This is a genomic window from Butyricimonas hominis, assembly GCF_014287455.1.
Classification (GTDB): domain Bacteria; phylum Bacteroidota; class Bacteroidia; order Bacteroidales; family Marinifilaceae; genus Butyricimonas; species Butyricimonas muris.
In genome coordinates this window covers 230686-285379 of record NZ_JACOOH010000004.1, presented here as the reverse complement: position 1 = coordinate 285379, position 54694 = coordinate 230686, and the positions used below count along the sequence as shown (strand labels likewise).

At 47.4% G+C, this 54694-nt stretch carries 69 protein-coding genes, 3 tRNA genes and 2 pseudogenes (2 of these 74 running past the window's edge); 55 read left to right on the top strand and 19 right to left on the bottom strand.

Annotated elements, in window-relative coordinates; genetic code table 11:
* The 39 genes from H8S64_RS10330 to rplQ form a co-directional block, all read left to right on the top strand.
* On the top strand, positions 1–675 hold the 3' portion of the coding sequence (locus tag H8S64_RS10330) for a TonB-dependent receptor (RefSeq protein WP_436231464.1). Its footprint begins 2799 nt before the window's first position; only the last 675 of its 3474 coding nucleotides appear in the window; the start codon falls outside the window, past its left edge; its stop codon occupies positions 673–675.
* Positions 676–695: 20 nt separating this feature from the next.
* Positions 696–2648, top strand: coding sequence for a RagB/SusD family nutrient uptake outer membrane protein (locus H8S64_RS10325; protein WP_186975997.1), 1953 nt, complete (start codon positions 696–698; stop codon positions 2646–2648).
* Between the two features lie 30 nt (positions 2649–2678).
* Positions 2679–4058 (top strand): DUF4959 domain-containing protein, encoded by a 1380-nt coding sequence (locus tag H8S64_RS10320; RefSeq protein ID WP_186975996.1) that lies wholly within the window; start codon positions 2679–2681, stop codon positions 4056–4058.
* Between the two features lie 5 nt (positions 4059–4063).
* On the top strand, positions 4064–5767 hold the full coding sequence (locus tag H8S64_RS10315; protein ID WP_186975995.1) for a DUF4998 domain-containing protein: 1704 nt from the start codon (positions 4064–4066) through the stop codon (positions 5765–5767).
* A gap of 140 nt (positions 5768–5907) precedes the next feature.
* Complete coding sequence (locus H8S64_RS10310) at positions 5908–6993, top strand: TlpA disulfide reductase family protein (RefSeq protein WP_186975994.1); 1086 nt, start codon at positions 5908–5910, stop codon at positions 6991–6993.
* Positions 6994–7112: 119 nt separating this feature from the next.
* Positions 7113–7520: a LytR/AlgR family response regulator transcription factor gene (locus H8S64_RS10305; protein WP_186975993.1), complete on the top strand. Its 408-nt coding sequence runs from the start codon at positions 7113–7115 to the stop codon at positions 7518–7520.
* A gap of 387 nt (positions 7521–7907) precedes the next feature.
* Positions 7908–8321 carry a 30S ribosomal protein S12 gene (rpsL, locus tag H8S64_RS10300; RefSeq protein WP_099291608.1) on the top strand — a complete coding sequence of 138 codons (414 nt, stop codon included), beginning with the start codon at positions 7908–7910 and terminating at the stop codon, positions 8319–8321.
* Positions 8322–8431: 110 nt separating this feature from the next.
* Positions 8432–8911: a 30S ribosomal protein S7 gene (gene rpsG / locus H8S64_RS10295; RefSeq protein WP_186975992.1), complete on the top strand. Its 480-nt coding sequence runs from the start codon at positions 8432–8434 to the stop codon at positions 8909–8911.
* 19 nt (positions 8912–8930) lie between these two features.
* Positions 8931–11033 (top strand): elongation factor G, encoded by a 2103-nt coding sequence (fusA, locus tag H8S64_RS10290; protein WP_099291610.1) that lies wholly within the window; start codon positions 8931–8933, stop codon positions 11031–11033.
* An 82-nt stretch (positions 11034–11115) separates the two neighbouring features.
* Positions 11116–11421, top strand: coding sequence for a 30S ribosomal protein S10 (gene rpsJ / locus H8S64_RS10285; protein WP_009137840.1), 306 nt, complete (start codon positions 11116–11118; stop codon positions 11419–11421).
* 67 nt (positions 11422–11488) lie between these two features.
* On the top strand, positions 11489–12106 hold the full coding sequence (rplC, locus tag H8S64_RS10280; RefSeq protein ID WP_099291611.1) for a 50S ribosomal protein L3: 618 nt from the start codon (positions 11489–11491) through the stop codon (positions 12104–12106).
* Complete coding sequence (gene rplD, locus H8S64_RS10275) at positions 12106–12744, top strand: 50S ribosomal protein L4 (protein WP_186975991.1); 639 nt, start codon at positions 12106–12108, stop codon at positions 12742–12744. Before rplC ends, rplD begins: the two co-directional genes overlap by 1 nt.
* A gap of 3 nt (positions 12745–12747) precedes the next feature.
* Positions 12748–13038, top strand: a complete 291-nt coding sequence (gene rplW / locus H8S64_RS10270) for a 50S ribosomal protein L23 (RefSeq protein ID WP_099291613.1) — start codon at positions 12748–12750, stop codon at positions 13036–13038.
* Positions 13039–13043: 5 nt separating this feature from the next.
* Positions 13044–13868, top strand: coding sequence for a 50S ribosomal protein L2 (gene rplB / locus H8S64_RS10265; protein ID WP_099291614.1), 825 nt, complete (start codon positions 13044–13046; stop codon positions 13866–13868).
* A gap of 19 nt (positions 13869–13887) precedes the next feature.
* Positions 13888–14157: a 30S ribosomal protein S19 gene (gene rpsS / locus H8S64_RS10260; protein WP_018337682.1), complete on the top strand. Its 270-nt coding sequence runs from the start codon at positions 13888–13890 to the stop codon at positions 14155–14157.
* 36 nt (positions 14158–14193) lie between these two features.
* Positions 14194–14613 carry a 50S ribosomal protein L22 gene (rplV, locus tag H8S64_RS10255; RefSeq protein ID WP_099291615.1) on the top strand — a complete coding sequence of 140 codons (420 nt, stop codon included), beginning with the start codon at positions 14194–14196 and terminating at the stop codon, positions 14611–14613.
* Between the two features lie 4 nt (positions 14614–14617).
* A complete protein-coding gene (gene rpsC, locus H8S64_RS10250) occupies positions 14618–15343 on the top strand; it encodes a 30S ribosomal protein S3 (RefSeq protein WP_099291616.1) in 726 nt (241 codons plus the stop codon).
* A gap of 29 nt (positions 15344–15372) precedes the next feature.
* Positions 15373–15792 carry a 50S ribosomal protein L16 gene (rplP, locus tag H8S64_RS10245; RefSeq protein ID WP_099291617.1) on the top strand — a complete coding sequence of 140 codons (420 nt, stop codon included), beginning with the start codon at positions 15373–15375 and terminating at the stop codon, positions 15790–15792.
* Between the two features lie 42 nt (positions 15793–15834).
* Positions 15835–16029, top strand: a complete 195-nt coding sequence (gene rpmC, locus H8S64_RS10240) for a 50S ribosomal protein L29 (RefSeq protein WP_099291618.1) — start codon at positions 15835–15837, stop codon at positions 16027–16029.
* Positions 16030–16035: 6 nt separating this feature from the next.
* On the top strand, positions 16036–16290 hold the full coding sequence (gene rpsQ / locus H8S64_RS10235; protein ID WP_018337677.1) for a 30S ribosomal protein S17: 255 nt from the start codon (positions 16036–16038) through the stop codon (positions 16288–16290).
* 2 nt (positions 16291–16292) lie between these two features.
* Positions 16293–16658 carry a 50S ribosomal protein L14 gene (rplN, locus tag H8S64_RS10230; protein WP_018337676.1) on the top strand — a complete coding sequence of 122 codons (366 nt, stop codon included), beginning with the start codon at positions 16293–16295 and terminating at the stop codon, positions 16656–16658.
* Between the two features lie 96 nt (positions 16659–16754).
* On the top strand, positions 16755–17078 hold the full coding sequence (gene rplX / locus H8S64_RS10225) for a 50S ribosomal protein L24 (protein ID WP_186975990.1): 324 nt from the start codon (positions 16755–16757) through the stop codon (positions 17076–17078).
* Positions 17079–17195: 117 nt separating this feature from the next.
* Entirely contained in the window at positions 17196–17744 is a 549-nt protein-coding gene (gene rplE, locus H8S64_RS10220) for a 50S ribosomal protein L5 (protein WP_099291620.1), read from the top strand.
* 11 nt (positions 17745–17755) lie between these two features.
* Entirely contained in the window at positions 17756–18025 is a 270-nt protein-coding gene (rpsN, locus tag H8S64_RS10215) for a 30S ribosomal protein S14 (protein WP_027201662.1), read from the top strand.
* A 19-nt stretch (positions 18026–18044) separates the two neighbouring features.
* Entirely contained in the window at positions 18045–18440 is a 396-nt protein-coding gene (gene rpsH / locus H8S64_RS10210; protein ID WP_099291621.1) for a 30S ribosomal protein S8, read from the top strand.
* A gap of 15 nt (positions 18441–18455) precedes the next feature.
* Positions 18456–19010 carry a 50S ribosomal protein L6 gene (rplF, locus tag H8S64_RS10205; RefSeq protein WP_099291622.1) on the top strand — a complete coding sequence of 185 codons (555 nt, stop codon included), beginning with the start codon at positions 18456–18458 and terminating at the stop codon, positions 19008–19010.
* A 22-nt stretch (positions 19011–19032) separates the two neighbouring features.
* Positions 19033–19389, top strand: a complete 357-nt coding sequence (gene rplR, locus H8S64_RS10200) for a 50S ribosomal protein L18 (protein ID WP_099291623.1) — start codon at positions 19033–19035, stop codon at positions 19387–19389.
* A 12-nt stretch (positions 19390–19401) separates the two neighbouring features.
* The gene (gene rpsE / locus H8S64_RS10195; protein ID WP_099291624.1) at positions 19402–19908 is read left to right on the top strand and encodes a 30S ribosomal protein S5; all 507 of its coding nucleotides are present in this window, start codon (positions 19402–19404) and stop codon (positions 19906–19908) included.
* Positions 19909–19921: 13 nt separating this feature from the next.
* Positions 19922–20104 carry a 50S ribosomal protein L30 gene (gene rpmD / locus H8S64_RS10190; RefSeq protein ID WP_099291625.1) on the top strand — a complete coding sequence of 61 codons (183 nt, stop codon included), beginning with the start codon at positions 19922–19924 and terminating at the stop codon, positions 20102–20104.
* 30 nt (positions 20105–20134) lie between these two features.
* Positions 20135–20581, top strand: a complete 447-nt coding sequence (rplO, locus tag H8S64_RS10185) for a 50S ribosomal protein L15 (protein WP_099291626.1) — start codon at positions 20135–20137, stop codon at positions 20579–20581.
* A 100-nt stretch (positions 20582–20681) separates the two neighbouring features.
* Positions 20682–22025 (top strand): preprotein translocase subunit SecY, encoded by a 1344-nt coding sequence (gene secY / locus H8S64_RS10180; RefSeq protein ID WP_099291627.1) that lies wholly within the window; start codon positions 20682–20684, stop codon positions 22023–22025.
* 24 nt (positions 22026–22049) lie between these two features.
* A complete protein-coding gene (gene map, locus H8S64_RS10175) occupies positions 22050–22811 on the top strand; it encodes a type I methionyl aminopeptidase (RefSeq protein ID WP_186975989.1) in 762 nt (253 codons plus the stop codon).
* An 86-nt stretch (positions 22812–22897) separates the two neighbouring features.
* The gene (gene infA / locus H8S64_RS10170; RefSeq protein ID WP_018337664.1) at positions 22898–23119 is read left to right on the top strand and encodes a translation initiation factor IF-1; all 222 of its coding nucleotides are present in this window, start codon (positions 22898–22900) and stop codon (positions 23117–23119) included.
* An 11-nt stretch (positions 23120–23130) separates the two neighbouring features.
* Positions 23131–23247 carry a 50S ribosomal protein L36 gene (rpmJ, locus tag H8S64_RS10165; RefSeq protein ID WP_018337663.1) on the top strand — a complete coding sequence of 39 codons (117 nt, stop codon included), beginning with the start codon at positions 23131–23133 and terminating at the stop codon, positions 23245–23247.
* A gap of 32 nt (positions 23248–23279) precedes the next feature.
* Positions 23280–23657 (top strand): 30S ribosomal protein S13, encoded by a 378-nt coding sequence (gene rpsM / locus H8S64_RS10160; protein ID WP_099291629.1) that lies wholly within the window; start codon positions 23280–23282, stop codon positions 23655–23657.
* Positions 23658–23675: 18 nt separating this feature from the next.
* Positions 23676–24065 carry a 30S ribosomal protein S11 gene (rpsK, locus tag H8S64_RS10155; protein WP_099291630.1) on the top strand — a complete coding sequence of 130 codons (390 nt, stop codon included), beginning with the start codon at positions 23676–23678 and terminating at the stop codon, positions 24063–24065.
* A 37-nt stretch (positions 24066–24102) separates the two neighbouring features.
* Complete coding sequence (gene rpsD, locus H8S64_RS10150) at positions 24103–24711, top strand: 30S ribosomal protein S4 (protein ID WP_186975988.1); 609 nt, start codon at positions 24103–24105, stop codon at positions 24709–24711.
* 16 nt (positions 24712–24727) lie between these two features.
* On the top strand, positions 24728–25720 hold the full coding sequence (locus H8S64_RS10145; RefSeq protein ID WP_099291632.1) for a DNA-directed RNA polymerase subunit alpha: 993 nt from the start codon (positions 24728–24730) through the stop codon (positions 25718–25720).
* A gap of 5 nt (positions 25721–25725) precedes the next feature.
* Complete coding sequence (gene rplQ / locus H8S64_RS10140) at positions 25726–26244, top strand: 50S ribosomal protein L17 (RefSeq protein WP_186975987.1); 519 nt, start codon at positions 25726–25728, stop codon at positions 26242–26244.
* Positions 26245–26306: 62 nt separating this feature from the next.
* Here rplQ and H8S64_RS10135 read toward each other — a convergent pair whose 3' ends face one another.
* Entirely contained in the window at positions 26307–28784 is a 2478-nt protein-coding gene (locus H8S64_RS10135) for a TonB-dependent receptor (protein ID WP_255469503.1), read from the bottom strand.
* 500 nt (positions 28785–29284) lie between these two features.
* Here H8S64_RS10135 and eno point away from each other — a divergent pair, with 500 nt between their 5' ends.
* Positions 29285–30568 carry a phosphopyruvate hydratase gene (gene eno, locus H8S64_RS10130; protein ID WP_099291634.1) on the top strand — a complete coding sequence of 428 codons (1284 nt, stop codon included), beginning with the start codon at positions 29285–29287 and terminating at the stop codon, positions 30566–30568.
* 208 nt (positions 30569–30776) lie between these two features.
* Positions 30777–31430 (top strand): aquaporin, encoded by a 654-nt coding sequence (locus tag H8S64_RS10125; RefSeq protein ID WP_099291635.1) that lies wholly within the window; start codon positions 30777–30779, stop codon positions 31428–31430.
* A 357-nt stretch (positions 31431–31787) separates the two neighbouring features.
* Here H8S64_RS10125 and H8S64_RS10120 read toward each other — a convergent pair whose 3' ends face one another.
* The 6 genes from H8S64_RS10120 to H8S64_RS10095 form a co-directional block, all read right to left on the bottom strand.
* A complete protein-coding gene (locus H8S64_RS10120) occupies positions 31788–32414 on the bottom strand; it encodes a DUF6266 family protein (RefSeq protein WP_186975986.1) in 627 nt (208 codons plus the stop codon).
* Positions 32415–32522: 108 nt separating this feature from the next.
* Positions 32523–33113, bottom strand: a complete 591-nt coding sequence (locus tag H8S64_RS10115) for an N-acetylmuramoyl-L-alanine amidase (protein ID WP_186975985.1) — start codon at positions 33111–33113, stop codon at positions 32523–32525.
* A gap of 105 nt (positions 33114–33218) precedes the next feature.
* The gene (locus H8S64_RS10110; protein WP_366482613.1) at positions 33219–33596 is read right to left on the bottom strand and encodes a 3TM-type holin; all 378 of its coding nucleotides are present in this window, start codon (positions 33594–33596) and stop codon (positions 33219–33221) included.
* Positions 33597–33729: 133 nt separating this feature from the next.
* Complete coding sequence (locus tag H8S64_RS10105; protein WP_176555007.1) at positions 33730–34002, bottom strand: helix-turn-helix domain-containing protein; 273 nt, start codon at positions 34000–34002, stop codon at positions 33730–33732.
* A gap of 167 nt (positions 34003–34169) precedes the next feature.
* Positions 34170–34670 (bottom strand): hypothetical protein, encoded by a 501-nt coding sequence (locus tag H8S64_RS10100; RefSeq protein ID WP_222621173.1) that lies wholly within the window; start codon positions 34668–34670, stop codon positions 34170–34172.
* Between the two features lie 222 nt (positions 34671–34892).
* Positions 34893–35537 carry a DUF6266 family protein gene (locus H8S64_RS10095; RefSeq protein ID WP_186975983.1) on the bottom strand — a complete coding sequence of 215 codons (645 nt, stop codon included), beginning with the start codon at positions 35535–35537 and terminating at the stop codon, positions 34893–34895.
* A gap of 15 nt (positions 35538–35552) precedes the next feature.
* Between H8S64_RS10095 and H8S64_RS10090 the strand changes: the two genes are divergently transcribed.
* A complete protein-coding gene (locus H8S64_RS10090) occupies positions 35553–35693 on the top strand; it encodes a hypothetical protein (RefSeq protein ID WP_186975982.1) in 141 nt (46 codons plus the stop codon).
* Positions 35694–35962: 269 nt separating this feature from the next.
* Here the strand turns inward: H8S64_RS10090 and H8S64_RS10085 are convergent, their stop codons facing one another.
* Entirely contained in the window at positions 35963–38179 is a 2217-nt protein-coding gene (locus H8S64_RS10085) for a hypothetical protein (RefSeq protein ID WP_186975981.1), read from the bottom strand.
* A gap of 115 nt (positions 38180–38294) precedes the next feature.
* Positions 38295–39425 (bottom strand): hypothetical protein, encoded by a 1131-nt coding sequence (locus tag H8S64_RS10080; RefSeq protein ID WP_186975980.1) that lies wholly within the window; start codon positions 39423–39425, stop codon positions 38295–38297.
* Between H8S64_RS10080 and H8S64_RS10075 the strand changes: the two genes are divergently transcribed.
* Positions 39312–40058, top strand: a complete 747-nt coding sequence (locus H8S64_RS10075) for a hypothetical protein (RefSeq protein ID WP_186975979.1) — start codon at positions 39312–39314, stop codon at positions 40056–40058. The two genes, H8S64_RS10080 and H8S64_RS10075, sit on opposite strands and share 114 nt — an antisense overlap.
* A 325-nt stretch (positions 40059–40383) precedes the next feature.
* Positions 40384–40599 carry a hypothetical protein gene (locus H8S64_RS10070; protein WP_186975978.1) on the top strand — a complete coding sequence of 72 codons (216 nt, stop codon included), beginning with the start codon at positions 40384–40386 and terminating at the stop codon, positions 40597–40599.
* A 152-nt stretch (positions 40600–40751) separates the two neighbouring features.
* Here H8S64_RS10070 and H8S64_RS10065 read toward each other — a convergent pair whose 3' ends face one another.
* Positions 40752–41021, bottom strand: coding sequence for a hypothetical protein (locus tag H8S64_RS10065; RefSeq protein WP_186975977.1), 270 nt, complete (start codon positions 41019–41021; stop codon positions 40752–40754).
* Positions 41022–41044: 23 nt separating this feature from the next.
* Positions 41045–42121 carry a BACON domain-containing carbohydrate-binding protein gene (locus tag H8S64_RS10060; RefSeq protein ID WP_186975976.1) on the bottom strand — a complete coding sequence of 359 codons (1077 nt, stop codon included), beginning with the start codon at positions 42119–42121 and terminating at the stop codon, positions 41045–41047.
* Between the two features lie 672 nt (positions 42122–42793).
* On the opposite strand from H8S64_RS10060, the gene H8S64_RS10055 reads away from it, so the two are divergent.
* Positions 42794–43057 (top strand): hypothetical protein, encoded by a 264-nt coding sequence (locus H8S64_RS10055; protein ID WP_186975975.1) that lies wholly within the window; start codon positions 42794–42796, stop codon positions 43055–43057.
* Positions 43058–43477: 420 nt separating this feature from the next.
* Here H8S64_RS10055 and H8S64_RS10050 read toward each other — a convergent pair whose 3' ends face one another.
* Positions 43478–44953 carry a hypothetical protein gene (locus H8S64_RS10050; protein ID WP_186975974.1) on the bottom strand — a complete coding sequence of 492 codons (1476 nt, stop codon included), beginning with the start codon at positions 44951–44953 and terminating at the stop codon, positions 43478–43480.
* A 475-nt stretch (positions 44954–45428) separates the two neighbouring features.
* On the opposite strand from H8S64_RS10050, the gene H8S64_RS10045 reads away from it, so the two are divergent.
* Together H8S64_RS10045 and H8S64_RS10040 are read left to right on the top strand one after the other, a co-directional pair.
* A complete protein-coding gene (locus tag H8S64_RS10045) occupies positions 45429–45593 on the top strand; it encodes a hypothetical protein (RefSeq protein WP_186975973.1) in 165 nt (54 codons plus the stop codon).
* Positions 45594–45725: 132 nt separating this feature from the next.
* The gene (locus H8S64_RS10040; RefSeq protein WP_186975972.1) at positions 45726–45947 is read left to right on the top strand and encodes a hypothetical protein; all 222 of its coding nucleotides are present in this window, start codon (positions 45726–45728) and stop codon (positions 45945–45947) included.
* Positions 45948–46173: 226 nt separating this feature from the next.
* On the opposite strand, the gene H8S64_RS22780 is transcribed toward H8S64_RS10040, so the two are convergent.
* The 3 genes and pseudogenes from H8S64_RS22780 to H8S64_RS22905 all read right to left on the bottom strand — a co-directional run.
* On the bottom strand, positions 46174–47202 hold the full coding sequence (locus tag H8S64_RS22780; RefSeq protein WP_186975971.1) for a FimB/Mfa2 family fimbrial subunit: 1029 nt from the start codon (positions 47200–47202) through the stop codon (positions 46174–46176).
* Between the two features lie 252 nt (positions 47203–47454).
* Complete coding sequence (locus tag H8S64_RS22545; protein ID WP_255469501.1) at positions 47455–48087, bottom strand: hypothetical protein; 633 nt, start codon at positions 48085–48087, stop codon at positions 47455–47457.
* Between the two features lie 261 nt (positions 48088–48348).
* Positions 48349–48420, bottom strand: a pseudogene (locus tag H8S64_RS22905) (hypothetical protein); the annotation flags it as partial.
* Here H8S64_RS22905 and H8S64_RS22900 point away from each other — a divergent pair.
* The gene (locus H8S64_RS22900) at positions 48421–48576 is read left to right on the top strand and encodes a hypothetical protein (protein ID WP_237962011.1); all 156 of its coding nucleotides are present in this window, start codon (positions 48421–48423) and stop codon (positions 48574–48576) included.
* Positions 48577–48616: 40 nt separating this feature from the next.
* Here the strand turns inward: H8S64_RS22900 and H8S64_RS10025 are convergent, their stop codons facing one another.
* Positions 48617–49201 (bottom strand): DUF3575 domain-containing protein, encoded by a 585-nt coding sequence (locus H8S64_RS10025; RefSeq protein WP_186975969.1) that lies wholly within the window; start codon positions 49199–49201, stop codon positions 48617–48619.
* Positions 49198–49728: a hypothetical protein gene (locus H8S64_RS10020; protein WP_186975968.1), complete on the bottom strand. Its 531-nt coding sequence runs from the start codon at positions 49726–49728 to the stop codon at positions 49198–49200. The genes H8S64_RS10025 and H8S64_RS10020 overlap by 4 nt, the downstream gene beginning before the upstream one ends.
* 470 nt (positions 49729–50198) lie before the next feature.
* Here H8S64_RS10020 and H8S64_RS10015 point away from each other — a divergent pair.
* Together H8S64_RS10015 and H8S64_RS22975 are read left to right on the top strand one after the other, a co-directional pair.
* A pseudogene (locus H8S64_RS10015) lies at positions 50199–50983 on the top strand (ATP-binding protein); the annotation flags it as partial.
* Positions 50978–51328, top strand: coding sequence for a DUF4143 domain-containing protein (locus tag H8S64_RS22975; RefSeq protein WP_494545990.1), 351 nt, complete (start codon positions 50978–50980; stop codon positions 51326–51328). The pseudogene H8S64_RS10015 and the gene H8S64_RS22975, both read left to right, overlap by 6 nt.
* 4 nt (positions 51329–51332) lie before the next feature.
* Here H8S64_RS22975 and H8S64_RS10010 read toward each other — a convergent pair whose 3' ends face one another.
* A complete protein-coding gene (locus H8S64_RS10010) occupies positions 51333–52472 on the bottom strand; it encodes an ATP-binding protein (RefSeq protein ID WP_186975967.1) in 1140 nt (379 codons plus the stop codon).
* Positions 52473–52637: 165 nt separating this feature from the next.
* A complete protein-coding gene (rsmI, locus tag H8S64_RS10005; RefSeq protein WP_099291651.1) occupies positions 52638–53336 on the bottom strand; it encodes a 16S rRNA (cytidine(1402)-2'-O)-methyltransferase in 699 nt (232 codons plus the stop codon).
* Positions 53337–53607: 271 nt separating this feature from the next.
* On the opposite strand from rsmI, the gene H8S64_RS10000 reads away from it, so the two are divergent.
* From H8S64_RS10000 to radC, 5 genes are all read left to right on the top strand, one after another.
* Positions 53608–53679, top strand: a tRNA-Glu gene (locus tag H8S64_RS10000).
* Between the two features lie 28 nt (positions 53680–53707).
* Positions 53708–53779, top strand: a tRNA-Glu gene (locus H8S64_RS09995).
* Between the two features lie 24 nt (positions 53780–53803).
* A tRNA-Glu gene (locus H8S64_RS09990) sits at positions 53804–53875 on the top strand.
* 28 nt (positions 53876–53903) lie between these two features.
* Entirely contained in the window at positions 53904–54155 is a 252-nt protein-coding gene (gene rpsT / locus H8S64_RS09985) for a 30S ribosomal protein S20 (RefSeq protein WP_099291652.1), read from the top strand.
* A gap of 146 nt (positions 54156–54301) precedes the next feature.
* Positions 54302–54694 carry the 5' portion of a RadC family protein gene (gene radC, locus H8S64_RS09980; protein ID WP_099291653.1) on the top strand. 303 nt of this gene lie beyond the right edge of the window, so 393 of the gene's 696 nt are visible here — the first part of the coding sequence; the start codon lies at positions 54302–54304; its stop codon lies off the right edge, out of view.

Here is a 54694-nt window from a genome sequence, read left to right as displayed (position 1 = left end):
GTGGGATATATCGCCGAGGGATTGTTCCGAGATCAAGCGGAAATAGATGCTTCGCCTCAAGCAAGTACCGGGGTGATGCCCGGGGATATTCGGTATCGTGATGTCAACCGAGATGGTGTTATTGATATTGAGGATGCCGTGCGTATCGGTTTCCCGGAAACTCCGCGCTTGGTGTACGGGTTCAGTGGTTTCATCAATTACAAGAATTTTGAGTTTAACTTCGCTTTTCAAGGATCCGGTAAACGAGGGTTCTTCATAAACCCGAAAGCGTTGTCTCCGTTCGTGAGCAATCATGCCATGCTGAAGGATATTTACGAGAGTCACTGGACGGAAAAAACGACAGATAATTACCCGTTTTGGCCTCGTCTTTCAGTGACTAATATCGTGGATTACAATAAGCAGGAAGATTGGTACGCGAATGAAACGGATGTACGTAAGTCTACTTATTTTATGCGAGAATGTCGTTTCTTGCGTTGTACTTCTTTAGAATTGGCTTATAATTTACCCGGGGATTTAAACAAGAAATTACGTTTGCAGAATATGAAATTTTTTGCCCGGGTGAATAATCCGTTTTTGATTTCCAATTTTAAAACTTGGGATGTGGAATTGGGAGAGAATGGTTTCAACTATCCGATTCAAAAAACTTATGCCATCGGATTGAATTTTAGTTTCTAATATTTGATAATAAGAATAAAATGAAAAGACGAATATTACTTTATTGGGCACTCCCGCTTTTCTTTCTTGCGTCCTGTGATAGTTGGTTAGACGTGGTACCAGAAAACGATATCGCAACTATTGACACCGATTTTGAAACGTATGCGGGTGCCGATGATTGGTTGAAAAGCTGCTATTTGTTTTTGCAGGACCCCATGAACCCGTACAATAATGTTGCTTTTTGGGCGACAGACGAAATGGTGGCGGATAACTATTTCAGAAACTCGACCAATCATCCGGATGGTATTGATATTCTGAAAGGGGTGCAAAGTGTTCTTGCTCCTCTTGATGATAAATGGTATGATAAGAAATTTTCTGGTAGTACCTCCTATCGGTTTGATTATTACACGGCAATAGTGATGTGTAATCATTTCATCACTCGCGTGGATAACGTGTATAATTTGTCGGATAACGATAAAGAGTTATGGAAAGCCGAGGTGAAAGCGTTGAAAGCGTATTACTATTTTGAATTAGTACGCCGTTACGGTCCTGTTATTATTGTGCCGGAAAACCTTGACCCAAATGCAGACGTAGAATCATTGAAATACCCGCGTAGTCACGTAGATACTTGTTTCAATTATATCGTTCGCCTTTGCGATGAAGCAGCTAAAGTTTTGCCCCCAGGCAGCATGAAGGCAAGCGACCGTCGAGCTTATTTTAACAAAGAAGCCGCAATGGCTCTTAAAGTACGGACTTTGCTTTACGCGGCTTCCCCGTTATTTAACGGTAATACAGATTACGCGAATTTCGTGAATAAAAATGGAGAGCTCTTGTTCTCCGCAACAGTTGAAAAAGCGAAATGGGAACGGGCTGCCAATGCTGCCAAGGAGTTACTAGCTTTGGTGGATGAAGTTGGTGGGGTTTCATTAGTCGAGGGAAGTGTGGCAAACACGAGTTTGCAATCCAAGATGCTCGATATAGAAAACTCTGTACATACGTATAATTTTATGAATGACGAGGTTTTGTGGATGGTGAAGTATCCTATCATGGGTAGCTCGTTGTTGGGGTATGCCCTGCCTGCTTATGACGATGCTTCGAGTCATTCTTTGCAGGGGGCTTGTTTCGCTCCCACGTTGAAGATGGTAGAAATGTTCTATACAGAGAATGGTTTGCCTATCGATCAGGATTTGAGATGGGTGGGGGCAGGTAATCCTTATGCTCTTGATAAAGAAAGCGATCCTAAATACACGGATGTAGTTTCTTTTGACGAACCGGTACTGAATTTGCATCGTCGTCGCGAACCTCGTTTCTATGCCAACATTGTTGCTGATCGTTGTTATTGGCGATTGGGTTCTGCGGACGAGAACTTACATCTGGTGAAAGCTTATCAAGGGGAAGATTTCGGTTTGCAGGCAAAGCGTTTAAACGCACTAGAACCTCAGAATATTACCGGTTATTGGATGAAAAAGTGGTGTGATTCGAGAGGAAATTTGGCTGTTCACGAGGGAGAATTGCAGAGCTTCGGGGCGACACCTTATCCGGTGTTCCGGTTAGCCGAGGTGTATTTGGCAGCGGCAGAAGCGTTGAATGAGTGTGATGCTCCATTTGCGGAAGTTTATAAATACCTGAACGTGGTTCGGAAACGTGCTGGTATTCCGGACGTGGAGGTGGCATGGAGAAATGCCCGGAACCCGGGATTGGTGCAAGACCGGAGCGGTTTACGTGAGATTATTCGTCGGGAGTGGAATATTGAGTTTGCTTTCGAGGGTTATCGTTTTTGGAATGTTCGCCGTTGGAAAATTGCCAATGTAGAGTTGAACGAGCAAGCGTTTGGTTGGAACGTGTTGGGTAATAATGCCAATACTTTCTATAATAATGGCAGACCGATGGTCGTTTATTCGGGAAACAAATTTGTGGCTCCTCGTGATTATTTCTGGCCTATCCGGAGTGAAGAGGTACAAAGAGCGGGATGCGTGCAAAACCTGGGATGGTAATATGGATTATAGAATAATGAATTTAAAATTATGAGAAATATATTATTGATAGTACTATTGATGTGTGGTTTTATCGCCTGTAATGACGATGACGCTGCGTTCGATGTACCGGTGGATTTTCAGTATCTGACTTTCGAGCCGGTGCCGGGTGGAGCTATTATGCGTTATAAATTACCCTCGAACTTGGATGTATTCGGGGTGAGGGTGCGTTATAATGATGCTTTTGGAAAAGAGTTATATAAAGATGGTTCTTATCTTACTGATTCCCTATTATTGGGAGGTTTCACTGAAGCACGGTCGGAAGTGCCTGTTCAGTTGTGTTTCTTTAATCGCAAGATGGTGGAAACGACTTCTATCGAGAAGACTTTCAGCACGAAACCGGCTGCTACCGTGGCGATTTTCGATAAATTGGAAGTCAATCCTTTCTGGGGAGGTTTTAACGTGACCTACCAGAGTCCCGAAACAGTGGATGGCACGATTCACGTGTTTTACATTGGAATGAATCCTACCACGAGGCAATTGGATTCTATATTGATGGGAAGTTATCCTATCGTGGAAGGTGGAGATACGTTGAATTTTGAATTAAAACAAAAAGTTGATCGTTTGGATGTGGTGGTAAGAACGGATGATTACGAGGGACATCGCGTGAAACTAGTTGTTAAAGAGGATGTGCCTAACCTTTTGATGGACACGTTGTCTTACAAGGATGGAGATTTTAAGTTTAAATTCACGGGAAACATCGTGGAGAATGAGCAGTATGGCTTTAGTGAAAAGTATCTTTTTGACGGTAAGAAAAAAGGTGAGGGGTATCGTTCGCATATTTTGAAAGGAGAAAGCCGAGTGTATGATACGTTTATGGCGGGACCTTATGCCTATAGTGAACGCTTTATTTTTGATTTTGGTACGCCGCAAGTGCCAGCAGCCCTTTATGTTTACGCTTTCTTGAATTTAGGTAATTATTACCCCCAACCGGGAAGTGGTGTACTTGGAGAGTTGTGGTGTGGTAACTACCAAAGTCGTCTGCCGAGTAAAGCAAGGGTATATGGCGTGAAAGCGGGCGAAAACCCGAATACGGTTGATTTGAGTGCTTGCACGTTGCTCTGCGATTTCAAGGAGAATAATACATTCAATTACTGGAGAAATTATTCTTGGTGTAAGAATACGGATAACACTTACGGGAGCGGTGAACGTTGTGATGCCTTGACAGATGCGGAGTATGCTGCCAAGGATCCCATCGTGCTAAGGTTGATGTGCAACTACACTAAAGAGGAATTCCAGTATGTAATACTCGTGGTGGAGGATACTTATCGTTCGAATCGTTATAATGCTGATTGGAACGAAAATACAAAGGAGTATGTCACATTTGACGAGATCGATGTAGTGGTACAAGCTAAAACAGAAAGGGAGTAATAATTATGAGAAAATACGCAATTTATGCGCTCGGTATGCTGTTTGCATTTTTTACCGGGAGTTGTAACGAGAGTTTGGAAGATACATATGACGAATTTACCAAGGGAGGAATGATTCGTTATGTGGGTAGATGTTCGAACGTGCAGGTGAAGGCCGGCTGGGAGCGTTTACAAGTGATTTGGAAAAATCATGCTGATGCTGGAATTGAACGGGTGAAAGTTACTTGGCAGTCAGAAAACGAAACGACTCCCGAGGTGCGTTATATCGAGCGTGCGGAGCTGAATCACGAGGGAGATTTGATGGATACCATTTACCTTGAGGGATTGGGTAATTCTATGTACACGGTACGGGTGTGTAATGTGGTTGCCGACGATTCCGAGTCGTTGATTGAGGAAAAGTACGGGCGTCCTTACACGTTTGCTCACGAGGATTTGGGAACTTTCACGCGGGGGATTTCATTCTTTAGCCGTTTGGGAGACAAATTGGCAATCGTGCTTGATCGAGATAACGAGAATATCAGGGAGTTGGAATTGTGCTATCACGTTGAAGGAAAAGATGAAGTGTGCAGATGGAACATCAAGGAACACATGGATGATACGTTATCGTACGTGAGGGGTGGATGGGAACTGATTGAGGAACCCGATAATATGTTTCTTTTGCCTGTGGGGGCGGGAGAAAAAATTGATTTCACGAAGCCGTTATTCATTGAGCGAAGAGGATTGTTGAGCGGTTGCGTGGATACGATTAAATTCGAGCCGATGAATTTGAATTTCGAGGAGAGATTGTGGTCTACGGAGTTTGCTCAATTGATGTTGAAACTTTACGGTAATGGTTGGGAAGAAAAGATGAATGAGGTAGAAATCGTGGAATTGGATTATGATTTTACTTCTTTTCTAGACTTGTTGTATCTCCCGAATCTGAAAAAAGTTATTTTGGGTAAAAACCGTTATATGCAACCCTCTTTCGTGCGTTCGTTCACGAGCACGACGGATAAATATGTGGCTTGTGTAACGTTGGCGTTTTTGCAGGCTATGCGCCCTGGGTTTTCTGTGGAACATTACAATAATCATTATTTTGTTTCTGCTGATTACGAGGCTTATAACAGTGTTGATAAATTTAAAGAACTCGGAAAGATTATGGTAAACGAGTTGGGAACGACTAACTTGAATGCAAAACCGACCTACGAGTCGTGTGATACCACGGGGTGGAAAGTGACTTGCTCTGATACTCTTTGCAATGGTTACGCTGATAATGGTGCGGCTTGGTTGCTTTATGATGCCAAACTTCACTTCGAGGACGATTGGGATGAATGGGACGAGGAGGTTTATTTTGAACCAAGGTGGACGTTGGGAGCCAGTATTGTTACCGTGACCTACGATATGGGAAGAGATAAATCACAAATAGTGAGAGGTTTCAAGGTGAAACAGCCTGAACGGAATCAGAAAGATGACTCGAAATACTTGTTGTCATCTTTGATGATAGAATTTTCTAATGATGGTTACTCTTGGACAAAAGCCACTTATACGGACGGTAGTGCTATTATTGGTAACTCTCCCGCCGAGGAGACCTATATTGTCGTACCTGAAGACTTGTGTAGAGAACCCGTGCGTTATATCCGCTTGACCATGAGTACTCATAAGGTGGATGATCAGGGAGCCTATAATTTGCGTCTTGGTAAATTTATTCCGCTTTCTAAATTGAATTTTTAATATTCTATCCTCTCCTGCTTGTGGCAGGCGGGAGAGGTGATGTTTACTACACGTTGAAACAAGATGTGTTTCCCGTGTTGGCGGGGAGTTTCTTTTCTTGACGAGAATAGAATAAAAGAGAGTTGTATTTTAATAGAATTATGAGAAAAATTTTATTTTTAATCGGTTTGGCGATGCTTTCCGCATTCGCTTGTAAAGCGCAGGATAGCTACCGAATCAGTGGCAAGGTGAGCGGGATGACAGACGGGCCTCTTCTGTTAATCGCTAACGAACGGGAGAAGCCCGATACGCTGGGTTCCGTGACGGTTAAAAACGGCGTTTTTGTCTTCACTGGCAAGGTGAACGCTCCCGTGGCGGCTTACCTCGCTCCTTCTGACGGGAACGGCATGATACCGTTGATTCTCGAGAACGCCAATTTCATGGTGAACGTGAGTGGCAGGGGCGCGATGATACAAGGCGGCAAACAACAAGAATTATTGACCCGTTTCACCCGTATCAGTCAAGCTTTCTTGGCAGAACAAGCCAAGGTAGCGGCAGAGGCACAACAGCCCGGGGCGAACGTCCAAGCCTTGCAAGACCGAGTGAATAAGGCCTACGAGGCATCGGTGAACGCCACTATCGAGTTAATCAAGGCGAACCCCGACGAGTACGCCACGGCGCACGTGATAGCCCTTGGTATCAGCGGTGAAACGGAAGAGGGCTTGCGCTCGAAGTATGACCTTCTCGGGGAAGCTGCCCGAGCCACCGTTCCCGGCAAGCGAATCGCCGCTGCCCTCGAGCAGTACGAGAAACTAGCCGTTGGTGAGGTGGCTCCTAATTTCACCACGGAGAAGCCCGACGGGAACACCTTCTCGTTGCATGACCTTCCCGCCAAGTTGAAGCTGGTGTACTTTTGGGTTTCAACGAACCCTCTCTGTCGTCAGGACAACACCGACCTCGTGAAACTTTACCTGCAATACCGCCCGCTGGGTCTGGAAATCGTCAGCATCTCGCTTGACGAGAACCGTGGTGAGTGGCGCAACGCCATCGGTCTGGACGGCATGGTGTGGACGAACGGCTCGGACTTGCAAGGCTTCGCCTCCCCGATCGCCCGTCTTTACATGGTACACGAACTCCCGGCAACATTCCTCGTTGACGCGGAGAACCGTATCGTGGCGAAAGGCCTCCGCGGGGATGCCCTTCGTGATACGGTAGCGAAATTGTTGAAAAAGAGCAAGAGGAAGTAATCGTGTTTTCATAATTGGTGCGTGCTAGGGGGGGGAGTCAAGAGAAATGGCTCCTCCCTTTTTGTTTATTGTTTTACGCCCGTCGGTGATTTTTTCATGAGGCATAAATTTAATTGTCAATGAAAACAGATTTATCGGGTGTAAGTGCACCTTTGATTGTGTCACCGCTGGTGGCAGATGGCTTGCTTATCCGTCAGGACGAGTATTACAAGAAATATTTTTATGCCGAAATCGTTTGGATAGAGGCATCGGGTAATTATTGCTATTTTCATTTTAAAGATAACTCCCGGATTACCGTGGCGTGCCGTTTGGGTAGCGTGGAGTGGCAGCTACTGGACGCCTATCTTGTTCGTGTACACCGTGGTTTTATCCTGAACCTGCGTTATGTCGACACGTGGGCGGGCAACTCCTTGCGGGTTGGGGAGAGATGGTTCCCGCTGGGGGACTATTACCGGAAAAGCGTGTTGGCTTGTTTCAATATACTGGATACTTCCCGGGAAAACCCGAAAACGGGGAACGAGGAGTAATCGTGTAATTTAATATTCACCGGTCTCGTGGATAAATTTATCGACGGGCTCCGGTGAATATGTTTCAGGTGTTAACACGATACACGAGGTTGGGGAAATCCGATGAATATCCCGTGAAGACGGGGTGTAATCCCGGTGAAGACAGGGAACAAATTCCTTTTAAACTCCTTTCAAACTCCTTTCAAACTCGTTCGGGAAGGTTTTTGAAAAGAGTTTGATGAGAAGGGGAAAGGAAAATGTGAGTTTATTTGTTTATAAGTACGGCTAACCTTCTCACTGTCTTGCCCTTTTTTTGAAAAAAAAGATAGAATTGTTTGGTGGTGAAATATAAAGTTCGTACATTCGCGAGCCAAATTGAATAAAAGTAACTAATTTAAAAGTACTTGTATGCCAACTATTCAACAGTTAGTAAGAAAAGGAAGAACAAAAATCCAGGACAAAAGCAAGGCTCCGGCTTTGGATGGTTGTCCGCAAAGACGCGGGGTTTGTGTTCGTGTGTACACGACAACCCCGAAGAAACCGAACTCAGCGATGAGAAAGGTTGCCAGAGTTAGATTAACCAACGGAAAAGAGGTAAATGCTTACATTCCGGGAGAAGGACACAACTTGCAAGAGCACTCTATCGTTTTGATTAGAGGTGGTCGTGTGAAAGACCTTCCGGGAGTTCGTTATCACTTGGTTCGCGGTACATTGGATGCTGCCGGTGTTAACGGTCGTTTACAGAGTCGTTCCAAGTATGGTGCCAAGAGACCGAAAAAAGGTGCTGCTCCGGCCGCTCCCGCTAAAGGTAAGAAAAAGTAAGAATTAACAGGAGTTGTTTATGGGTTGTTCCCGAAAAGTTGAGTAAATGGTCGTGAGACCGTTGAAGACCGGAAAGGGCAGCGAACGAACAAATTCGTAAACTAGAAGAGATGAGAAAGAGTAAACCAAAAAAGAGAATCCTGTTACCGGACCCGAAGTTTAACGATGTATTAGTAACTCGGTTCGTTAATGATTTGATGGTAGATGGAAAGAAGTCTATCGCGTTTAGAATTTTCTACGATGCTATTGATATCGTGGAAGAAAAAATAGGTAAAAAAGAAGAAAAGCCTGCGTTGGAAATCTGGAAACAAGCTTTGGAGAATATCACTCCGCAAGTTGAGGTGAAGAGTCGTCGTGTAGGTGGTGCTACGTTCCAAGTGCCGACGGAAATCAACCCGATGAGAAAAAGAGCTCTCTCCGTGAAAAATATGATTCTGTTCTCTCGCAAAAGAAGCGGTAGAAACATGGCAGAAAAACTAGCTGCTGAAATCATGGCTGCATACAAGGAAGAAGGAGCGGCTTACAAGAAGAAAGAGGATATTCACCGTATGGCTGAAGCCAACAGAGCTTTTGCACATTTCAGATTTTAATTGAAGGGATAGAAAGAAGATGGCAAAAAGAGATTTACATTTTACAAGAAACATCGGTATCATGGCTCACATTGATGCCGGAAAAACCACAACGACTGAGCGTATCCTGTATTTCACGGGGGTGAACCACAAGATTGGTGAAACTCACGATGGTACGGCTACCATGGACTGGATGGTGCAGGAGCAGGAGAGGGGTATCACCATTACTTCTGCCGCTACCACTTGTTTCTGGAATTATCAGGACCAGCAATATAAAATCAATATTATTGATACCCCGGGACACGTTGACTTTACCGTTGAGGTAGAGCGTTCATTGCGTGTGTTGGACGGTGCTGTTGCATTGTTCTGTGCCGTGGGTGGAGTGGAAGCACAATCGGAGACCGTTTGGCGTCAGGCAAACAAGTACGGGGTTCCGAGAATCGCTTTCGTGAACAAAATGGACCGTTCAGGTGCTGACTTCTTCAAGGCAGTACGTGAGATTCGCGAGAAATTGAAAGCTAACCCGATTCCTCTGGAGTTGCCTATCGGTGCTGAAGAGAATTTCGAGGGAGTAATCGATTTGATCGAGATGAAGGCTTACGTGTGGGAGAATGGATCGAAGGATGCTACAATTAAAGAAGTTCCGGCTAATTTATTAGCGGAAGCTCAAGAATGGAGAGAGAAGTTGGTTGAGGCTGCCGCTGTTCAGGATGAGGCTTTGATGGAACGTTTCTTCGAGGATCCTGATTCTATCACGGTTGAAGAATTGAAAGCCGTGGTTCGTAAAGCCGTTATCGCTATGGATTTCTGTCCGGTGATGTGCGGTTCTTCGTTCAAGAACAAAGGTGTTCAGAATTTGTTGGATGCCGTTATCGCTTATTTGCCGCACCCGCTGGATATTCCGGCTGCTGCAGGTAAAAGACCGGGAACAGAAGAATCCGTGACTTTCGAGATTGATCCTGATGCTCCGCTTTCCGCGTTGGCATTCAAGATCGCGACTGACCCGTTCGTGGGACGTTTGTGCTATACACGTGTTTACTCCGGTAAAATCGAGGCTGGTTCATACGTTTACAACCCGCGTACAGAGAAGAAAGAGCGTATTTCTCGTTTGTTCCAGATGCACTCCAATAAACAACAGCCTAAGGATGTGATCGAGGCTGGTGATATTTGTGCTTGCGTTGGATTTAAAGATATTCGTACCGGTGATACCTTGTGTTCTGAGGAAAATCAAATCGTATTGGAAAGTATGACATTCCCGGAACCGGTGATCGGTATTGCTGTTGAGCCGCTTACGCAGAAAGATACGGATAAGTTAGGTATGGCTTTGGCTAAATTGGCTGAAGAAGACCCGACTTTCCGCGTGAAGACTGACGAGGATTCAGGGCAAACCGTGATTAGTGGTATGGGTGAGCTTCACTTGGATATTATCCTTGACCGTCTGAGACGCGAGTTTAAGGTTGAATGTAACCAAGGTGCTCCTCAGGTTGCTTACAAAGAGGCTATCAACGGAACGGTTGAACACCGTCACGTGTTCAAGAAACAAACTGGAGGTCGCGGTAAATTCGCTGATATCATCTTCAGAATGGAACCGGCAGAAGAAGGAAAAGAAGGTTTGACTTTCGTGAACGAGGTGAAAGGTGGTAATATCCCGAAGGAGTTTATCCCGTCTGTAGAGAAAGGATTCAAGGATGCCATGGTAAACGGTGTTTTGGCCGGATACGAGTTGGTAAGTTTGAAGATTACTTTGCTTGACGGTTCGTTCCACCCGGTTGACTCTGATGCTTTGTCTTTCGAAATGGCCGCTAAGATCGGTTACAAGGAAGCAGCACAGAAAGCGAAACCGGTGTTGTTGGAGCCGATCATGAAACTCGAGGTGGTAACCCCGGAGGAGTACATGGGAGATATTATCGGTGACTTGAACCGTCGTCGCGGACAAGTTGAAGGAATGGAGTCAAGAGCCGGAGCTCGCGTGATCGAGGCCAAAGTGCCGCTTGCAGAGCAATTCGGTTACGTGACCGTTTTGAGAACTTTGTCTTCCGGTCGTGCAAGTTCATCCATGGAGTTCTCGCATTACGCTGAGGTACCGAAGGGCATTGCCAAGGAAGTCGTAGAGAAGAATAACGGTAGAGTAGAACTACTATAAAGATTTTAAATTTTAGATTTTAGATTTTAGATTAATCTTTTAATTTAAAATTTAAAATCTACAATCTACAATTAATAATAATATGAGCCAAAAAATCAGAATTAAGTTGAAATCTTACGATCACAACTTGGTTGACAAGTCTGCAGAGAAGATTGTAAAGACAGTAAAGGCTACCGGCGCAGTGGTAAGCGGACCGATTCCGCTTCCGACTCACAAGGGTATTTTTACTGTAAACCGCTCTACGTTCGTGAACAAAAAGAGCCGTGAACAATTCTTGGTATGCACGTTCAAAAGATTGATCGACATCTACAGTTCTACTGCAGGTACGATCGACGCTTTGATGAAACTAGAGTTACCGAGCGGTGTTGAAGTAGAGATTAAAGTATGATAACGGCGAAAACCTATGTCGTTATTAGAGAGATTGAAAACCTATTTTTAAAAAGAGAAAAAAAGAGATGCCAGGTTTAATTGGAAAAAAAGTCGGAATGACTTCCGTATTCAGTGCCGAGGGAAAAAGTGTTCCATGCACTGTGATTGAGGCCGGTCCATGTGTTGTAACTCAGGTAAAAACTGTAGAGAAAGACGGTTACACAGCACTTCAGTTGGGTTTTGATGACAAAAAAGAAAAACACACAACGAAGCCGCTAAGTGGACATTTTAAGAAGGCAGGCACAACTCCGAAAAGAAAGCTCGTTGAGTTTTCAGGGTATGATGTCGAGTACAAGTTAGGAGATGTAATTGACGTGAAACTGTTCGAGGGAACAGAATACGTTGATGTTGTAGGAACCAGCAAGGGAAAAGGATTCCAAGGTGTTGTGAAACGCCACGGTTTTGCTGGAGTTGGAGAGGCTACTCACGGTCAGCACAACCGTCAGAGAAAGCCGGGATCTATCGGTGCTTGTTCTACACCGTCACGCGTTTTCAAAGGAATGCGCATGGGTGGACAAACAGGTGGTGATAGAATAACGGTTCAGAATCTGGAAGTGTTGAAGGTGATACCCGAGAATAATTTGTTATTGGTGAAGGGTTCTATTCCCGGAGCTAAAGGTTCATACGTAATTATCGAGAAGTAATGGAGTTAAGTGTATTAAACATTGCCGGACAAGAAACAGGCAGGAAGGTAGAGTTAAATGACGCTATCTTCGGGATTCAGCCTAACGAACACGCTATCTATCTTGATGTAAAGCAGTTTTTAGCGAACAACCGCCAAGGAACCCACAAGTCAAAACAAAGAAACGAGATTTCCGGTAGTACCCGCAAGCTGAAAAAGCAAAAAGGTACCGGTGGTGCCCGTGCTGGTGGTATCAAGAGCCCTCTGTTCAGGGGTGGTGGTAGAGTGTTTGGACCCGTACCAAGAGATTATAGCTTCAAATTAAACAAGAAGCTGAAAAGATTGGCCCGTAAATCAGCGTTATCTGTGAAAGTTGCTGAAAATGCAGTTACTATTGTTGAGGATCTCAACTTCGAGGCACCGAAGACAAAACAGATGGTACAGCTGTTGAATAACCTGAAATTAGGTGATCGGAACATCCTGTTGGTGACGAACGAGATGAACGATAACGTTCTGTTATCCGCTCGTAACTTGCAATACTTGGATGTGATGAGAGTTTGCGATCTTGCAACTTACAATATCATGAGAGCTAAGAATCTCGTGTTCGTTGAAAGTTCAGTGCAGGGCCTGAATGAAATGTTCAATCTTAATGAAGAGTAAGACATGCAAGTGATATTTAAGCCCATTTTGTCAGAGAAAATGACAGCATTGACTGACAAGCAGAACAGAGTAGCGTTTGTTGTAAACAAAGCAGCGAATAAATTAGAGATTAAGAGAGCAGTTGAAGCAATGTACAGCGTGACCGTGAAGAATGTAAACACGATGGTGTACCAGGGAGATGCAAAATCCCGTTACACGAAAGCAGGTGTTATCTCCGGAAGAACCGCTTCATTCAAGAAAGCAATTGTGACCTTAGCAGAAGGTGATAGTATTGATTTTTTTAGCAATATTTAATTAAGATGGCTGTAAGAAAATTAAACCCTGTAACTCCTGGTCAGAGACATAAGGTAGCGATTACCTTTGATCAGTTGACTACAGATAGACCTGAGAAATCATTGTTAGGACCGAAGAAAAGAACCGGTGGACGTAACCATTCCGGTAAAATGACAATGAGATATATAGGTGGTGGTCATAAACAAAGATACAGAATAATAGATTTCAAACGCGATAAGGATAATGTTCCGGCTCGTGTTGCAACGATCGAGTACGATCCCAATCGTACGGCGAGAATTGCTCTATTAGTGTATGCAGACGGAGAAAAACGTTACATCGTGGCACCGGACGGGTTGCAAATTGATCAAACCGTGATGAGTGGTGCAGGTGTTGCTCCGGAAGTAGGTAATTCTTTGTTCTTATCTGAAATCCCACTAGGTACAATCATTCATAACATCGAGTTGAGACCGCAGCAGGGAGCCGTGATGGCTCGTAGTGCCGGTTCATACGCTCAGTTAGTGGCGAGAGACGGTAAATACGTTTCTATCAAGTTACCTTCCGGTGAGGTTCGTATGGTGTTGGCAGCTTGTCGCGCCACAGTAGGTACGGTGTCTAACTCCGACCACGCTTTGGAACGTTCAGGTAAAGCCGGTCGTACGCGCTGGTTAGGTCGCAGACCTCGCGTGAGAGGTGTCGTGATGAACCCGGTTGATCACCCGATGGGTGGTGGTGAAGGCCGCGCTTCAGGAGGACATCCTCGCTCAAGAAAAGGCTTGTTGGCTAAAGGATACAAGACTAGAGCTCCGAAGAAGCACTCTAGCAAGTATATCATAGAAAGAAGGAAAAAATAACTGATTAATTATTGATGTTATGAGTCGTTCGTTAAAAAAAGGCCCTTTTATAGATTTCAAGCTAGAGAAAAAAGTATTGGTGATGAATGAGTCCAATAAGAAATCGGTTGTTAAAACCTGGGCTCGTCATTCCATGATTTCTCCGGACTTCGTAGGGCACACTATCGCTGTACACAACGGTAATAAATTTATCCCGGTATTCGTGACTGAAAATATGGTAGGTCATAAATTGGGAGAATTTGCGCCGACGCGTACATTTAGAGGCCATGCTGATAAGAAGAAAAAATAATGCATGGTAAGGTTGAACTAAAGAAGATGTATTAAAATGGGTGCAAGAAAAAGATTAAGAGCAAATCAGAATAAAGAAGCCAAAAAAGAGAAGGCTTTTGCAATTCTTCGCGATTGTCCTACATCTCCTCAAAAAATGAGATTGGTGGCAGACTTGGTTCGCGGAGTAGATGTACAGAAAGCTTTGGATATGCTTAAGTTTTGTCCTAAAGAAGCTGCTCGTAAGGTTGAAAAGCTGTTGCTTTCAGCGATTGCAAACTGGGAACAGAAGAACGAAGGGAAGCGTGTTGACGAAGCTGCCCTGTTCGTGAAAGAGATTTTCGTTGACGGTGCAGGTATGTTGAAAAGACTTAGACCGGCCCCGCAAGGAAGAGCACACCGGATTCGTAAACGTTCAAATCACGTGACGATCGTGCTGGGAAGCAAGACAGCTGTAGAAAACATTACTAAAGAATAGTTACATGGGACAGAAAGTTAATCCAATAAGCAATAGATTAGGAATCATCAAAGGATGGGATTCTAACTGGTTTGGCGGTAAAAACTATGGCGATAAATTGGTGGAAGATTACAAGATCAGAAAGTATCTGAACGCCCGTCTCGCTAAAGCAGGAATCGCTAAAATTGTTATCGAGAGAACTTTGAAACTCATCACTATCACGATCAACACCGCTCGTCCGGGTATTATCATCGGTAAAGGAGGTCAGGAAGTTGACAAGTTGAAAGAGGAGTTGAAGAAGATCACCGATAAGGAAGTTCAAATTAATATCTTCGAGATCAAGCGTCCGGAATTGGATGCCGTGATCGTGGGCAATAACATAGCTCGTCAGTTGGAAGGCCGCGTAGCTTACCGTAGAGCTATCAAGATGGCTATCGCTTCAACCATGAGAATGGGAGCGGAAGGTATCAAAATTTTGATCTCCGGTCGTTTGAACGGTGCGGAAATGGCGAGAGCCGAAATCTACAAGGAAGGTAGAATTCCGTTGCACACGTTCCGCGCTGATATAGACTACGCTCAGGCCGAGGCTTTGACTACCTACGGTCAGCTGGGTATTAAAGTTTGGATTTGCAAAGGAGAGGTTTACGGTAAACGCGAACTGGTTCCGAACGCGCTGGTAAGTGCTCCGAGAGAGAACAACCGTCCGAATAATGCCGGCAAAAAAGGCGGGTTTAAAAAGAGAAAAAAATAGTCTTTTAACTTTTAAACAGATCAAGAGCTATGTTACAGCCAAAGAGGACTAAATACAGAAGGTCGCAGAAAGGGAGAATGAGAGGGAATGCCCAAAGAGGACATGAACTGGCATTCGGATCTTTCGGGATCAAGGCGTTGGAGAACATGTGGATCGAACAACGCCAGATTGAAGCAGCCCGTGTTGCGGTAACTCGTTACATGCAAAGACAGGGTCAGATATGGATTCGTATATTTCCAGATAAACCTATTACTAAAAAACCCGCTGAGGTTCGTATGGGTAAGGGTAAGGGATCTCCGGAAGGGTTCGTTGCTCCGGTTACACCGGGACGTATTCTTTTCGAAGCAGATGGAGTACCTTATGCAATCGCTAAAGAAGCATTGCGTTTAGCGGCTCAAAAGTTGCCCATCGCTACGAAGTTTGTGGTTAGACGTGATTATTCCGAGTAGTCGTTGACTATTTGAATTTCGAAACGAAAAAATGTAAGAGAAATGAAACAATCAGAAATTTGTGAATTAACCACAGAAGAGATAAAGGAGAAGATCGCTACAGAGCAATCGGCCTTGACGAAGTTGAAGATGAACCATGCTGTTTCTCCTCTTGAGAACCCGATGTTGATACGGGCTACAAGAAGAAACATCGCTAGATTGATGACGGAGTTACGCAAGCGTGAATTAAACAAGTAGTAGAAAATGGAAAGAAATCTTAGAAAAGAGCGTACCGGTCTTGTGGTAAGCAACAAGATGGACAAGTCTATCACGGTTGCTGTTCACTTTAAGGAGAAGCACCCGATTTACGGGAAGTTCGTCAGCAAGACCAAAAAGTTCACCGCCCACGATGAGAAGAACGAATGTAACATCGGGGATACCGTGAGAATTATGGAAACCCGTCCCTTGAGCAAGACCAAGAGATGGAGATTAGTTGAAATCATTGAAAGAGCTAAGTAATCATGATACAACAAGAGAGTAGATTGACCGTAGCCGATAACAGCGGCGCCAGAGAAGTGCTTTGTATCCGTGTTCTTGGTGGTACCAAGAAAAGATACGCACGCGTAGGCGATAAAATCGTTGTTACCGTGAAGAACGCCATCCCGAACGGTGATATTAAGAAGGGAACCGTTAGTAAGGCAGTGGTAGTTCGTGTAAGCAAAGAGTACAGACGTCCGGACGGATCTTATATCCGCTTTGATGATAACGCTTGCGTGTTGTTGAACAACGCGGGAGAAATGAGAGGAACTCGTATCTTCGGACCTGTTGCCAGAGAAGTTCGTGAGGGTTATACCAAGATTGTATCTTTAGCCCCCGAAGTACTTTAAGATTTTAGATTTATGATTTTAGATTTTAGATTGAAATAATGATCGGAAGTCTTGAAATCATAAATCGTAAATCATAAATCATAAATAATTTATACGATGAGCAAGAAGTTTCATATAAAGAAAGGTGACTTAGTTCAAGTAAATGCAGGAGAAGACAGAGGGAAACAAGGAAAGGTACTTGAAATGATTCCGGAAAAGCAAAGAGCTATTGTTGAGGGTATCAATCTGGTAAGTAAACATACCAAACCCAACGCCGCTCACCCGCAAGGAGGAATCATTAAGAAAGAAGCTCCAATCCACATCTCCAACTTGAACGTTGTTGACCCGCAAACCGGAAAGCCGACCAAAATCGGACGCCGCCGGAACGCAGAAGGAAAATTAGTGAGATACGCTAAGAGATCCGGTCAGGAGTTGAAGTAAGAATAAATAAAATTGCAGGTTGTTATAGAGCAACTTGCAATTTATGATTTTAATTTGTAGTTTTGCAGCCGCAAAATGAAAATGATATGCCGTGAGGCATTATAACAAATATTATAAATGAAATACGTACCAAATTACAAAAAGAAGTATAGCGAAGAAATTGTACCGACTTTAATGAAGGAGTTCGGATACAAGTCAGTTATGCAGGCGCCCAAATTGGAGAAGATAGTAATCAATCAGGGTGTGGGATCATCCATTCAGGATAAGAAGATCCTTGAGTTTTCAGTGAACGAGATCGCGACCATCACCGGTCAGAAGCCCGTAACTTGTAAATCAACCAAGGACGTTTCTAACTTTAAATTACGTAAGGGCATGCCGATCGGCGTAAGAGTGACTTTGCGTAAAGAACGTATGTATGAATTTTTAGAAAGACTTATTGTTTCCGCGCTTCCGCGTATCCGTGATTTCAAAGGAATCAACAATAAGCTTGACGGAAGAGGAAATTACACTTTAGGAATAGAGGAGCAAATCATATTCCCGGAAATCGTGTTGGACAGTGTTCACAAGATCATGGGTATGAACATCACTTTTGTAACTTCGGCTAATACCGACGAAGAGGCTTTTGCTCTTCTACGAGAATTTGGATTACCATTTAAAAAGAACTAAAAAAAAGCGAAATGGCAAAAGAATCAATGAAGGCCCGTGAGGTTAAGCGTGCAAAATTGGTAGAAAAGTACGCCGCGAAACGAGCTAAATTAAAAGAGGAAGGAGACTACATTGGATTGAGCCTTCTACCGAAAAACTCCAGTCGCGTTCGTTTGCACAACAGATGCAAGCTGACAGGAAGACCGAGAGGGTACATGAGACAGTTTGGTATAAGCAGAATTCAATTCCGCGAGATGGCTTCTGCGGGGCTTATACCCGGAGTTAAGAAGGCTAGTTGGTAATATTTAAAAATTTGAAGAGATGACAGATCCAATAGCAGATTTCCTTACACGCATCAGAAATGCAGTGAAGGCAGGTCATAAAGTAGTGGATATCCCGGGATCAAAGATGAAACGGGAAATGACCAAGATCTTAAAGGAAAAAGGATATATCCTGAATTACAAGTTTGAGCAAGATGGTATCAGAAGCAATATCAAAATCGCTTTGAAGTATCATCCCGAGACGAAAATGCCCGCCATTAGAACATTGACACGTGTTTCAAAACCGGGTCTGAGACGTTACACGAATGTAGAGGACATGCCTCGCGTGCTGAACGGATTGGGTATCGCGATTTTGTCAACGTCATTGGGCGTAATGTCTGATAAAGAAGCTCGCCAAAAGAATGTTGGCGGTGAAGTATTGTGCTATGTTTATTAATAAAAAGGGCGGAAAATGTCACGAATAGGAAAATTACCAATAGATATACCACAAGGGGTTACAGTAACTGTAAATCCTAACAACACGGTCGTGGTAAAGGGTCCGAAGGGAGAACTTTCTCAGGACGTACACGGAGATATGATCGTGAAGGTGGAAGGAACTCAACTTGTTGTTGAGCGTCCGTCAGAAGATAAAGCTCATAAAGCCATGCATGGTTTATATCGTGCTTTGATTCATAACATGGTTGTAGGTGTTTCTGAAGGTTACACGATCAAACAAGAGTTGGTCGGAGTAGGTTACAGAGCGAATGCTGAAGGTCAGGTTCTTGAATTAGGGTTAGGTTATTCACACGGGATCTTCTTGGTGTTACCGAATGAAGTGAAGGTGAGCGTACTCAATGAAAAACGTGCTAACCCGATTATTACGCTGGAAAGTTGCGATAAGCAACTTATCGGTCAGGTAGCGGCCAAGATCCGTTCATTCCGTAAACCGGAGCCTTACAAGGGTAAAGGTATCAAATTTGTGGGTGAAGTTCTTCGTCGTAAGGCTGGTAAATCAGCTAAAGTTTAATCACCTGTAAAAAAGTAATGTTATGGCTTTAACTAAGGTAGAAAGAAGAATAAGAATAAAAAGAAGAATACGTAAAGTAGTCTTCGGAACTGCTGAGAGACCTCGTTTGACGGTGTTCCGTTCAAACAAACAAATCTCTGCTCAGTTGATTGATGATAATGCCGGAAAGACATTGGTTTCAGCAACTTCACTCTGCAAAGAGATTGCTGAAAAGAAAGGCAACAAGACAGAACAGGCACAATTGTTGGGTGCAATGATTGCTGAAAAAGCAAAGGCAGCCGGTATCGAAGCTGTTGTGTTTGACAGAAACGGGTATTTGTATCACGGAAGAGTGAAAGCATTAGCAGATGCAGCTCGTAACGGTGGTCTTAATTTTTAAAAGTAGGCGAGCATGGAACAGAAGATTAATAGTGCAGACTTGGAATTGAAAGACAGATTGGTGGCTATCAACCGCGTAACTAAGGTTACCAAGGGAGGTAGAACCTTCAGTTTCTCTGCAATCGTGGTGGTAGGCGACGAGAATGGTACGGTAGGTTACGGGTTAGGTAAAGCTAACGAGGTAACAACCGCTATTTCAAAAGGTGTTGAAGCCGCGAAGAAAAATTTGATAAAAGTGCCTGTATTGAAAGGAACTCTTCCTCACGAGCAAGAAGCTAAATATAGCGGAGCAACCGTATTTATGCGTCCCGCTTCTTCAGGTACCGGGCTGGTAGCCGGAGGTGCTATGCGTGCCGTATTGGAGAGTGCCGGGATTAAAGACGTGTTGGCAAAATCGAAAGGATCATCCAACCCTCACAACTTGGTAAAAGCTACTTTTGCGGCTTTGAAGTTATTGAGAGATCCCCGAATGATTGCTCAGCAGAGAGGCATTAGTCTTGACAAAGTGTTTAACGGATAAAACTGAATGAACGATGGCAAAGATTAAAATTACACTGGTAAAAAGTAGAAGCGGTAGCGATAAGCGTCAGCTTGGTACTTTGAACGCGTTAGGCCTCGGAAGAGTAAACAGTAGTGTTGAACACGAAACCTCACCCCAGATCATGGGTATGGTAGCCAAGGTTAAACACTTGGTTCGCGTTGAGGAAGTAAAGTAATTGTCGAACCTATTTTAAAGATAGTATACAATGGATTTAAGTAGCTTAACACCGGCTGCCGGATCAACTCACAGAGAGAAAAGAATTGGTCGCGGTCAGGGTTCCGGAAAAGGAGGTACTTCTACAAGAGGACATAAAGGTGCGAAATCAAGATCGGGTTATAAATCCAAGATCGGTTTTGAGGGAGGACAGATGCCTTTGCAGAGACGTGTACCGAAATTTGGCTTTAAAAATATAAATAGAGTAGAGTATAAAGCTATTAATGTAGGGATGCTTCAGGATTTGGCCGAGAGAGAAAATCTTACAGTAATTGAAAAAGACGTTTTGATTCAAGCCGGATTAATGTCTAAGAACGATCTTCTTAAGGTATTAGGTGATGGAGCGTTAACTACTAAGCTGGAAGTGAAAGCTAATGCTTTCTCCGCTAAGGCTATAGCAGCTATTGAGGCTGCGGGCGGAACGGTAGTTAAATTGTAAGATTAAAAATTTGGGCGTTTAAAGTTGTTTTTAAAATAGAATTACTATTTTTGAAGCAACTTTAACAAAACCCAGATCAATGCCTTAAAAGAAAGAACTTATGAAGTTATTTGATACATTAAAGAACATTTGGAAAATAGAGGAGCTCAAGACTAGGATTTTAACTACGCTTGGGCTTATTCTCGTTTACAGGTTAGGAACAGAGATCGTACTGCCCGGTATCGACCCTCATGGCTTGCAGGCCTTGAAAGATCAAACTTCCAGCGGCGTTTTAGGCTTGTTGGACATGTTCTCGGGGGGAGCGTTCTCGAACGCGTCAGTATTTGCTTTGGGTATTATGCCTTACATTTCCGCCTCCATCGTGGTGCAGTTATTGGGAATTGCAGTTCCTTATTTCCAGCGCTTGCAGAAAGAAGGAGAGAGTGGAAGACGTAAGATTAACCAAATCACGCGGTACCTTACTTTGGTTATCCTCGTATTACAAGGTTCGGCGTATCTTACAAACTTAAAAGCTCAGGTGCCTGTAGAGGCTTTCGTGTCTACCGGTTTTTGGCAATTCCAACTTCCCTCTATCGTGATTATGGCGGCAGGCTCCATGTTTGTCCTGTGGCTGGGAGAGAGAATCACGGATAAGGGAATCGGGAACGGTGTTTCGATCATCATCATGATTGGTATCATCGCTCGTTTGCCATTTGCTTTCGTTGCAGAAGTAACTTCCAGAGTGACTCAGCAGGGAGGAGGATTAGTAGCTTTCCTGATCGAATTGATAATATTGTTTCTCGTGTTCTGCGGTTCCATTCTACTTGTACAGGGAACGCGTAAAGTGCCTGTACAGTATGCCAAGAGAATCGTGGGTAACAAACAATACGGTGGTGTTCGTCAATACATTCCGTTGAAGATCAACGCTGCCGGGGTTATGCCTATCATTTTCGCTCAAGCTATTATGTTGTTGCCGGTATCCTTGATTAATTTCTCCAACGCGGAGGGATTGTCCGGGTTTGCAGCGGCATTCTCTGACTTCACCGGGTTCTGGTATAATTTCACGTTCTTTGTATTGATTGTCGCGTTTACTTATTTCTACACGGCGATCACGGTAAATCCGATGCAGATGTCAGAGGATATGAAGAAGAACGGCGGATTTATTCCGGGAGTAAAACCGGGAAGAAAAACCATGGAGTTCCTTGATACGATTATGTCGAGAATCACTCTTCCGGGCTCTATCTTCTTGGGAATTGTGGCTATTCTTCCGGCTTTCGCTCAAATATCGGGCGTGAACCATCAGTTTGCCCAATTTTATGGAGGTACATCTTTGTTGATTTTGGTGGGTGTAGTTTTAGATACATTACAGCAAATCGAGTCTCACTTGTTGATGCGTCACTACGACGGGTTGATGAAGTCGGGACGAATCAAAGGTAAAAATCCTGGCGGACCTGCTGCGTATTAAAGAAAAATATTGTACTTTTGCGGCATGATTTTTTTAAAGACACAGGAGGAGATTGAGTTATTGCGGGAAAGCAACCGATTAGTAGGAAAGACTCTGGGTGAGGTGTCCAAACACGTTCGCCCGGGTATTTCGACTTTAGAGTTGGACAAGATAGCGGAAGATTTTATCCGTTCCAACGGTGGCATTCCCGGATTTCTCGGGTATGGAGGTTTTCCGAACACGCTTTGCATTTCAGTGAATGATGAAGTGGTTCATGGGATACCGTCCTCTCGTTGTTTAGAAGAAGGTGATGTCGTATCCGTTGATTGTGGGGTTGTGAAGAATGGCTTTTACGGGGATAGCGCCTATACGTTTGCTGTCGGGGAGATTAGCGATGAAGTGAAAAAACTTTTACAAGTGACGAAAGACAGCTTGTACAAAGGGATTGGACAGGCAGTAGCGGGAATGCGGACAGGAGATATCGGTTATGCCGTACAATCATACGCCGAAGCGAACGGTTTTTCCGTCGTGAGAGAATTGGTAGGACACGGGGTAGGGAAGAATTTGCATGAAGAACCTCAGGTTCCGAATTACGGTCGCCGGGGACAAGGTTGTAAGTTGAAGGTAGGGATGGTGATAGCCATTGAGCCTATGATAAACATGGGAGCGCGTAACGTGTTTCAGATGGCGGACGGGTGGACGATCAAGACAAGAGATCATTTGCCGGCAGCCCATTTCGAGCACACGATAGCTATCGGAAAAGGAGAAGCTGATATTTTGTCAACATTTGAATATATAGAAGATTAGGAAATTGTAAATTGCAAATTTTAGATTGTAAATTGGGAAATGAAGGGTTAATTTAAAATCTAAAATCTAAAATCTAAAATTGAATTATGGCGAAACAGCCTTCAATAGAGCAAGATGGAGTGATAACGGAAGCATTGTCGAATGCTATGTTTCGTGTCGAACTGGAAAACGGGCATATCATTACGGCTCATATTTCAGGAAAGATGCGGATGCACTATATAAAAATACTTCCGGGAGATAAAGTGAGAGTGGATATGTCCCCTTACGATCTCACGAAAGGTAGGATAACATTCAGATATAAAAATTAAATTGTAGAGCAATGAAAGTAAGAGCATCTGTCAAGAAGCGTAGTGCTGATTGCAAGATTGTAAGAAGAAAGGGCGTTTTATTCGTCATTTGCAAGAAGAACCCGAAATTTAAACAACGTCAGGGTTGATTATTAATTAAGTAAAAACGTAAAAGAGTTTTATGGCAAGAATCGTTGGTGTAGATTTGCCCTCAAACAAAAGAGGGGAAATAGCTCTAACCTATATCTTCGGTATAGGTAGAAGTAGTGCCAGGACCATATTAGAAAAGGCCGGCATCGATTTTGACACTAAGGTAAAGGACTGGAATGACGATCAACTAGCTGCTGTACGTAAGGTCATCAATGATGGGTACAAAGTAGAAGGAGAGTTGAGAACATCGGTTCAGATGAACATCAAACGACTGATGGATATCGGTTGTTACAGAGGAATCAGACATCGTATCGGTCTTCCCGTAAGAGGACAGAGCACGAAGAACAATGCCCGCACGAGAAAGGGTAAGAAGAAAACTGTTGCTAACAAGAAGAAAGCAACTAAATAATTGATAAGAGATTGAATTATGGCAAAGAAGTCTACATCTAACAAGAAACGGCTAGTTAAAGTAGAGGCCGTGGGACAAGCACACGTTCATTCATCTTTTAATAACATCATTATCTCTATGACGAACGCTAACGGACAAGTTATCTCTTGGTCATCGGCAGGTAAGATGGGATTTAGAGGATCAAAGAAAAACACCCCTTATGCAGCCCAGACGGCAGCTACCGATTGCGGTAAAGTTGCTTTCGACTTGGGTATGAGAAAAGTTAAGGTATATGTTAAAGGACCGGGTAACGGTAGAGAGTCTGCAATTCGTGCGATCCACGCTTGCGGTATCGAGGTTGCCGAGATCATTGACGTTACGCCGCTTCCGCACAATGGATGTCGTCCTCCGAAACGGAGAAGAGTGTAATTAATATATTGGGTGTAATTTTAAAAATCAAATAGAAATGGCTAGATATACAGGACCTAAGTCTAAAATAGCAAGAAAGTTTGGTGAGCCCATTTTTGGACCGGATAAAGCGTTAGAACGTCGTAACTATCCTCCTGGACAACACGGAATAGCTCACCGTAGAAAGAAGATTTCCGAGTACGGAACTCAATTGAAAGAGAAACAAAAAGCCAAATATACTTACGGTTTGTTGGAAAGACAATTCCGTATCTTGTTTGAGAAAGCCGAGAGTAGTAAAGGTGTTACCGGTGAGGTATTGCTCCAATTGTTGGAGTGCCGTCTGGATAATATCGTTTACCGTTTAGGAGTAGCTCCTACGCGTGCTGCTGCTCGTCAGTATGTATCTCACAGACATATCACCGTGAACGGTAAAGTATGCAACATCCCGTCATGTCGCATTCGCCCGGGCGATGTTGTAGCTGTCAGAGAAAAATCCAAATCTTTGGAGGTGATCAATGATTCACTGAGAGGAAATAGAAGTAGCAGATACTCTTGGTTAGAGTGGGATGCTGCCGCTATGAGTGGGAAACTACTTAATGTACCGGAAAGATCAGATATCCCGGAGAACATTAAAGAGCAGTTAATCGTAGAGTTATATTCTAAGTAGTAAAATAAAAATATATATGGCAATATTAGCTTTCCAGAAACCGGACAAAGTAATCATGCTTGAATCAACGGAAAGATTCGGTAAATTCGAATTCCGCCCGTTGGAGCCAGGTTACGGCATCACTATTGGTAATCCACTACGCAGAATTTTGTTGTCTTCTTTGGAAGGCTTTGCGATTACCGGTATTAAAATTCAAGGTGTAGATCATGAGTTCGCGACGATCCCCGGTGTCATCGAAGATGTGACCGAGATTATCTTGAACTTGAAACAGGTTCGGTTGAAAAGAAAAGTGGAGGACGTGGAGTTTGAAAAGCTAACCGTTACTGTTTCCGGACAAGAGACGTTTGCTGCCGGTGCTATGAACCAGTTCCTGAAAAGCTTTGAAGTTTTGAATCCGGAATTGGTGATCTGTAACATGGATACAGCCACGAGCCTTGAGATAGAATTAACCATTCAGAAAGGACGCGGTTATGTTCCTGCTTCAGAGAACATGCCTGCAGACGCTGAAATCGGGGTAATTCCTATCGATGCTATTTACACGCCGATCAAGAACGTGCAATACGAAATCGAGAACTACCGCGTGGAGGGTAAGACCGACTACGAACGTTTGGTGTTCGAGATCGAAACCGACGGTTCTATCAACCCGACGGATGCGTTGAAAGAGGCGGCTAAAATTTTGATCCATCACTTCATGTTATTCTCTGATGAAAAGATTACTCTCGAAACAGAGGATAAATATGGAAACGAAGAGTTCGATGAAGAGGTATTGCACATGCGTCAGTTGCTGAAAACAAAATTGGTGGACATGGATCTTTCCGTTCGTGCACTTAACTGCTTGAAGTCGGCTGAGGTAGAAACTTTAGGGGAGCTTGTTCAATTTAACAAGAACGACTTGTTGAAGTTCAGAAACTTCGGTAAGAAGTCCTTGACCGAGTTGGAAGCCCTTCTGGAGAACAACAACCTTGAATTCGGTATGGATGTTGCCAAGTATAAATTAGACAAAGAGTAAGTAAGATGAGACATAATAAGAAAGTTAACCATTTGGGTAGAACTAGCTCGCACAGACACGCGATGCTTTCTAACATGGCTTGTTCTTTGATTCTTCACAAGAGAATCCGAACGACAGTTGCTAAGGCTAAGGCTTTGAAGGTCTATGTTGAGCCGCTTTTGACTAAGGCCAAAAACGACACGACTCACTCTAGAAGAACCGTGTTCTCTTATCTTCGTCGTAAAGAAGTTGTTGCTGAAATGTTTAGTGACATCGCGGAGAAGATTGCTAACCGTCCGGGAGGTTACACCCGTATTTTGAAATTGGGTAACCGTTTGGGTGATAACGCGGAAATGTGTATGATCGAATTGGTTGATTACAACACGACTTACACGGAAGTGAAGAAAGAAGAAGTGAAGAAAACGACTCGTCGTAAGAGATCTACTTCTGCCAAGAAAGAAGCCGCTCCTGTTGCTGAGGCTGCTGCTGAAACTCCGGTTGAAGAAGCTCCGAAGACAGAGGAGGAAGCTCCCAAGGCTGAATAATTTGAAATTCAGATATAAAGAAACCCCGGACGTGAGTCCGGGGTTTGTTTGTTTGTTACAAACTAAAATTCCTCTTCTATGCCATTCATTTCATTCTGTTGGCGTTGTTGTTTTTTGGGGGTGGCTTTCATGTTGCCGAAATTGTAGCTTAGGGTGAAGCGGAATACTTGCCCTTTTCTCCAGCTATCGCTATCTTGACGGAAGCCGTTGCCGGAGGTGACACTATGCCAGTTGCGGGAATTAAGGATATCCTGTACGTTTACGCTGAAAGTAACTTTCCGGTTGAAGAACGATTTCCGGGCACCGAGATCTATGCTGTAATTGGATTTCCGGTGTCCTTGGGCAATGATCCGTCTCGAATTATAATTCCCCGTTGCCTGTAGGGAAATAGCGTAGGGAAGCATGGCATTGGCGATCATTTTGGCATTCCACGAGAAATTATCATCTTTTTCCCCTGTTACCGGGGTGTCGGTTCCTTCCGGCGTGTACGAGAAGCCGTCCAGCTTGTTGTAATAGAGATTCATGGTGGTCGTTATATCCAGAAAGCTGAAAAACTTGTTCTTTGCCACGATTTCGGCTCCGGTGGACGACGATCGCGTGATATTGGCGGAAGTGCTTTTCATCACGTCTCCCTCGCGGTAGCGGATACGTTGGATGACATCATCCGTGTTCCGATAGTACGCGGAAAGTGAAAGCGTGTGTTTTTCCCAGTTCTTAATGTAGTTTACCTCGAAGGAGTTGGAGAACTCCGGATCGAGGTACGGGTTGCCATACGAGATATTGAGCGAGTCAGTCATGTTCACGAACGGGTTTAGCTGCCATCCGCGGGGACGGGAAATGCGACGGGTGTAATTTATTTGTACTTCGTTGTCTTTCGGCAGGCTGTACGAAAGAAATACACTGGGGAACAGACTGAAGTAGTCATTTTTGTAAGGTTTCACCTCGCTCCGGTGTTCCCCGTAACCCAATGATTTCGTTTCGGTATCCGTGTATTCTCCCCGTAACCCGACTTGTACCCCGAATTGGTTTAATTTGGTCGAATACGTGGCATATAGAGCCTGTATATTCTGGTCGTATATGTATTTGTTGAACAATAGTTCGTCTAGCACGGCAGATGCTTCCGTTGCCCCGGAATAGGTTTCCACGGGACTTTTCCGGTTGCTGAGCGAGCCTTTGTACCCGGCTTCCACTTTACTGTCTTCGCTGAATTTATTTACATAGTCCACTTGAAATTCCCATGATTGGCTGCGGTTGTCGCTTTCCTGTTGTTGCCATGAAGCGGTTTCTTTTCCTTCCGGGTAAAACGAGTGTTGCTTGTACGTGTCCGTACCGTCCGATTTCCACAAGTCCCATGAAGCGCGGGCGGTGATGTTGCTGTTTTTATTGAATTCGTGTTTATAGTCCAGATTGATATTATTGCCGTTCGACGAATTCTTGGAATGCGTCAGTCGTTCGCTCGTGGTGAAAGATCCTGGCACGTTGCTCTCGTAACGGATCATATTGTCCGATTTCCGATCCCCGAAGTGCGCGAATGCTTCCAGACTCAAGTGATCCTTGGGGGTAAAGTTATAGGTAATTCCCGCGCGGACGAATACCGAGCTACCGTTCCGGTCACTTTTTCCTTTCTGGTTCAAGTAGGAAACGGGGTTACCTGCTTCGTCCGTGTTCGTGCGGTTGGTATTGTCTTCCCCCTCCGATTTCCTTTGCCGGTATCCGGCGTTCAGGTAGGTTTCCACTTTGCCGCTATTGTAGTTTATATTGGCGCTGGCATTATAGCCGCCCTGTGTATCGGCTCCGGTTTGTATGCTTCCGTAATAGCCTGCTTTCCGGTCTTTTTTTAGGATAATATTGATAATGCCTGATGTCCCTTCCGGGCTGAATTTTGCCGAGGGATTGGTGATTAGTTCTATCCGTTCGATACTTTCCGCCGGAATCTGCTCAAGTATCTGTGCTTGGTTATCCGCGGTCAAGCCGGATGCTTTCCCGTTAATCCAGATCGTCACGCTGGAATTACCCCGCAGGGAGATTTCCCCCTCGTTGTCCACTTCCACGGAGGGAATATTGCCGAGAATATCACTTGCCGATCCTCCCGCTTGAGAGATGTTAGAGGCCACGTCAAAAACCTTTTTATCAATCTCGAACCTCATTTGAGCGCGTTGCGCGACTACTTGAACTTCGCTGATTGCTTGGGCATCTTCCTCCAGAAGGAGGTTGCGCAGGTTGATATTTCTCTCTTTCGAGGAGATCGTGAACTCCTTTTCCAGCGTCCGATACCCGATATAGGATGCGGAGAGAATATAAGTACCGTTTTTAATTCTACTCAAGTGGAACACTCCGGTGGAGTCGGTCACTGTTCCCGTGACTAACGTTTTGCCGGAATCTTTTGTCCGGATACTTACGTTTACAAACTCTAGGGCTTCTTTTGTCTTCGCGTCGATAATCTTCCCCTTGATACTTCCCGTTTGTCCGGTTTGCGAGAACACGGCAGTGCCCAATAAGACAAGGAAGATAGTCAAGACGACATCTTTCATTTTACTCATACACTTTATACACAATTTTGAACATTCCTCGGAGAAAGACAAGTCAATTTTAGATTTTAAATTCTAAATTTCAAATCGCTTGTATCCTTGATCTTCCTCCGTGACAATAAGACAAATTTAATCGGAAAAGGTTTATAATGTCCTTGAAGTTTACTCTATACCTTTCTTTTTTTACGTTAGAAGAGATTATTAAAATAAAAAATTTCCCAAAGTGAAGATAGTGACTAGCTCTCCGTCTGCTTCGCATCCACCTCCTCTATAAACAGAGGAGGTGCTGGAATACAGTCTTGAACGTGGAAAAAGAGGTATATAGAGAGGAACTGTTTATAGTGGAGGTTGTGGTAGTGGTTTTATTCAGAAGTGATGTTCTCGATAGATTCTTGACTTTATGCATTTTATAAACTTTAAAAACTTTATAAACTATTTCGGGTGACTTTTTCGTTTGTTTTACGTACCTTAGTCACAACAATTTATTTACCAACTTTTTAAAGTAAAGAAGAATGTACATTACTGAAGTTATAGGAAGAGAAGTGTTGGATTCCAGAGGGAACCCGACAGTAGAAGTAGATGTTCTTTTGGAATGTGGAGTGATGGGACGTGCTGCTGTGCCGTCCGGGGCATCCACCGGAGAACATGAAGCATTGGAATTGCGTGATGGTGATAAAAAAAGATATGGCGGTAAGGGTGTGACCAAAGCCGTGAATAATGTAAACACGGTGATTGCCGATGCGTTGTTGGGAATGGAAGTGACGGATCAAGTCGGTATTGACCGGACGTTGCTTGAACTTGACGGAACCCCGACCAAGAGTAATTTGGGCGCCAATGCTTTGTTGGGCGTATCTTTGGCTTGTGCCAAGGCTGCTGCCAATGCTTTGGAGATGCCGTTGTACCGTTATATCGGTGGGGTAAATGCTAAAGTTTTACCGGTTCCGATGATGAATATTATTAACGGGGGGTCTCATTCCGACGCTCCGATTGCTTTTCAGGAGTTTATGATTCGTCCCGTGGGGGCGGAATCTTTCCGTGAGGCTTTGCGTATGGGCGCCGAGGTTTTCCATAGTTTGAAAAAAGTACTTCACGATAGAGGATTGAGTACGGCTGTCGGCGACGAGGGTGGTTTCGCTCCCGCGTTGAAAGGGACAGAGGATGCGTTGGAATCTATTATAAAGGCTATCGAGGCTGCCGGGTACAAGGCGGGCGAGGATGTAATGATTGGTTTGGATTGCGCTTCTTCCGAGTTCTACAAGGATGGTATTTATGACTATTCCAAGTTCGAGGGGGCCACGGGTGCCAAACGTACTTCCGCGCAACAAGTGGATTATCTGGAAGAGTTGATATCCCGTTATCCGATCGATTCTATCGAGGACGGAATGAGCGAGAATGACTGGGATGGCTGGCAATTGCTGACAAAACGTATCGGTGACCGTTGCCAATTGGTAGGTGATGACCTGTTCGTGACCAACGTGCAATACTTGAAGAAAGGTATTGATATGGGGTGCGCCAATTCTATCTTGATTAAGGTAAACCAGATCGGTACTTTGACCGAAACGTTGGATGCTATCGAGATGGCTCATCGCGCAGGTTACACTTCGGTGACTTCACATCGTTCCGGGGAGACGGAGGATGCCACGATTGCCGACATCGCTGTTGCCACGAACTCCGGTCAGATCAAGACAGGTTCATTGAGCCGTTCCGATCGTATGGCAAAATACAATCAATTGCTTCGTATCGAGGAAGAATTGGGTGATAGCGCTCAATTCCACGGTCGTAAGTTTTCTAAGTAGATTACGAATTTTATAAAATAGTGAAAGTGTCCTGATGAAGGGCACTTTCACTATTTTTATCGTGTAACTTGCCATTGGAGATGGTGAAAAATAATGGCAGATGTGAATAATGGAAAGATATTTTTCTTAAACTTGTTGTTTAAATGTACAAGTGTGTTGCAATAATCGTGTGTTATTGTAATGATTATCAATCTAAATAGCAAGAATTATGAAAAAGTATTTAGCTGAAATGATCGGAACGATGGTTTTGGTGCTTATGGGATGTGGGAGTGCGGTGATTGCCGGAAGTGAGATCGGTTTCTTGGGTATTGCGTTTGCATTTGGTTTGTCCGTGTTGGCAATGGTTTACACGATTGGTAGTATTTCCGGTTGCCATATCAATCCGGCGATTACGTTGGGTGTGCTCTTGGCGGGACGAATGAGTGGCAAAGATGCCGGTATGTATATGTTGTTTCAAGTCATCGGTGCCCTTATCGGTTCGGCGATTCTTTACGTGATTTCTTCCGGAATGGGATTGGAAGGAACAGGTGCGAACATGTACGGGGAAGGTAACGCGGTGCCTGCTTTCGTGGCGGAATTTGTCTTTACCTTTATCTTTATTCTGGTTGTACTGGGGTCTACCAGTGCCAATGCACCTGCCGGGTTTGCCGGGCTGGCTATCGGTCTCGCGTTGGTGTTGATTCATATTGTTTGTATCCCCGTGACGGGAACATCCGTGAATCCGGCAAGAAGTATCGCTCCGGCGTTGTTCGAGGGTGGTAAGGCGTTGAGCCAATTGTGGCTGTTTATCGTGGCTCCTTTCTTGGGTGCTGTTTGCGCTGCCGGGGTATGGAAATATTTCGAGTGCCAGAAATGTAAATAAGATCAATATGTGATTTGATACGAAAAGTTTTTAGGGCTATAACCCTAAAAACTTTTCTTTTTTAGATACTTTTTAGGGGTATAACCCTAAATCAGTTTCTCCTGTCCCATTGTCGTTTAAGCCAAGCGACGATGATGGAACTTAGTACACCGCCCAACAGGCTGACCGTTCCCGCGATCAGACTGTCTGCTATTTGCGAGAGAAAGGTGTTGATGCTGAGGGTGAAGAACATGCCGGTAAGAAAATAATTCATACAATTGAAAATTGAAAATTGAAAGTTGAAAATTGAAAATGAAAAATTCCGGCCGCCCGAGAGCAATGCCTGTGCGGCCGGAATCTGAAATCTAAAATCGTAAATCACTGAATCAATAAGCTGTCGGAAGCGCTTCTACCGTTTTTCGTGGTGGCGAAGCAATAGACATGGACTTTTGAGGCATCCCAGTCTTCCGGGAGGGCGTAGCTGGTGCTGCCGCTTTCTCCCCGGTCACGGAGTGCGACCAGTTTGGTGCGGTTCATGGTTTCCTCGAGCAAGACGGCGTACACTTTGTCATTCGGGAGGGCAAAACCGTCTTCGCTTTCTTGTGTTTCTTGCATGAACGAATACTTTTTCGTCTCTTCGGTGTACTCCGCGCTTACTTTGGGAGGGTAGAGCATACCGTTTCCCAGCAATAAATGCTCGTAGTCGATCGTGGTGTTATACTTTTCGTCAACCACGATAGCGCCCATGTTGGCGGCGGTGAAGGCATTCGAGGGTGAGCCTTTGCCGATTCCCGCGAATCCTTTCCGGATGACGGGCAGCGCTCTCCGGACGATTGCCGTTAAGGCTTTCATTCGGGCTCGCTGTGCCAGTATTTCCGGGGTTTTGACATCTTTGCGGGCGAAGATTTTCGCCTTTGCAATGTTTTGTTTGTTCACGTAACATGTGGTTACGTTACCTACTGAGTTTCTGATTTTTCCGAGTAAATAGGAATTGAATTTTGCCATAACTTAATAATTGAAAGTTGAAAATTGAAAATTGAAAATGAATTTTGCACCCTTTGCATGGATCCGATACATCGGATGCAAATTTTTTAATATTGAACCTGTAACTTGTTACTCGCTCCTGCCGAGTAACAAACTCTCCAACGTGATCTCCGGGAGTGCGGGACCCGGATCGAGTTTACGGGAGGTGATGTCCGAGTGGTGCAGGATGTGGTAGATGGGGTACGCGGAGATTAGCAGGCGACATACTTGGCGCAGGGTTTCAACTTGTGCGTCGGTGTATTTGTGCCAGTACGTGAGTTTGTCGTTCGCGTAGTCCGCGTAGACCTCGGAAGGCATTACTTCCACCCCACATTCGGCGAAAAAACGTTCGCCTTTTCTTTGCAGTTTTCCGAGGTTGTCGAGTTCAATGCCGATAGAGAAATGATTGAATTCGGCACGTCCCCGGTAGTAGCTGCGCCCGGCGTGCCATGCCTCCACGTTGAAGGGCACGAGTTGGATGAGCTCCCCGTCACGGGCGATCACGAGGTGGGCGGATGCTCCCACGTCGGGGCGGCAAAGATAAAGTGCTGATGATAGGGCGTTTCTGCCTGCCGTGTAGTGTAAGACGATGGTGTCCGGGTCTTTCAGCAATCTGGTATTTTTCGAGCAAGTCAAGTGAACTGCATGGCAGTCTACAAGACGATGGTTTAGTATGTCCACGGTAGAAATTTAGAATTTAAAATGAATTATTCTGTGATTGTCGATTCAATGATTTTGTGATTGCAAGGGAACGTTGTTGGTGTAACCTCAATCGTAAATCATAAATTAAAACCGGCGTCGTTTCCGGGTGATGGTTTGTAAAATTTTTTCTCCGCCGCGTCCGATGACATAACCGCCAAGACCGATTTCGAGCAAGTCCCAGAAACGGGAGGTGTCAGCGAGGATAGGCAGGCTGACGAATGTGCCCGTGAGGATGATGGTCGCGAATGTCAGCATCACCAAGGGGCGCCACGAGCGTTGCAACCAATTGCCCCGGGCTTCTTCCCGGAGTACCGAACTTTGTTCTTCTGCCAGTTTTTCGACGTGTGTCCGGAGTTTTTCAGTCAGTTCCGCTTCCAGTTGTCTTTTTTCTCTCGCGGGGAGAGTCAGGCGGTCTACTGTTTCGCCAATTGCGTTGATAAGTGTTGTTAAAGGTTTCATCATATCTTTGTTTTTTTGTCGGGACAAAGATATAGCCATGATTTTCCTTTCCCGTTACGGGCGATATGTGGATGTTGGGGGATATGGACAGTGTAGATTATCATACTAAAGGCATCGAATTCGATGCCCTTAAAATTTATTCCACTAACAGTCTTTCGATATCTTTCAACCGGTAGTAGGATTTTTTGCCTACTTTCCGGGTGGGGATGTTGTATTTTTTGACGTGTTTGTAGAGGGTGTTGGGTTGGATGTTCAGTATTTTGCACACTTCCGTCGAGTCCACCCATTCGGAGTGTAGCCGGGCGGGGATTTTCTCGATGGTGAGGATGAGTTTGGCGATTTTGGCAGTCAGGAGCGATACTGCTTTGACGAGAGCGACGATGGCTTCGATTAAATTGATGTTTTTCATGATATTTATTTTTTTGTTATTATAAAAATAGTCCGTTGCCACTAGTGAAGGTTCACGGGCGGTACGTGGATTTTGGTATTTTTCGGAAGGGGATGTGTGGGGTGAAGGACAAAAAAGTCCGCCATTCCCGGGGGAGGGCGGACATGAAAGGGGTGGAACATCGGGTGTTATTGTCGGTTGCAATCTTTTTGTTCGATATGGTCGAGGTATATTCGTTTTATTTTGTCCAGAAAGGTGGTTGGGTTCGGTCGACTTTTGACGTGACTCATGAGGGTGTCGTAGTCTTTGTTTGGGGGGAGGTTCCATGCGCGGCAGAAGTAGTGGATGAAGTCTTTCTTTCGCCATTCTTCACGCGTGCATCCGGCGATGCCCGTGTCGAAGAGGAATGATAGCATCTCGGCAGCTTCCGATTCGGTGACGTTTAGGCATAGCGGCGAGGGAGGGACGGGAGGCAGCCCGTTCGTCCACCCGTGTAAACGGAGGTAGGCATCCTGTACCACCCGCAGGTAGTCGTCCGCGCGGAAGCGGGTGGGAGTGTCCAGTTGTTCCGGGGGCAGGGGAACACCGTCTTTCGTCACGCGCAGGAAACGGTGGGTGTAATGCCCGTTGCGGAAGGTGATGGTGCCTTTCATGTCGAGCAGGTGTTGCTGTACCATGGAGAGTATCATCTTGTTGTTGGCGGCGGCGAGCACGGTTTGGCAGATGGCGCGGGTTACGATGGCTTCTTTCTTCAGCAATAGCTTGTAGAGTTCTCCCGGCGATGTGGTGCCGTTGAAACGGAGTTCCGCGGGGGTGTTTCCCGATAGTTCGATGTCGGCGGTCGCGAGAGTGGTGATATAGTCGGTGATGTATTCTTCTTCGTTCATGGGTGTTCGTATTTTGTTTTGATATTAATCGTTCAATTTGATGTAGGTGTCCGGGGTGTAAGCGTCGCCCTCGCGTGAAATGAAATAACAGTAGAGATGTGTCGCGATGCCGGGAGTGTTTTCCGTGGTGAAGGTGGCTCGCTCGTCGTCGCGGCACACGGGTAGCGGATTGACGAACCGGATGGTGAACGACCGGTTCTCGTTCAGGTATGCCACCGCGAGGCGGTCGGTGTTCCGCGGCGATTGTTTTCCGGCGTGGTTTTTCCACGTGAGGGTGACCGTGCCGTCGGTGTTGCGGGTGGCAATTATGTTGTCGGCAGTCTTGAGTCCGCTCGCCGGGCAGAGCGTGAGGCGCGAGAAGTCGCTGATTGTGCCGTCGGGCAGGAATACGCCCATGTTGGTTTTCAAGTAGAGCGAGTAGCCGGATGACGCGGCGGCTTTGTCGGCGGCGGTTCGCCATGCGTCCCGTAGCGGGGTTTCCCGCAGGCGTTGGTAGAAGCGCACGCAGGCGGTGAGCCGGTTCCGGTTGGCTTGTTGCTCCGGCGTGTTGGCGTCGCGGTATTCGGTAGGTGCCGTGCGGATGCGGTACTGTTGTTTCACTTTGTAGATGATAAAATTTCCGATTTTTCCCCGTAGGGTTTCTAGTAAACTCGATTCGAATGTTGCCATAGTTCGTGATTTTAAATGAATATTAATCCGTCAGTTAGCGTGGAAATAGGCGGGAGAAAGACCGGAACGCGAGGGGCAACCCCGCTGTATCCCCGGTGTCCGTCCGTGTTCCCCGCGTTGGCGGGTGGTCGTGTCACGTTTGCAACAAGGCGGTGAATCGAAGTTAATCGCTTATCACCCCTTTTTCTCTCCTTTATTTCCCCGGCTTCTGTCCGGTGGTTTTGTCGGGATAAAGGTACGCCGTGCCCCGCGGGGCGCCGTTGCGGGTGATACGTGGATATTGTTTACCTTCGGTAAGTTGCAGGTTGCATTTGCCTTCGGCAAGTTACAGGTTACAAGTTGGAGAGGAAACTGTCCCCACCCCGGGGTAAATACCCGGAATTTCGGGACAGTTTCGTTTTCCGCTTGTAATTTGTCGCGGGTGGTTAATTCACCGTTGACGTGTTTCTTCCCAATTGGATAAGGCGATAGGTTTTTTCTATCGGTTTACCGTTGTACGTGGTGACGGTGAATTCCGTTTCGCGCGGACCGCTCTTGCCAGACGAGTAAACCGGGAAGGGTATTTTATACTCGTGTCCCCAAGAGCTTTCCAATAAATATAAACTTCCGGAGAGTGGTTTTGACCACCAGTCGCAATTTTCTCCGAATTGCACGATAATGGGTTTGATGGGCTCCGGTGTGCCGCTTGCGCTAGCTGCAATACCGCGGATATTGAAGATAATATCGTCGGCAGTCAGACCGCTACCCGCGATAATGATGGTGCTTAGGGTTTCGTCGAACTTTATCTTTCCTTGGTTCACGAGGTCGTTGTTCAGCACTATCTCGTGAGTGGGGCTGAGGATTGTTTTGTCAACGGTTCCGCTTTGGATAATGGTGACTTCTCTGGTTGCGAGTCCACTTCCCCCCGGTATCCATCTTTGCGTCACGACTACTTGGCGCTCGGGTTTCCCTATGTTGTCGGTGATACTGGTGCCGTGGAGGTCTTCTACTTTTTTATTGAAGAGCCACGTGCATCCTTCCGGGATAATGAGGTCTGATGCGCGCATTATTGCAAGGTCAATACCGAACGGGGGCAGGTGGAATACAGGCGACTCGCTTGTGATATTCATGTCCCATATGCTACCTAAGAGGGACTTGTTCATGTGTGCCATGTCGGTATATTCCTTGTACACGAGGTACTCGTTGATAACCTGTTTTTTGTTCGCGGCATCGTACGTGATGATTGACAAGTTTACCGTGAGGGGACGTGTTCTTTCGTCGGCGGTTTTGTCGGTAGCTTGAAGCTGGTAGGTCATGGGGGTGGTGGCGGTGTTCACCACTTTCAGCCAGTTGCAATCGTCCGGCAGCACGATGCCGATGGGCTTGTCGTTGTCCGTTCCGGTGATGGTGGCGAAAGGTGTACCCTCGGCGCAGGAGAGGTTGCCGATGTAAAGGGTTTTGTTGTTGTCGTCTATGAATCCGATTCCGTTGCCCCTTTCTGCCGTGAAGCTAGCACCGGAGTTGAGTCGCGCCGCGATGTCGTCGGTATCGACGGTTTCGCCGTATGCCCAGTCGGCGATGGTGATGTACGCGGTGAGGTTACCCTCGGTGTTGATGATGTTCACCACGTAGCGGGTGTTGGGTTGCATCCCTTTGGTGGTGGCGGTCATCGGGTCGCCGGCGAATTTAGCGGTGAGGGTGAGTTCGGTGGTACCGAGTTTTCCCTTGATAGCCACGGAGGGGTATTCCCCGTCGGCGTCGTTGGCGTTCATCGGCAGGGCGTAGAGGGCGGCGTTGATGACTTCGGCGTTCGTCACGGTTTTCTCCGCGAAGGCAACGGTTTGGTTGGCACCGGCTGCGGCGATGTTACCGAACAGGGTAGCGTTCTTCGCGCCCGTGAGGGTGACGTCGGTGACGGTGAAGCCCGTGGCTACCGGGTTGCTGATGTCGATACGTGCCACGCGGCGGGTGAGTTCGACGCTGATGCCCTCGGCGAGCTTGGCGGCGTCATACTCGTTGCTGGTCTTGAGCGTTCCGTCCGTGTTGTATGTCGACCATGGTGCCGTGGATTGCATCACGAGCGGGGTGGCGAGGTTCGCGGCGGATGCGGCGAGGTCTGCCTCGAGGACGTTCCATGCCTTCACGGCGCTGAACGCGGTGGCGCCGCCACTCGTGCTCCGGTCGCTGCCTACGGTGATGTCCGTGTTTGCAACCACGGTGCGGGTTTCGCCGTCATTTGCCACGAGGATAAAGGCTCGTTTGCGGTCGGCATTTTTCACCACGCCGAACGATGCCTTGTAGCCGTCGCCGTCGGGAGTGAGCACGATGTCGTTCGTGTTGCCTTGTGCCACGTAACGGTACACGCGTTCGAGGGTGTAGTTGTCGACTCCCGTTACCGCTGCCGACGTGTTTTGGGCGTCGAGGTCGACGAAGCAATAGATGTCGAGTTTGTCAATTTTTACCTCGCCGGGAAGGGTGACGTTACTTGCCGCGCGGGCGATGCTTTTGCCGTTTACCCCGGCGATGTTCATCTGCACGGCGGTTTCGCCGTCTTTCAAGATTAAGTCTTGATTGTCTTCTTGTGACGCGATTTCGTCACTACATGCTGTCGCACTCAACGCGAGCGCTACTACAGCCAATCGAAAAAATTGTTTGATATTCATAGTTATTTGTTTTAAATTGCCTTCGGCAAGTTGCAGGTTACAGGTTACAGGTTTGCAAGTTGCAAGTTGTTGCTCTGCTTGTTGCCGGGAGGCGTTGTTAATTTTCAATTTTCAATTATTCTGTTATTTTGGTTTGTGTTTGTTTCATGTAATATGTCTTCGTTTTACCTCCCTGCATGTGGACGGTGAACGAGCCGATGCGGTCGGGGATTTTTTGGTCGATGGCGGGTGGGAGGTATGCTTGGGGAAACACGATGATTTGGTCATCACTCGTGTATGTTACGCGTACCCAGTCGTCGTTCGAGGTGACGAAGGCGGGGATGCCGTTCGTCCCGACGACGGAGAGGCAGGTATTGTTATCCTCGATGTCTAGGTTGTCGAGGTATGAGTTTAAAGCATGTTCCAGTCTTTTTTTTAGTGCCTCGTTATCGGGATTCGCGAGATATTGGAGATATATGTTATAATATTCTGAATGGTAATTCCCGTGATTTATGTAGATGGTGTCGCCCTCGAGGCGTAGTTCTTTCTCGGGGAGCAGGCGTAGTTGCAATGCGTGCCCGGTGGCGAGGAGGGCGTCGTTGGGCATGGCGTCCTGTATGACGGTCCAGCGATTGGTGATGACGGGGCTTGCCGGGTCGCCGTTCTTGCGGGTGCGGACACGGAGGTATGCCGTGCGTTCTTCCCCGTTGTTGTCAGAATTGGTGGTGTACATGAGGTAAGGGACGTTTAAGCCGTTATTATTGATGTCTATCCACGGGTAGTCCTCCTCCGGGTAGGTTTGGGGAAATGCGAATGATATATTGTTGTCCGGTAGAAATTCGAGGTTAATGTAAGGCAGGGGCGGCAGATGGATTACGCGGTTCGCGTTGTCCACGCTTGCGAGGGCGGCAAACGGTTGTATATTGATGATAAATGCTGCGGCGGCGTGAGTCGGGTTGTAGTATTCTTGGTAGACGGTGTATTCCGTGTATTTGTTGTAGCCGCCGGCATCCCGTGTGACGATGGTGATGACTGCCTCGCGGGGACGTTTTAGGTAGTTTGTTTGGGGTCTGCCTATAGCCCGCGATGCGGGGGCTATATCGTCAGGGGCGTACAGCCCGAGCAGGCAGGTGTAGGTGTTGTCGGCATCGGTTTGCTTGTCGGCGATGTATATCCACGTGCAGTCGTCGGGGATGATGATGCCGACGGGGTTCGCGTCACCCGCGGCGCCCCGGATTTCGAGGAATCCGCCGCCGGAGGTGAACAAATCCGTGGTGGCGTAGGTGATGCGGTTGCCGTCGATGGTGGTAGAGTCCCCGTGGGGTATCTGCCCCGCGTAGAGGGTGGAGGTTGTGGCGAGGTGATGCTCGCTGTTGAGCGTGCCGGCGATGTCGGGGGTGTCGATGGTGCCGCCGTCGTTCCACGGGGCGACGGTGATGTTAAGGTGCAGGTTGCTGCCGTCGTTGCGCACGGCAATAGTGTAGCGGGTATTGGGGAGTATTTTAGTTGTGATGCCGAGAGTGACGGGGTTGCCCGCGTAGGTGCCGGAGAGGGTAATCTCGGCGTTGTCACTATCGCCGGATACCGGGTAGAGATATATGGCGGCGGGTATTGCGGCGGCGTTAGAAAGTGTTATTTCCGGGTAGTCTTGTTGCATATAACCGCTGAAATCATCGATGAACAGGGGTACGGACGGGTTGCCTGCGGCTTTTATGCCCGTGACGGTGAACCCGGTGGTGACGGGGTTGCTGATGTCGATGCGTGCCACGCGGCGTATCATGCGGGCGGAGATGCCTTTGGCAAGGTCTTCTTGCGTGAAGACGGGGTCGTCGATGTATTCACCCGCCCCGGTGATGACGGTGCGGGTAACCCGTGCGCTCATGAGGAGCGGGCAGGCTAGGTTCGTGTTGCCGGGGAGAGTTGCCGAGGTTTCGTTGAGGGCGGCGGCGTAGGTGGTTGCCGAAGTGCGGTCGGCACCGCTGACGGGGACGGCGGTGTAGGTGACACTACCCGCGGCGATTTGATTGGCTTTGAGCAGGAAGGTGCGCCGGCGGGTGTCGTCCTTGGGGACGCCGATGGCGGCACGGTAGCCGTCGGCGTCGGCGACGAGGGTGATGTCGTTGGCGTCGCCGCCGCTGGCGTAGGTGTACTTGCGTTCGAGGGTGTAGTCATCGAGCGTGGCGGCGTCGGTGCCGCTCGCGGTGAGGTTGACGAAGCAGAGGACGGTGAGTTGTTTGATCACATTCTCGCCAGCCGACGCGATGTTGTCGATATCGGCACGGGAGATGTCCGTGGCGGCGTTTGCCGCTGTGCTGCCCCCGGAGGAAAGTCCCGGCAGGGCGATTTCCACGAGCCGTTCGTTGGCGGCAAGGTGCGGCGTGTCGGGTTGGTCAACGGTTTCGTCGGAGCAGGCTATTAGCGCGAGCGCTAATAGCAATTGAAAATTGAAAATTGAAAGTTGAAAATGAGGGGTTCGCCAAAGGGTTCGCCTGCGGCGAGTTGCAAGTTGCAGGTTGCATTTGCCTTCGGCACGTTGCAGGTTGCGGGGGGCGGCGGGTATGGTAGGGTGTTGTTTCATGGTTTGCTTATTAATTTAGTTTGATGATTTTAGATTGAATGACTTCTCGAAGCGGAAGGCTATTTCTGCTCTCCCTCTGTTTAGAGTCGCCTGCGGCGAGTTGCAGGTTGCTTCCCTCGCGTTAGTGACTGTAATCCAGCTCTCCCTCTGTTTATAGAGGGAGTACGGCGAAGCCGGGAGGGAGTTTTTGTATATCGTGATAAGAACTCCTCCGGCACTCCGTGCCACCTCCTCTATAAACAGAGGAGGAGCTGGAATAGTTTTTGGCTTCGGGAATCTTCTCATTTTCAATTTTCAACTTTCAATTGTTATATCGTTCCCCCGCCGGCGCCTTGCGTGATGCGGATGGTTTTGCGGGCGATATTGCCGCCGGCATCCCGGTAAAGAATGTTGATGTCGGCAGAGCGTTCCGCCCCTCCTGTGTTGGTGTCCACACGGATGCGACGGACGTATTTTCCGTCGTGTGCCGGGTAGTATTGCATCGTTTCATATAGGGGTACTTCCAGCCAGAGCCAGTCTTGTTCCGGGGGGACGGTGGCGATGAAGCCTTTCTCGTCCTTGCCGACAAGCAGCAGGGCATCGGCGTATGAGGGATTGGTTGTGCCGGAGTTGTAGTTGTCCGGGATCATGACGGCATCGTCGGTCACGGTAATGCCGCTGAGCGTGGTGCTGTTCACCGTTACTCCGGTCGTGAGGAGGGCGGGATCGAAGTTCCCGGCGGATTGGGTAATCGTGTAGTCCTCGGTGATGATTCCGGAGGTGGCATCGTCCCATACCCGTATGGTCAGCGTGACGGAGCGGGGGGAGGAACTTTGGAAGTTATCGTCGGCGTTGAGGTTTACCCTGAGATTTTCTCGTTGGGGGTGGAGCCAAGATTGGTCTTTCAGTATTCCGGCTACCGGGTCTCCGGTATAGTAAAGATATCCTTTCTGGAAGGGCGGGAGGGTAATCGTCCGGGTGCTTTGGTCGAAGGTGCATCCCGCGGGTACCGCGAAGGTTCCCCGGGCGAGTTGCGTGCTTAGCGTGAATACATTGGGGAATATCCAATCCTGTACCACCCGGTACTCGTGATGTATGTTTTTCCCGTCGGCGTTAGTGACAAGGGTAAGGGTGGTTTCCCGGGGCGGGGTATAGGGTGGGGTGGCTTTATCGTATGTGCTTGCACCGTATACTTCGCTTTCGCGTTCAGGATCTTCGGCAACCGCGGTGACCGTGACAGCGTAGCTTCCCCCGTTGGTGTTCTCGCTCGCTTTGTCTGTGACAAGCCATTTCACGTCGTCGGGAATGATGATGCCCACGGGACGCGTGTTGCCCGCTGCACCGCTGATGTTAATGCCCGGGAATGGGTTCTCGTATGAGGTAGCATCATACAATATGGTAATCACGTTGTCTTTTTTACTGATATAACTGTCGTATCCCTTTTGCGGGATGGTGATGTTGGCTTCCGGGTTGAGCCTGCCGTAGAGGTCGTCGCTGTCGATGTTGCTGTTGGCGTCCGTCCAGTCGGCAAGGGTGATGTTGGCGGAGACGTTGGTGCCGGAGTTGACGATGTTGATGACGTAGCGGGTGTTGGCATTTATCCATCCTGTTGTCGCGGTCAGTTCGATGTCGACGCCGTGAAAGGTGCCGTTAATGAAAATGAAGAGCGGATTGCTGCTGCTGTAATAGCCGTAGGGAAGATACAGTGCCGCCGGGATGAAAGTGGCGTTGGCTAGAGGGTGCTTGTTGAGATACGTCCTGTCCCCATTCTCCGTAGAGCTCCCGAACAGGAAACAGTTCCTGTAGTCGACGTTGGCGGCGTGGATGCTGTTGATGGTAAATCCTGTCGCGGCGGGGTTACTGATGTCGAAGCGCGCCACTCGCCGGGAGAGGGTAACGGTCAGTCCTTGGGCAAGGTCGTTGGCGGAGAATATATCGTGCTCCTTGAAGTAGCCGCCCGTGAGTTCTTCTTTCCAGAAGGCTATGCCGCTGGCGGGAAGGGGCGGGCGTATGGCGTCTGCCGAGTCGGTGGTGGGGAGGATCAGTTTGTCGGTATTTGTTAACAGATTAGAGTGCGTGTGACTCATCTCGTTGCATCGGTCTACGGTAGCGTTTGTCCGGTCGGCGAGGGTGGTTCCCGTTTGGTATACCGGGACGGCAACTGCCGAGGCGGGGGCATTCCTGGCGTTCGCCTTGATGTAGAAGCGGCGATAGTACGAGTCCTTTTGCACGGGAATGGCGACGGAGTAGCCGTTGCCGTCGGCGGAGAGGAGCATATCGTTGTTATCGCTGCCCGCTTTGTAGCGGTACACCCGCTCGAGGGTGAAATCGAATGTATATAATCGACCGCTTTCCGCTGCCGCGGGGTCGTAGGTACCGCCCTCGGGATTGATGCCGATGAAGCTGTATATGGTGAGTTCCTCGATGGCGTTCTCGGCAGGGGTAGCCGGTGTGTCGTCGCCTGCGCGTCCGACGGGTACGGCGGTGTTGCCCATGCCGTCGAGACGAATGGATACGAGCTGCTCGCCCTCGCGGAGGTCAATGCCGTTGTCGTCGATGATTTTCTCTGAAGTGCAGGCTATTAGCGCGAGCGCGAGAAGCAATTGAAAATTGAAAATTGAAAATTGAAAATGAAACCGCTTGGTTGTTCCTCGCGTTGTGCCTCTCCCCCTGTGTAAGGGGGAGTTGGAGGGGGTAGTTCCCGTTTCTATATTAGGTCTTTTCATCTTTATGTTTTTAAATCTTTTCATTCTAAATTTCTTTTACATTTCTTCTCCGACATCCGTATCTCTTTCGGGTTCGGGGTGCTGTATGACGCAGTAGGTGGTGGTTACCTGTTTGCCGTCGACGAGGGTGATGATGTCGAAGTATGCTTGGCGGTCAGCCCCCGTGGTGTTCAGCTGGAGTAGGAATTGCCGGAAGAAGCCGGGAGGTGTTTTTTCGTTTTGGGAAATCATTCCGTCCGAAGGGATATGCCGGGACGGGTAGAATGAAGTCTCGAGTGTTATCCAGTCCACGTCCGGCAGGTTGATGATTACCGGTTTGCCTCCCGGGGTAAGGATGGAGAATGGCGAGAGGTTGTCCGATAATGTTGAGATTCTTGTTGCCGAGGGGCGTATGCCGCCGCCACTGCTCATGTTCGAGTTTAACGGAGGCACGTGGATGGTGTTGTCCTTGATGTACAACTCGTCGGTTTTGTGCCCGCTTTCGAGGCGTATGGCGGCGGATGATGCCATTCGTGCCTCGTCTTCGGCGGTGACGGGTTGCTGTATGACGGTATAGCGGCGTTCTTCTATGATGGTGTCGGTAGGAGAGCCCATATCGTCGTTGACGACGAGAGCCCGGCGGGTGACAAGTTGTGCTTGCCGTTCTTTGCTGGTGAGGTTGTCGCCGACGGCATAGACGTAAAGCGGGGGGATACCATCCATTAATTCGATATCGGAGGATGAAACGTAGAGCCAGTCTTCGGTGGAGTATGCCGATAATGTTTTCCTGTTACCCTCGGTGGAGGATACACAAATATATTTTCCTGTCGGGATTACGGTGTTGGCGTCGTTGGCGGATGCGAATGGCGGCAGGTAGACGGCGGTGTTGAGCGTCATGTCCGGTTCGGTGATGTCCGTGGTCGTGCCGTTATCGAATACTTTTACCGCGGGAAAATCGGATACCGGGGTGTCGTTATTATTTAAAATATCGAGCACGAGAGTCCATTCGTCGTATTTGTACGAACCGTCGGCGGAGCGGATGATAAAGGTGAGAGCGCAGCTTTCAGGGCATAGCTTTTGCGTACTGACGCTGCCTGTCCCTGCTCTCCCGGATATGCCGCTACCGCTTGCGGGGGTGTCCCCGGGCGTTAAACTCACGCTTTGGAGGATGGGAGGCACTCCTCCTCCGCTATCGTCGCTTTGGACTTCACCAAGGGTGGTTTGCCATGCCCCGGACGGGGTGGTGGTGCTTGTCCCGATTTTAATCTTGTCTGCAAATTCGGGTGGGATGACGATGCCCACGGGGGCGGAGTTGCCGTCGGCTCCCGTGACGGTAAGGAAGGACGATGCGTCCGTACCCGAATATACCCGAATAACGCGGGCGGATTGTTCGATGTCGGCGGCGTATTTGCCCCGATTGACGATGGCTCTGTTCACGAGACCGCCACTAACGGCGGGTGCGAGCGTGTATGCCGTGTTGTACTCGCCGGGGAGCGGGGTGTCGATGTCGCTGCCCTCGTTCCACGGCGCCACCTCGATGGTGGCACTGACGTTGTTCCCGTCGTTGCGCACGCGGAGGAGGTAGTGGGTGTTGGGCTTGAGCGTTGCTTCGACGGTGATGGTTTGTAACGTGCCGTTGAGAGTGCCGGTGATGGTGATTTTGTTTTTCTCCTCGCCGGAATAAGGGTAGAGGTAGAGAGCACCCGCGATGTATTCGGCGTTGCTGATATCGGAAGACGTTCCTATTTGCATACCTCGTTTCTCTAACGTGTAGGGAGGGAAAAACATGATGTTGCTTTTGTAACTTCCGTTGATTTGGGTAATCGTGAATCCCGTGGTGGCGGGGTTGCTGATGTCAAGACGCGCGACGAGGCGGTAGAGGGTGATGGGAAGCCCCTCGGCGAGGTACTCGGCGGAGAAGGGTTCGTCCACCTCTGTATAGCTTCCGTCGTTCATGGCGAGGCGTTTGGGGACGGTGCCGGTGGCGGGGAGGTAGGTATCGATACCTGTGTTTGCGCCTGTCCATGCCGCTATGTCCGCGTACGGGGTGGCGCTTGTCCGGTCGCTGCCGACGGGGATTGCCGTGTATGTCCTTGCCGTATTGTTGTCGTTTGCCACGGCGAGGAAACGGCGGAGGCGGTCGTCCTTGGGAATGCCGATGGCGGCACGGTAGCCGTCGGCATCGGGAACGAGCGTGAAGTCGTTGCCATTACCGCCGGGGGCGTACTTGTACATGCGTTCGAGGGTATAGTCCGCCTTGGCGGTGGCATCGTTGCCGTCCTGCGCGAGGTTGACGAAGCAGTAGATGTCGAGCGTGTTGACAACGGCTTCGGTTTCAATTATTTTATTGTCTGCCCGGGAGAGAATACCCGCCTCGCTTTTGGCTGTCGCCGCTTTACCCATGCCGCCGAGAGTGAGGGTGACCGCCTGCTCGCCGGGGTTCAGGCGGACGGGCAGGGTGGGATCGGTCGTGTCGAACGGCTTTTCGTCGGTGCAAGCTACGGCTATTAGCACGAGAAGCAATTGAAAATTGAAAATTGAAAATTGAAAATGAGGGGTTCGCCAAAGGGTTCGCCTGCGATTCATTCGCCTGTGGCGAGTTACAGGTTGCAGGTTGCATTTGCCTTCGGCAAGTTGCAGGTTGTCGGGGGGCGCGGGTATGGTAGGGTGTGCTTTCATTGTTGTTTATTTATTTTAGTTTCTATATCTTTCATTCTTTTCATTTTCAATTTTCAACTTTCAATTTTCAATTGTTAATTGGCTCCGATGTTTCCTCCCTCTTCCCACCCGGAGGTGTTGGTTTGGAAGATGAGGGTTTGGTCTTTGCCGATTTGTATGGTGAGGTCGAATTCTTGTCGTATGTTGTCGGTGAGCCGTATACCCATTGTCCGGAAATAGGTGCTGAGGTCGACGGGGGTGATGAGTGGCGTGCCGTCACGGGTGAGGTGGACGGTGGGGTGACATTCGTCGGTGAGCCGCAAGGTGGTGAAGTTCGCCTTGACCTTGCCGCCGGCGAAGCCCGCCTGCACGGTGTACGTGCCTTTGCCTGCCTCGTCGTCATGACAGGGAAGGGTATAGTCGCCCCACGGGGAGCCTCCCGTGAAGCGGTAGCCGAGGGGTATGCCCTCGACGCACATGACGGGAGCGCCGTCGCTGCGGGCAATGGCGGGCAGCACCCCGTCCGCCCACTCGACGGTGAGGTTCAGCCGGGCGTGGGCGTGCATCAGCCCCACCCGGAGGCGGGTGACGCCGTGGCGGGGCACGGTGAACGAGGTGTTCCCGTGGTAGAGCCGCCCGACGCAGAGGTGGTGCGGGATGTCGTCGCCGCCGTGGCGGGAGGCGTTGTCCCGCGGTCGGGGATGCAGGTGACTCTCGGGCAGGTGGCTCGTGTCGGGGGTAACGTTCCGGAAGGTGCAACCGTCGGGCAAGGTGTTTGTCCATGTAATGAGGTTGTATTTACCCGGCGGAAGGCGGAACGTTCCCACCCCGGCACGGCATGAGTCACCCGGAAATTCGCCCACCAGCAAGCCGATGGAGTCGTAAACGAATTGCCGGATGCCCGCCGCGGGAAATTCTCCCGAGGTGATGGATTGCCCGTCACTGCAAGTGTAGTCCACCCACACGTTGTAGGGACAGACAGACAGTTCGGGGTCGAGGGTGCAGCTGGTGAGGAAAAAAATTAATTTTAGATTTATGATTGACGATTTAAGATTAAAAAACCGATTGATTTTAGATTTATGATTTAGAGTCGCCTTCGGCGAGTTACAGGTTGCAAGTTGCATTTGCCCGCGGCAAGTTGCAGGTTGTTTTACCGGTGTTGGGGACGGTATTCCAGCTCCTCCTCTGTTTATAGAGGAGGTGGCAGCGGAGCTGACGGAGGAGTTTGTTGAGGCGGTAGTGCCACAACTCCCTCCCCCTTCCGGGGTGCTCCCTCTATAAACAGAGGGAGAGCTGGAATACTCTTTCGTCTTCGGTAAACTTTTCATCTCTATTATTCTAAATCTTTCTCATTTTCAACTTTCAACTTTCAATTTTCAATTGTTAATTGTTTTCTCCCACTCCACCACGAACTCCGTGCGTCGCAGGCGGGGGAATATATCTTTGAGCATATCGCGGTAAGGGTCGCCGTTGCGGAGGCGGATGAGGCGTGCTTCCCTGCCGTCGAAGATGTTGCATTCGCGGATGATTTGGAGTACTTCTTCCTTGTAGGGTTTGTCGGATTCGCGCAGAAGCCGGACTGTACCCTCCCAGTCTTCGGCGACGGAGTAGGCACGGAATAAGGTTTGGTCTATCGCGGGGTATGCCCGGCAGAGGTGCTTGAGCACGTTTGCCACCCGCAGGGCGGCGAGGTGCGCGTTGTGGTCGTATTTTCCCTCGGGGGAAGCGTAACCCGTGAGCGTGACGGAACGGATGGTGACAGTGGTATCCGCCAACAAAGGACGCAGTACGCTGTCGATGCGGGACAATTCCTGTCGATTGTCGCCGAAATCGGGCAGGAGGGGTGTCCTCCCGACGGGATAGGCGAGATACATGATTCCCCGGCAAGAATGGTCGGCTAGTGCGTCGAGGGAATCGAGTAATCTTTCTTTCAGCACGACGAATTGCCGGATGGTTTCGCGAGCTTGCCGCAGGCTGTCGGATAGTGCCGCGTGGTCATCGCGCAACACGGTGTACTCGTCGGTGAGCGACACGTCGGGTATGACTGTCTGTACGCCTAGAATTTCGTCGGCGAGACATTCGCTGGTAAGGTAGCGAATGCCGAGAGCTGCATCGCGCATCCACGGGCTATAGGGTACTGTGACGGTATATTGCAGGGTGATGTCATGTCCCCGACGGAAGCGTAGTTCCCGGTAAATTTTGTCGGGAAGCCGAGTGAGTGCTGTTTCCCGGGCGTCGAGCTTTGCCCTGCGCTTGCCGGCGATGATGACGGCGGGAAGGGGATTTTCCTTGCCCTTGCTCGCGAGCAGGGGTATAATGGTGACGGATGCTTTCCTCGACAATTGAAGACTGCGGGTAGTTACCGACAGTTGTACCGTGACGCTGTCGTCGGCGAGCGATACCCGTTCGAGAGTCACGCTTACCCGCGGGTGGAAGAATGCGGTGTCCGGCACGGTGGTGTTCGCGGTGGCGGTTTCGGTAACGTTCGCGAGGAATAAGAATAATATAATATAAGGTATTATTTTCATTTTCTCGTGTTTAGTTGATAAAAAACATGAGTGTCACGGCGGCTTTCGTGGGACCGAAGTAGTCGCGTTTGTAGCGAGCTTTGATATCGGCACAACCGGAACATTGGTACTTGTCGTATCGCAGCCGAATGTAGCCCAGTCCGAATGCCGCCTCCACGCCCCACCGTTTGCCGACAACCCAATGGTAACCGTAAGTGACACCCGCCCCGAAGAGAGGTCCCCGGTAGTGATAGTTTTTCAAGCTCTTGATAAAGGATACGCCCCCGATATCGAACCGTCCGACGAGAGCATGTACCCCGGCGAAGTGTCCCTCGAAAGTGCGGCAGAACCAATAGCGTAGTTCGGGTTGGAACAGGTAATGGCGCAGGGAGGTGTTGCCCTTGAAATCTACAAGGTTGTAGGCTCCCCAAAGATCCACGGTCAGGCGGGGATGGACGGCGAACTCGATACCGAAGTTTGGCGTCGCGGTGGCGGCATGCAGGAGATTGGTTTTTATCGCCACGTGGCGTTGTGCCTGTGTCGTGGTGACGGTTAGTAATAACAGTAAGCCGATACCTACCCATGTCGTGATATGATGGGACGCGTGTTTTTTCATAGTTCGAGGGTTTTAAGAAAAGGATAGAGAAAGTTAGCAATAACTGATCTGGGATAGTACACCCCAAAAATGGTGAATAACTCGTAGTCGTTTGACAGTTCGCGGGTTCTCTTCCTGTATAGCATTTCGACGACGCGCTCGACATACTCGTCAATAGCGGGGCAGGAGTACAAGGGTTGCAGCGTGTGAGTGATATCGTTGCAGAGAGGGAGTAGCGAACGGAAATACAATTCGCAATAGAAATTATTGAGGTCGGCGAATTGTATTTCCAAGGTTTGTCCCGGATTGAATATTTCCACTTCCCATGCCGTGTTTGCCGGGATGAAAACAAGTTTACCTTTCCCCGCCCGACAACGGTCGAATCCGGGTATAGAAACTATACCGTCTCCGTCCAGAATAATAATCACAAGATTTTTATCTGAAGCCTTTTTTTCTATCCGACAGCTTTTAGGATAAATGTTTGCTGTTAAACACAATCCTCCTGTTCTGTCTTGATATTCAATGTTGCGATCCTCACTTGCACGCATCTTTTCAAGATTGTTTCACGTATTATTAAACGTTCGTTTAATAATATAAAAAAGAGTGTACTAAAATACCATATTATAGCTATACAGGTAATATATGATTTTATATATTTAATGTAATATTATTGAGTTGATATATAATTGATATCAAGAATGTTAGATGTCAAACTCACGCAAAGGTTTGCGTTTTTTTGAATTTATTTAGTCCATTAACAAAAAAAACAATACCTTTGTATCATAAATTCAACGATTTTTGATATATTTTTAATCTCGTTTTTGGTACTCTATGTTTTTGTAAATCTTTACTTTAGGGGAGAGTAAGTTGTCGTTTTCCTATGCCTTTTATTATGCGAGAAGTATTTTGGACGCTGTAAACGAGTGTTTTGTAAAAATCGCCAGTGTGGAGTACGATTTTAATGTAAAAATCGCCATTTGGAAAAAATACCTATCTTTTATGATTATGGAATACAATTATGGAAACGATAAAACGAATACTTGAAGATCGGATTGTAGAATGGATAACGCCCGGTAAGGCTATATTGATTTTTGGCGCTCGACGTGTGGGTAAGACGATTCTCATGCGTAAGTTGGTAGACAATTATCCCGGACGAGCGATGATGCTGAACGGGGAGGATTTTGACACATTGGCTCTGTTGGAAAATCGTACCATAGCGAACTATCGTCATTTGCTGGAAGGAGTAGAATTGCTTGCTATTGATGAGGCACAGAACATTCCTTATATCGGCAATATACTAAAACTGATCGTGGATGAAGTCGATGGTATCCGTGTGTTGGCAAGTGCGTCATCATCATTTGACTTGCTTAATAAGACCGGGGAGCCATTGGTCGGTCGGGGTACACAGTTTTTGCTTACGCCTTTTTCCCAGCGTGAAATAGCGCAGACGGAAACGGCACTGGATACTCGCCGGAATCTGGAGGCACGCTTGATCTACGGTTCGTATCCGGAGGTAGTGATGGCTGGTAGTTTTGAATGCAAGACAGATTACCTGCGTGATATCGTCAGTGCTTATCTGTTGAAGGATATTCTAACTATTGACGGCTTGAAGAATTCTAATAAAATGAGAGAGTTGCTCCGGCTCGTTGCCTTTCAATTGGGTGCGAAGTTTCTTATGAAGAACTGGGAAAACAACTTGGCATGAGCAAGACTACAGTAGAGAAGTATCTCGATCTGCTGGAAAAAGTGTTTGTCGTGTATCGCTTGGGAGCCTATTCCCGCAATTTGCGCAAGGAAGTGACTAAAGCCGGGAAATGGTACTTTTATGACAATGGTATTCGGAATGCTATTATCGGGAATTTTTCGCCTTTGGCTATCCGGCAGGATGCCGGTGCGCTTTGGGAAAATTACTTGATAGGAGAACGACGAAAGAGGAGTTTGAATGACGGAACAGGGAAAGAGTTCTATTTTTGGCGCACTTATGACAAGCAAGAGATAGATTTAATAGAAGTGCACGCCGAGCAACTTACCGCCTTGGAGATCAAGTGGGGAAACAAAATGCCTCCTGTGCCGAAAGCCTTCGGGGAAGCATACCCTCACGCGGAGTATCACGTGGTGAACAGGGATAATTATTTGGAATTCGTGTAAGCGGTTAAATAATTTGTCTTTTCCAGAGTTTATGCAAAAAATCGGTTGCCGGTAAAATTTCTACACCGTTCATGACGCGTGGGGTGCGATCGAGTGACACGACGATTAGGCGCGCCTCGGGATGTTCCTCGCTAAAAGCTTTTAATCCTTTCAAGTGGCGGGATTGTACTTCTTCCGTGGATTTGATTTCAATAGCAATTTTGGCATCTCCCAGTATCGCGTCCACCTCGTAGCCGGATGTCGTGCGCCAATAAGATAGGGTATTGGTATTGTCAGTGTACCCGAGGTAAGCGATGAGTTCTTGAATGATGAGATGTTCAAAAGCATGCCCGAAATCGACGGAGCCGGGAGCTAGTTCATGACGTTTTGTTAGATAATTGACAATCCCCACGTCGAAATAATAGAATTTTGGAGATTGTATTAATCGTCTTTTGATGGCTTTCGCGTATGCCGGAATCATATATCCCAACATGGTTTCGGATAGAATGGAGAAATATTCTTTTATCGTGGGTGCGCTAACACCTGCATCGGTGGCAATGTTGTTATAATTGACAATTTCCCCGTTTGTAAGAGCTGCAATTTCAAGGAAACGGCTGAATGAATTCAAGTTTCTTGTTAGTGCTTCCGCTCGTATCTCTTCTTGTAAATAGTCGCCAATGTATGCTTGTAGGCGTTTATGCGGGTTTTCTATTAAATAATGTCTGGGAAGCATACCGTTGTTGACAGCGCGTATCAGATTGAAGTCGGGGAGTTCCTCGCTAACAAAGGGGTAGAGTACGTTTCGCACGGCACGTCCCCCTAGTAGATTTGCTCCGCTTCGTTTTAGTTTTCGTGCACTTGACCCGCATAATATGAAACGAATGCCCCGATTGGTGATAAGCCAATGCACTTCATCCAATAGTTCCGGAACTTTCTGTACTTCATCTATAATGACTAAGTCCGATTCTCCGGATAACATAAGTTCCTCCCGTAAAAGTGACGGACGACGGTGTAAACGTTCGAATTCATCTGCTTTTAGCAGGTCGTAATATTTTGCTTCGGGAAATAAACTATTTAGCAATGTACTTTTCCCCGTTTGTCGTGCTCCCCATAGGAAAATGCTTTCTGTTTTAGCATCGTCTAGTTTTAAGTATCTTGTTATCATTGTATAGTGCTTTAGAAAATCATGAAAATCTAAAGTATAACTTTAGAAAATCATGAAAATCTAAAGTACAACTTTAGAAAATCATGAAAATCTAAAGCACAACTTTTGATTTTCACAAAACAAAGATATGGAATTTTCTATTTTCTGTGACATTTTCTGTGACATTTATTCGGAATCTTCCTCCGTTTCCTTTTTGGGTTTCCCCTCGACGATGATGACGATTTCGCCTTTTACACCTTTTTCGGTGAAGTGTGTGATCAGTTCTTTGAGAGTACCCCGCTGGAAGTCCTCGAAGAGTTTGCTGATCTCGCGGGCAACACAGGCATGGCGGCTTTCCCCGAAAAATTCAGCCATTTGCTCTAACGCTTTGACAAGGCGGAAAGGGGATTCGTAGAAAATCATCGTGCGGTCTTCCTCGGCGAGGGAGATGAGTTTTTTTTGCCGTCCTTTCTTTTGCGGCAGGAATCCCTCGAAGCAGAAACGGTCGCAGGGAAGCCCCGAATTGACGAGGGCGGGCACGAAGGCAGTTGCCCCGGGCAGACATTCGGTTTCTATACCTTGCTCTATACAGGTACGGACGAGCAGGAAGCCGGGATCGGAGATACCGGGTGTGCCCGCGTCACTGATCAAGGCGACGTCCTCTCCGCGGGCGATGCGTTCGGCGATGCGGCTCACTTGCTGGTGCTCGTTGAACTTGTGGTGCGAGAGCAGAGGGGTGTTGATCTCGTAATGCTTGAGCAATTTCGCGGATGTGCGGGTGTCCTCGGCAAGCACGAGAGGTACTTCTTTTAATATACGGAGTGCTCTTAGCGTGATGTCTTCAAGGTTGCCGACGGGGGTAGGGATAAGGTACAGTTTTGCCATATAATTTGAAAATTGAAAGTTGAAAATTGAAAGTGAGGTTTCAAGATTCAACGATTTAATATCCGCAAAGGTAGGAATATATCTATGATTTTATTCATAATTTGACGATATTTCTCTTTTAGAGAGGAGATGCCCGCCGAGTGTTTGGGGTGATTTACAGAGATTTGGGGACGTAAATATCGCTAAAAGCGTGTGTTAGTGAAAAAAAAATAGTGATTTCTTTGGTTGGAATGAAATTTGCCGTATATTTGCAACCGCTAAAGCAAAATATGGTCCGTTCGTCTAGGGGCTAGGACGCAAGATTCTCATTCTTGTAACACGGGTTCGATTCCCGTACGGACTACAAAGCTGATAATAATCGGCTTAGCGATGGTCCGTTCGTCTAGGGGTTAGGACGCAAGATTTTCATTCTTGTAACACGGGTTCGATTCCCGTACGGACTACCGAGAAGGTAGTGGATATTTAATGGTCCGTTCGTCTAGGGGTTAGGACGCAAGATTTTCATTCTTGTAACACGGGTTCGATTCCCGTACGGACTACAAAGTTGAATTAAATTAATTTGTAGAGATGGCAAATCATCAATCATCAGAAAAAAGAATACGGCAGAGCGAGAAGAGAAAATTACATAATCGTTACTACGCTAAAACTGCTAGAAATGCCGTTAGGAAACTACGTGCGTTGACTGAGAAAGAGGCTGCAGCAGATTTGTTACCGAAAGTTTCATCTATGTTAGATAAGCTTGCGAAAAAGAATATTATCCACAAAAACAAAGCTGCAAACTTGAAATCGAAGTTGGCTTTGCACGTGAATAAGCTGTAATTTCAATAGACATAAGATATTAGGGTAATAGGTCTTGAGCTTGTTACCTTTATTTTTTATGTGTCGGGTAATCTTGAGAATTTATTCTTAAGATTTTTTTTTATTTTGAAAAAAATGGTTACATTACCGGCTGTAAAGATAAGGTTATGGCTGGAGAATATATTCCTATTTCCTCGTGGGCGGAGGATGATAAGCCCCGGGAAAAGATGTTGGCGAACGGCGTCGCCACGCTTTCCACAAATGAGTTGCTCGCTATCCTGTTGCGCTCGGGAAGCGGCGGGGAGTCTGCTCTTGATCTTGCCCGGCGTATGCTGGCGGATTGCAATAATGACTTGAATACTTTGGCGCGCTTGTCCGTGACGGATTTCATGAACCGTTACAGGGGAGTGGGCATGGCAAAAGCAGCCTCGATTATCGCCGCGGTGGAGATCGGGCGGCGCAGAGCGTTGGCTGCCGCCCGAGAAGAGCCCGTGCTGACGACAAGCCGGGATCTGTATGACTATCTGCAACCGCTCATCGGGGATTTGGATCACGAGGAG

What these genes read in the sequence shown, in the direction of transcription:
- infA (WP_018337664.1), top strand. Translation starts at nt 22,898, where the DNA reads ATGGCGAAACAGCCTTCAATAGAGCAAGATGGAGTGATAACGGAAGCA.
- rplO (WP_099291626.1), top strand. Translation starts at nt 20,135, where the DNA reads ATGGATTTAAGTAGCTTAACACCGGCTGCCGGATCAACTCACAGAGAG.
- rpsG (WP_186975992.1), top strand. Translation starts at nt 8,432, where the DNA reads ATGAGAAAGAGTAAACCAAAAAAGAGAATCCTGTTACCGGACCCGAAG.
- rpsH (WP_099291621.1), top strand. Translation starts at nt 18,045, where the DNA reads ATGACAGATCCAATAGCAGATTTCCTTACACGCATCAGAAATGCAGTG.
- H8S64_RS10120 (WP_186975986.1), bottom strand. Translation starts at nt 32,414, where the DNA reads ATGGCAAAATTCAATTCCTATTTACTCGGAAAAATCAGAAACTCAGTA.
- H8S64_RS10110 (WP_366482613.1), bottom strand. Translation starts at nt 33,596, where the DNA reads ATGATGAAACCTTTAACAACACTTATCAACGCAATTGGCGAAACAGTA.
- H8S64_RS10095 (WP_186975983.1), bottom strand. Translation starts at nt 35,537, where the DNA reads ATGGCAACATTCGAATCGAGTTTACTAGAAACCCTACGGGGAAAAATC.
- H8S64_RS10100 (WP_222621173.1), bottom strand. Translation starts at nt 34,670, where the DNA reads ATGATACTCTCCATGGTACAGCAACACCTGCTCGACATGAAAGGCACC.
- H8S64_RS10135 (WP_255469503.1), bottom strand. Translation starts at nt 28,784, where the DNA reads ATGAGTAAAATGAAAGATGTCGTCTTGACTATCTTCCTTGTCTTATTG.
- H8S64_RS10315 (WP_186975995.1), top strand. Translation starts at nt 4,064, where the DNA reads ATGAGAAAATACGCAATTTATGCGCTCGGTATGCTGTTTGCATTTTTT.
- rpsL (WP_099291608.1), top strand. Translation starts at nt 7,908, where the DNA reads ATGCCAACTATTCAACAGTTAGTAAGAAAAGGAAGAACAAAAATCCAG.
- rpsQ (WP_018337677.1), top strand. Translation starts at nt 16,036, where the DNA reads ATGGAAAGAAATCTTAGAAAAGAGCGTACCGGTCTTGTGGTAAGCAAC.
- H8S64_RS10090 (WP_186975982.1), top strand. Translation starts at nt 35,553, where the DNA reads ATGAATATTAATCCGTCAGTTAGCGTGGAAATAGGCGGGAGAAAGACC.
- rplV (WP_099291615.1), top strand. Translation starts at nt 14,194, where the DNA reads ATGGGTGCAAGAAAAAGATTAAGAGCAAATCAGAATAAAGAAGCCAAA.
- rpsE (WP_099291624.1), top strand. Translation starts at nt 19,402, where the DNA reads ATGGAACAGAAGATTAATAGTGCAGACTTGGAATTGAAAGACAGATTG.
- H8S64_RS22780 (WP_186975971.1), bottom strand. Translation starts at nt 47,202, where the DNA reads ATGCAACTTGCAACCTGTAACTCGCCGAAGGCGACTCTAAATCATAAA.
- rpmC (WP_099291618.1), top strand. Translation starts at nt 15,835, where the DNA reads ATGAAACAATCAGAAATTTGTGAATTAACCACAGAAGAGATAAAGGAG.
- H8S64_RS10065 (WP_186975977.1), bottom strand. Translation starts at nt 41,021, where the DNA reads ATGAGAAGATTCCCGAAGCCAAAAACTATTCCAGCTCCTCCTCTGTTT.
- rplX (WP_186975990.1), top strand. Translation starts at nt 16,755, where the DNA reads ATGAGCAAGAAGTTTCATATAAAGAAAGGTGACTTAGTTCAAGTAAAT.
- rpsS (WP_018337682.1), top strand. Translation starts at nt 13,888, where the DNA reads ATGAGTCGTTCGTTAAAAAAAGGCCCTTTTATAGATTTCAAGCTAGAG.
- rplN (WP_018337676.1), top strand. Translation starts at nt 16,293, where the DNA reads ATGATACAACAAGAGAGTAGATTGACCGTAGCCGATAACAGCGGCGCC.
- H8S64_RS10125 (WP_099291635.1), top strand. Translation starts at nt 30,777, where the DNA reads ATGAAAAAGTATTTAGCTGAAATGATCGGAACGATGGTTTTGGTGCTT.
- H8S64_RS10085 (WP_186975981.1), bottom strand. Translation starts at nt 38,179, where the DNA reads ATGAATATCAAACAATTTTTTCGATTGGCTGTAGTAGCGCTCGCGTTG.
- secY (WP_099291627.1), top strand. Translation starts at nt 20,682, where the DNA reads ATGAAGTTATTTGATACATTAAAGAACATTTGGAAAATAGAGGAGCTC.
- rpsK (WP_099291630.1), top strand. Translation starts at nt 23,676, where the DNA reads ATGGCAAAGAAGTCTACATCTAACAAGAAACGGCTAGTTAAAGTAGAG.
- rplF (WP_099291622.1), top strand. Translation starts at nt 18,456, where the DNA reads ATGTCACGAATAGGAAAATTACCAATAGATATACCACAAGGGGTTACA.
- rpsJ (WP_009137840.1), top strand. Translation starts at nt 11,116, where the DNA reads ATGAGCCAAAAAATCAGAATTAAGTTGAAATCTTACGATCACAACTTG.
- map (WP_186975989.1), top strand. Translation starts at nt 22,050, where the DNA reads ATGATTTTTTTAAAGACACAGGAGGAGATTGAGTTATTGCGGGAAAGC.
- rplE (WP_099291620.1), top strand. Translation starts at nt 17,196, where the DNA reads ATGAAATACGTACCAAATTACAAAAAGAAGTATAGCGAAGAAATTGTA.
- rplQ (WP_186975987.1), top strand. Translation starts at nt 25,726, where the DNA reads ATGAGACATAATAAGAAAGTTAACCATTTGGGTAGAACTAGCTCGCAC.
- H8S64_RS10305 (WP_186975993.1), top strand. Translation starts at nt 7,113, where the DNA reads ATGAAAACAGATTTATCGGGTGTAAGTGCACCTTTGATTGTGTCACCG.
- rpsN (WP_027201662.1), top strand. Translation starts at nt 17,756, where the DNA reads ATGGCAAAAGAATCAATGAAGGCCCGTGAGGTTAAGCGTGCAAAATTG.
- rpsM (WP_099291629.1), top strand. Translation starts at nt 23,280, where the DNA reads ATGGCAAGAATCGTTGGTGTAGATTTGCCCTCAAACAAAAGAGGGGAA.
- rsmI (WP_099291651.1), bottom strand. Translation starts at nt 53,336, where the DNA reads ATGGCAAAACTGTACCTTATCCCTACCCCCGTCGGCAACCTTGAAGAC.
- eno (WP_099291634.1), top strand. Translation starts at nt 29,285, where the DNA reads ATGTACATTACTGAAGTTATAGGAAGAGAAGTGTTGGATTCCAGAGGG.
- rpsD (WP_186975988.1), top strand. Translation starts at nt 24,103, where the DNA reads ATGGCTAGATATACAGGACCTAAGTCTAAAATAGCAAGAAAGTTTGGT.
- H8S64_RS10320 (WP_186975996.1), top strand. Translation starts at nt 2,679, where the DNA reads ATGAGAAATATATTATTGATAGTACTATTGATGTGTGGTTTTATCGCC.
- rplB (WP_099291614.1), top strand. Translation starts at nt 13,044, where the DNA reads ATGGCTGTAAGAAAATTAAACCCTGTAACTCCTGGTCAGAGACATAAG.
- rplP (WP_099291617.1), top strand. Translation starts at nt 15,373, where the DNA reads ATGTTACAGCCAAAGAGGACTAAATACAGAAGGTCGCAGAAAGGGAGA.
- fusA (WP_099291610.1), top strand. Translation starts at nt 8,931, where the DNA reads ATGGCAAAAAGAGATTTACATTTTACAAGAAACATCGGTATCATGGCT.
- H8S64_RS10010 (WP_186975967.1), bottom strand. Translation starts at nt 52,472, where the DNA reads ATGATAACAAGATACTTAAAACTAGACGATGCTAAAACAGAAAGCATT.
- rplR (WP_099291623.1), top strand. Translation starts at nt 19,033, where the DNA reads ATGGCTTTAACTAAGGTAGAAAGAAGAATAAGAATAAAAAGAAGAATA.
- H8S64_RS10105 (WP_176555007.1), bottom strand. Translation starts at nt 34,002, where the DNA reads ATGAAAAACATCAATTTAATCGAAGCCATCGTCGCTCTCGTCAAAGCA.
- H8S64_RS10145 (WP_099291632.1), top strand. Translation starts at nt 24,728, where the DNA reads ATGGCAATATTAGCTTTCCAGAAACCGGACAAAGTAATCATGCTTGAA.
- rpmD (WP_099291625.1), top strand. Translation starts at nt 19,922, where the DNA reads ATGGCAAAGATTAAAATTACACTGGTAAAAAGTAGAAGCGGTAGCGAT.
- H8S64_RS10040 (WP_186975972.1), top strand. Translation starts at nt 45,726, where the DNA reads ATGTCGAGCGTGTTGACAACGGCTTCGGTTTCAATTATTTTATTGTCT.
- H8S64_RS10025 (WP_186975969.1), bottom strand. Translation starts at nt 49,201, where the DNA reads ATGAAAAAACACGCGTCCCATCATATCACGACATGGGTAGGTATCGGC.
- H8S64_RS10020 (WP_186975968.1), bottom strand. Translation starts at nt 49,728, where the DNA reads ATGCGTGCAAGTGAGGATCGCAACATTGAATATCAAGACAGAACAGGA.
- rpsC (WP_099291616.1), top strand. Translation starts at nt 14,618, where the DNA reads ATGGGACAGAAAGTTAATCCAATAAGCAATAGATTAGGAATCATCAAA.
- rplD (WP_186975991.1), top strand. Translation starts at nt 12,106, where the DNA reads ATGGAGTTAAGTGTATTAAACATTGCCGGACAAGAAACAGGCAGGAAG.
- H8S64_RS10325 (WP_186975997.1), top strand. Translation starts at nt 696, where the DNA reads ATGAAAAGACGAATATTACTTTATTGGGCACTCCCGCTTTTCTTTCTT.
- rplW (WP_099291613.1), top strand. Translation starts at nt 12,748, where the DNA reads ATGCAAGTGATATTTAAGCCCATTTTGTCAGAGAAAATGACAGCATTG.
- rpsT (WP_099291652.1), top strand. Translation starts at nt 53,904, where the DNA reads ATGGCAAATCATCAATCATCAGAAAAAAGAATACGGCAGAGCGAGAAG.
- H8S64_RS10310 (WP_186975994.1), top strand. Translation starts at nt 5,908, where the DNA reads ATGAGAAAAATTTTATTTTTAATCGGTTTGGCGATGCTTTCCGCATTC.
- rpmJ (WP_018337663.1), top strand. Translation starts at nt 23,131, where the DNA reads ATGAAAGTAAGAGCATCTGTCAAGAAGCGTAGTGCTGATTGCAAGATT.
- rplC (WP_099291611.1), top strand. Translation starts at nt 11,489, where the DNA reads ATGCCAGGTTTAATTGGAAAAAAAGTCGGAATGACTTCCGTATTCAGT.